Here is a 57,671-nt window from a genome sequence, read left to right on the forward strand (position 1 = left end):
GAACCGCTTGGTCAGCCCGCTGGTGCGGATCACGTCGTCCGGAGCGGCGGCGGGGGGGGGGGGGGGCCCCCCGCCCCCCCCCCCCCCCCCCCCCCCCGGGGGGGGGGGGGGGGGGCCCGCCCCCCCCCCCCCCCCCCGCTGCCGCTTCCGCGGTGACCTACCGGGTCACATCTCCAGCCCCTGCTCGAACATCACCTGCCGGACCTCGATACCGGTGTGCCTGGCGTCCGGGATCAGCCCGGCCAGCTCGATCGCGCGCGCCTTGGTCTCGACATCGACCAGGTACAAGCCGCAGACGAACTCCTTGCTCTCCAGGTACGGACCGTCGCTCAGCACCGGGCCGCCGTCGCGGACCTTGACGGTCGTGCTCTTCTCCGGCTCCGCCAGCGCCTGCGTGGTGACCAGCTCACCGGACTCCTTGAGGAGCTTCATGAAGTCGCCGTGGCCGGCGTAGACCGCCTGCTGCTCGTCCTCGGACAGGCCGTCCCACAGCACCGGGTTCATGTGCATCACCAGCATGTACTTCATGATTCTCACTCCTTGCGACCGTGACGCCCCGGGCGCTTCCCGGGGCCTTCACAGGAGACGTCGGAGCCGGCGGCCCGTCCTCGACATCCCCGCCCGCGGACTTCCAGAAGAGCTTCCGGCCGTCCGGGCCGCCGGGCCGGAGCCAGGCGGGCGGGCGGGCGGGGGCGCAAGCGTGCGCGGCCGGCCGTGATGTCTCACGGCCGGCCGCGCGGTCATCGACCTCAGCGAACCAGTTGGGCCGCCCGGGGGCCGGTCCTTTCGATCCACCAGTGGGCGATCACCAGATTGAGCACCCAGCCTGCCCAGTTGGCCAGGTCGAGGAACGTCATGATGCCGATCCGCAAGCCCGGGATGTGCGGCATCAGCTCGGCCACCACCCGGCCCCAGCTGGTGCCGAGGGCCAGCGCGAAGCTGTAGATCATCCAGCGGCGGTGATCGACGAACCGGCGCCGGCGGACGGCCCGGAACCCGAGCACGGTGGTGGTCAGCCAGAGCACCCCCATCACGGCCAGCCCGAGTTTGCCGGTCGGGGCCGTGGAGTAGGGCACGAGTACCAGGGCCAGCAGCGCGCCCGGCAGTGCCCCGGCGAAGATGTACACCCGGCCGCTCATCCGGTGCACCGCCGGGTAGTGGCGGCGTATCCACGGCAGGATCTGGAGGAAGACCGTCACCAGCGAGATGTTGCCGAAGACGACGTGCCCCACCAGTACCGCGTAGTGCGCCGGGAAGGCCGGGTCCAGCGGGATCCGGGCCTGCCGCGGACCTCCCGTCAGGTAGCGCGGGAAGGCGTACAGCAGATTGAACACCACGAGGACGGCCAGCGCCGCCACCCATGGGCTCTGCCACCAGCTCGGTGCGGTCGTGGCCGTCCCGGCGCTGGGTCTCGCGCGCCTCGGTCCGGTGGCCAGGGCACCGGTCCGCTCCGTGTTCCGTGTCACCGCTGATCCTCGACTTCCGTGTCGTCCGGGCAGGTTCAGTGGTGGTACTCGCCGGCGTTGACGTCCAGGCAGTGCCCGGTGACGGCGCGGGCCAGCGGGGACATGAGGAAGAGCACCGCATCGGCCACCTCGTCCGGCTCGGGCAGCCGGCCGAGGTCGAGGGTGGCCGCGACCTCGTCGTAGAGGTCCTGGACGGTGACTCCGCGCTGCTCGGCCCAGTGGCCGAAGCCCTCGCGCAGCGCGTCCGCCCAGATGTAGCCGGGGGCGACGGTGTTCACCCGGATGCCCTTCGGACCGAGCTCGGTGGCCAGGCTCTGCGCCAGCGACAGCAGGGCGGCCTTGCTCATCTTGTAGGCGCCGAACAGCCGCTTGGAGTGCCGCAGCACCGCAGAGTTGATCATGACGACCGATCCCCGGCTCTCCGCCAGCGCGGGTGTGAACAGCCGGGTGAGCCGCAGCGCGGCGTAGACGTTGGTCTCGAACCCCGCGCGCACGTCCGCGAGATCGACCTCGCCGAGGTCGACCAGCGGGGGCACCGCGAAGGCGTTGTTGACCAGAACGTCGATCCGGCCGAAGTTCTCCGTCGCGGCCTTGACCAGGGCGGCGGCCGACTCGTCGTCGGTGATGTCGGTCGGCACCGCCAGCGCCCGGCGCCCGGTCCGCTCGACCTCCGCGGCGATCTCCGCGAGCCGGGCCTCGGTCCGGGCGGCGAGCACCACGTCCGCCCCCGACTGCGCGGAGCGGAGGGCGATCGCCCGCCCCAGGCCGGGGCCGACCCCCGAGACCACGACGACCTTGTTCTCAAGCATCCTGAGCCTCCAACAAGTCCACTATCAGTTGGGTAGTTCGATCGACAGTGCGTGGCGGAACACGTTCCGGGGGTCGTACGTCTGCTTGACCTGCTGCAGGCGTGGGTAGTTGTCGCCGTAGTAGAGCGTCGACCAGGGCACCCCCGAGGTGTTCCAGGCCGGGTCGGCCAGGTCGGTGTCGGGGTAGCCGATGTAGGCGCCGTCGTTGACCTCGTCGGAGACGGGCACCCCACCGGTCCCGGCGTACACGTCGCGGTAGAACTCCCGGACCCAGGTGATGTTGGCCTCGTCCTGATCCTCGGACTGCCAGAGGCCGGCACAATAGAGGACCTTCAGGATCGAGTCCCGCTGGACCGTGGCGGTGGCGTCAGGGGCGACGGTGTTGACCTTCCCGCCGAAACCTGCGACCACGATGCACGACATCGGGTTGGTGTGCTCCGGGTCGCTCAGGTAGCGCCAGATCACGTCGAGTTGGTGATCGGTGAAACCCTTCCGCAGATAACCCGCCTTGTCCTTGTAGCGTCCCTTCGGGTCACTCGGAAAGCTGTACGAGGGCAGCCAGGAGCTGAACCAGGGGACGACCTCGGTGGTGCGCACCACCGGTTCCACCCCGACCCCGGCGATGACGGACTCGAAGTGCTCGGCGAAGACCTTCTCGGCGTCCGGCCCGTCGTGGTCGATCACCACGGTCATCCCGAACATCTGGGAGTTCCGGTGGGTGACGATCAGGTTGCTCCACAGGCCGGCCGCCGGGGAGTCTGCGCCGTCGTTGTTCTCGTACCAGGTGCCGTAGTTGCGCAGCAGCGTGGTGAAGGACTGCTCGGTCATCTCGGCCCAGGGCCACATGACCGTCCGCTTCCACATCCGGGCCGGCGCCTTGGGCAGCAGCTCGGCCGGGTCTGCGGAGTCCACTCCCGGGGTGCGCAGCCAGTACCTGGTCACCACACCGAAGTTGCCACCGCCACCACCGGTGTGGGCCCACCAGAGGTCGCGGTGCGGGTCCTCTGGGTCGGAAGTCGCCACCACGGCCCGGGTCTTGCCGGACTCGTCGACCACCACCACCTCGACGGCGTACAGGTGGTCGACGACCAGGCCGTCACGGCGCGAGAGATGCCCGTAACCGCCGCCCGCGAAGTGGCCTCCGGCGCCGACCTCGAAGCAGGTGCCACCGGGGATCGTCACGCCCCAGCGCTTGAACAGGGTTCGGTAGATGTCGCCCAGCACGGCGCCGGACCCGACCTCGATCGCGCGACGGCCGGGATCGTAGGAGATGCCGTTCAGCTGGGACATGTCCAGCAGCACCTCGATCTCGGGCGAGGCGGTGAAGTCCTCGAAGCAGTGCCCGCCGCTGCGGACCGCGATCCGCCTGCCCGCCGCCACCGCTTCGTCGACCGCCGCCACCACCTCCTCGGTACTGGTCACCAGGCGCACCTGGTCGGGTTGTCCGACGAAGCGGTGGTTGTAGCCCTGGACGAGATTCTCGTACCGCGGGTCCCCGGGCCTGATCACCACCGGGCCGGTCGGATCAACGGTCGTGTCAGTCATGCTCGTTCGTCCTTCCTTGTGCCTGTGCCGCACCAGACGTTCGCATGGCGCGGCCGGGCGCCACATCTCGCTGATTGCGGTGTGGTCAGGCGGCGCGTCCGGCGGTGAGGACCACGAAGGTGCCGGGGGTGTACCCGTCCCGGACCGTCAGCCGGGCGGCCGCCAACCCAGCACGGAGGCCGTCGAGTTCGAAGAGCGGCATGCCGTCGGGGAAGCGGCCCGGTCTGTTCGGGGTCCAGACCATGACGGGCGACGACTGCGACCCGGGAAACCGCCCCACCCCGGCGCGATACGACGCCATGGGATGGGACGGAATCCGCGGGCCGGGACACCCTGTTACGCGGCCACCTCGGCCAGGCCGGCCTTCGCAGCGGCGAACAGTTCGGGCGCCACGTCGTGGGCCATGGCCGTCGCCGACTGCCAGCCGATTTCGTGTGCCGTGCCGACTCCGCCGCAGAACAGCACGAACCGTCGGAATCCGGCCGTCACCAGCGCGTCCAGTTTCGCCTTGACCGTTTCGACCGATCCGACCAGGGCGAACGGATTCCTGAGGTAGGACTCTGCCGGTGCTTCGAACACCCCCTGGACACCCGTGCCGCCCTCCTTCGCCAGCGATTCCAGCGGGCTGTTGCCGGGAACGGCTCCGGCCATCCGTGCCAGGTATCCCGAAGCGGCCTCGATATGCGAGACGAAACCATCGCGCACGATCTCGGCGGCTTCCCGATCGGTGTCGGCGATAACGGTGAAACAGCTCGCCGCCGTATTGTCCATGGACAACTTGTGCCCGTTTTCCCGACCGATCTCGATATAGCGGTGCAGGCGCGCGACCATTTCGTCCACGCTGACCTTGGACATGCCGCCGGCAGACGGGTCGAGGTTCAGTCCCGTGAACACGTCCCAGCCGCGGCGTGCCGCGGTGGCGAGGGATTCGTCCGTTTCCGCCGCCACCCACAGCGGCACTCGCTGCTGGACCGGCCGGGGCCACACGGTGACCTTCGCGGTCTCGATATCCTGGAGGAAAGCCGCTGCCGAGGGCGTGAGATCGGCTTTCGCCACCGGGTGGTCGATCTGGTTGAGGGCACCGTCGATGAGGTCAGCCGCGTGCTCGAAAGCGGCACGGTCTCCGCGGCGGCCGAGGCCGACCTCCAGCCGTCCGCCGGAGAGCACATCGATCATCGCGAACTGCTCGGCGAGGTGCAGGGGATTGTGCAGCAGGGCAAGGTTCACCCCCGAGATGATCCGAGCCCTGGTCGTCTTCGCGGCGAGCGCGGCCAGGATGATGTTCGGATGCGGGGACAGCGAGGACGGACCGAAATGTTCCGGCACGCTGAGGCCGGCGTAGCCGAGACGCTCTGCCTCGACACAGTGATCGAGGTAGCTTTCGTAGAGTCGGGCCCCGAGCCGGGGGTCCCACTCCTCCGGTTCGCGCGATCCCGGCGGCGCATAGGTGAGGTTGTCCCAGTAGATGAACTTGACGATGTCCGGGTCCTCGGAGAGTGTGCTCATACCGTTGATGCCCCTCTGTTCGCAAAAAGGCTCGCAGTGGATGTACTTCAACCTATCCAGGTAGTGATGGCTCGTCATCTTCCGTATTGCCCAAGCGTTTCCGAGCCCCCACCACGTCGAAGCGCTGCAACTCGGGTTCAGGCCGCGCCGGATTCGGCCAGCGACCGGGCCAGCGCGAGGGCGTCCGCGCGTACCTGGCCGCCGAGCCGGGGCTGCTGGCCGGCGTCGGAGTACTGTCGGGGTTTGCTGCCGCTGGTGCGGCGCAGCACGGTCACGCTGTTCTGCCGCAGCTTCCGGCTCTCCAGCAGGTTCAGCAGCTCGAACTCGCCGGGCCGCAGCCGCTGGGTCTCGGCGATGTACTGGAGGATCGCCTCGCCTTCCGGGTAGGTCATCAGGTAGTGCATGACCACGATCCCGCCGTCGGGAGCGATCAACTCCCAGAAATTCTCGAAGAAGTAGAGGCAGTCCCAGGCGTCCACCCAGGCGAAGTCGATCGGCCGGAACTCCTCCGGGAGGCGTCCGACGGCCCCGCGCATGTCGGAGTTGACCACGGTGACGCGCTCGGCGAGGCCGAGCTCGGCCAGCACCTGCGACACCCGGGGCGCCGAGGAGCCGGTGTCGGAGAGGTCGTCGATCGCCACCAACCGGGGCCGGTACGGGTCGCGGTAGGCGGCCGGCAGCAGCAGCGCGGGCTCACCCTCGATCCACGCCTCGTCCAGCTCCCGGTCGTCCGCGAGGTACGGCAGGGTTTTGCGGGCCAGGGCGGCGGCCTCGGCCTCGGCCAGCGACTCGACCTCGGCCAGCGCCTTCGCCAGGAACGGCGTGGTGTACCCCATGCCGACCTCCAGCACCCGGCGGGGCCGGGCCAGGTGGATCAGGTGGGAGAGCAGCGGTGCCACCACCTCGGTCCCCATGCCCGGTACCCGCAGCCGCTCCACCGCGGTCCGGAACCGGTCGTCGGAGATCCCGTCACGCGCCATCGGCCGCACCCCTGCCCTGCTGGTACTCGACGGCCTGGTAGAGCGCCTTGATGTTGCCGCTGCCGAACGAGCGGGCACCCATCCGCTCGATGACCTCCAGGAAGAGGGTGTTGCGCGGGTGCACGGACCGAGTGAATATCTGGAACAGCTGCCCGTCGTGGTCCTGATCGATCAGGATGTTCAGCCGCTCCAGCTCCGGTACCGAGTGCCGTAGCGGAGTGAGGCGGCTGGAGAGCAGCCGGTAGTACGCCTCCGGGATCCGCAGGAACTCCACCCCCCGGGCGGCGATCGCGTCGACCGAGCCCACGATGTCGTGCGTGGTGAAGGCGATGTGCTGCACCCCCGGCCCGCCGTGGTCCTTCAGGAACTCGTCCAGGTGGCCGCTGACCTCGGCCTGATCCGGCTCGATCAGCGTGAAGGTGACGGCGCCGTTCTGCACCACCCTGGTGATCATCACCTGCCCGTCGACCTCGATCTGCTCCGTGAAGATCAGCTCGAAGTCGAGGACCTCCCGGTAGAAGGCGACCGTCGCGTCGATCTGCCCGGGCTCGACGCAGATCGCGAAGTGGTCGACCTCCCGCAGGCCGCAGTCCGGCCCGTCCGAGTCGGCATCGGTCGGCGCCAGCCCGGGCAGCAGCCGGTCGTCGGCTCGCGCCGGCCGCTGGACGAAGGTGTGGGCGATATCGCCGACACCCATGATCGTCGCGGTGACCAGCTCGCCGTGCGCGGCCGGCCCCGAGACGGGCCGGGCGCCACGCCGGACCGCCGCCGCGAAGGCGGCCCGGGCATCCGGAACCCGCAGCGCGATGTCGGCTACCCCGTCACCGTGTTTCTCGACATACGCCGCTCCCGGGTGGTCACCCACCAGCGGCTGGCAGAGCAGCACCCGGATGCCGTTCCGGCCCAGCGCCACCGAGCGCAGTTCCGGCGCCTGCGGGGCCGAGCTCGCGTACACCTCCAAGCCGTAGCCCTGGACCAGCCACTCGGTGGTGGCCGCCAGGTCGGCGACGTAGCAGGCGATGTGGTCGACGAGCATGCCTTTGAAGGTCCCCTGGCCCACGTCGACGCTCCTCTCTTGACTCATCGTCAGTTCTCCGGCTGCCTCGGCCGGCGCCCGGCGAAGCTGCTCGGCCGCAGGTCGGTCCAGTGCTCGTTCACGTAGCCGAGGGACGCGGAGCGGTCGGCCGGACCGTGGGCGACCGTCCAGCCCGCCGGCACCTCGACGGCGACCGGCCAGAGCGAGAACTGGCCCTCCGCGTTGACCAGGACCGAGAACGCCGCGTCCTCGGCATCAAAGGGGTTGGTCATCCCTGCTCTCCTTCCGGCCGGCTCAGCAGACCGTCCAGGCCGGCCACCGTCGGGGTGTCGAAGAACTGGGTTATCGTCAGATCGACCTTCAGCAGCGACCGGATCCGGCTGACCAGCCGCATCGCCGCCAGGGACTGGCCACCCAGCTCGAAGAAGCCGTCGTCGATACCGATCTCGGGCACCTCGAGCACCTCGGCGAAGAGCGTGCACAGCGCCTGCTGCCGATCGGTCAGCGGCGCCCGGCGGGTCGAGCTCGTCACCGGCTCGGGCAGCGCCCGCCGGTCCAGCTTGCCGTTGGGGGTCAGCGGCAGGGCCGGCACGGCCACAAAGGCCGTCGGCACCATGTAGGCGGGCAGCAGCTCCATGGCGTGCGCCCGCAGTGCGCCCGCCTCGATCTCGCCGGACTCCGGGACGTAGTACGCCACCAGGCGCTTCTCCCCGGAGTCCGACTCCCGTGCCACGACCGCGACATGGGCCAGGCCCGGACACTGCGCCAGCACCGCCTCCACCTCGGCGGGCTCCACCCGGAAGCCCATCACCTTGAGCTGGTCGTTGGCCCGGCCGAGGTACTCGAGCAGGCCGTCCTGGTCCATCCGGACCAGGTCTCCGGTACGGTACATCCGCTCTCCCGGCTCACCGAACGGGTTGGCCACAAAGCGCTCGGCGGTCAGGTCGGGCCGGCCGAAGTACCCCCGGGCCAGGCCGCGTCCGGCGATGTGGAGCTCGCCCACCGCACCGGCCGGCACGGGCCGCAGGTCCGCGTCCAGGACGTGCAGCCGTACGTTGTCCATCGGGCGGCCCACCGGTACCGGCCCTGCCGCCCGGTAGGGGGCGGTCATCGGCGCGTCGGTGCTGAACAGCGTCGCCTCGGTCGCGCCGTACATCGCCCGTACCACCAGGCCGGGATTGTGCTCCAGCACCCGCTGGACGGCTGCGGGCGCGATGACATCGCCGCCCGTGAGCACTTCGCGCACCCCGGCCAGACAGCCCGGGTCCTCCTCGGCCAGTACCCGGAACAGTCCGGCGGTCAGGTGGATGCCGGTGATCCGCTCCTCGGCGATGAGGCGGCGCAGGGCGTGCACATCGAGGTCCCCGGCCGGGGCCACCACGATCCGCCCACCGTGCAGCAGCGGCACCCAGAGCTCGTACGTGGAGACGTTGAAGGCGTACGGCGCCACCATCAGCACCCGCTCGTGCCGGCCATCCGCCCAGATCGAGTCCAGGGCCAGGCCCAACGCGTCCCGGTGGGCGATCGCGACGCCCTTCGGCACTCCGGTCGACCCGGAGGTGTGGATCACGTAGGCGAGTTGAGCCGGATCGGTCTCGACCGCAGGGTCGTGTGCGGGGTAGCCGGTCAGCCCCTTCTCGCCCTCGACGATGACAACTTCGGCGCCCTCCGGCAGCCCGCGCTCGCGCATCACCTCATCAGCCAGCAGCACCGGCGCCGCGCAGTGCTCCAGAATCCACTGCTTGCGCTGCAACGGGTACGCGCTGTGCAACGGGAGGTAGCACCCGCCCGCCTTGAGCACCGCCAGAATCGCCACCACCAGATCCACGGACCGTTCCATCAGCACCGCGACCGGCGACTCGGCCCGCACGCCGAGTTCGCGCAGCCGGTGTGCCAGCCGATTCGCCCGCTCGTCCAACTCGCGACAGCTGAGCTGGACTTCGCTCGACGACACGGCAATCGCATCCGGTGTCCTGACCGCCTGCTGCGCGAAATGCCCATGAATGGAAGGGGAAACCACCATGTCCTCCGATCCGTCCGATCGCAACGGCCCTGTCGTCCTGGATGTCCAGCCTGCTGCCGGCGCGCCTTTCACGTCATCTCCCGGATTGCCGGCCTGTGCCACGCATCAGCCGTCGAGCAGCCCGTGGACGGAATCGCTCAGGTCCGCGAAGGAGGAAAGATCGGGCACTGTCCACCCGTTCAGGTCGTACTCGGCCAAGCACTCGTCGACCAGGGCCTTGTAGGAGTCCACCTGACCGTTGGCCAGCTGGGCGAAGAGCAGCTCGACCCGGGTATTCTCGTGATTTCCGGCGTAGTTGCGTTCGTAGAGTTCGTGGCGTCCGCCGAATTCGCTGCCGACGGCGTCCCAGAGCAGCTTCATCAGCTTGACCCGCTCGACCGCGTCGACGCCGCCGGAGCCCCGGATGTACCGGTCCAGATAGGGCCGGATCTCCGGGTTGGCGAAGTCCTTGGCGCTGGAGTTCACGTAGATCAGGCCGCTGGCCACGTCCTGCAGCACGATCTCCCTGATCCGCGGGTAGCCGACCTGCATGAACCAGCGATAGGCCAGCCCGTACTGGGAGTTGGGCAGGACGGCGCCGTTCCGCCAGGCGACCGGGTTGCGGGCGGCGGCGTCCGACAGCCCCCAGAACAGGTTGCGCCACGCCAGCACCTCGCCGAGGCGGCTCTGCACGCCGCGGAAGTCGCTGGTGCCGGTGATGTCCAGGGCCTTGGCCAGCAGCCCGGCGATGAACTCGAGCTTCACCGCCAGCCGGGTGCAGCCGTGGAAGGTGAACCGCTCGATGAAGCCCGACTGGCCGGTGAACATCCGGATCTTCTCCGGCTGGCCGTAGATGAAGACGTTCTCCCACGGGATGAGCACCTTGTCGAGCACCAGGATGGTGTCGTTCTCGTCCAGCCGGGACGACAGCGGGTAGTCGAAGGGGCTGCCCATCGCCGCTGCCGACGCACTGTAGGACGGGCGGCAGATCAGCTTCATCCCCGGTGCGTTCATCGGCACCGTGGCCACCAGCGCGAAGGTACGGTCCTTGATCGGCAGGCCGTAGTGCGCGATGAAGTTGTAGTGCGTCAGCGCGGAGCCGGTGGCGACCACCTTCGCGCCGGACACCACCAGGCCGGCGTCGGTCTCCCGCTCGGCGTGGATGAAGACATCGGCCACCTGGTCCGGTGGCAGACTGCGGTCGACCGGCGGATGCACGATCGCGTGGTTCCAGTACAGGACCTTCTCCTGCGACTCGGCGTACCAGCGCCGGGCGTTGTCCGCGAACGGCTCGTAGAAGTCCGCGTTCGCACCGAGGGTACCGAGGAACGACGCCTTGTAGTCGGGGCTTCGGCCCATCCAGCCGTAGCTCATGCGCGCCCAGGCGGCGATGGCCTGCTGATCGCCGACCAGGTCCTCGGCGCTGCGCGGGGTGGTGAAGAACCGGTGCGTGAAGCCCTCGCCGCCGCTGTCGGTCGGTGCGGTCAGCACGGCTTGGTGCCGCGGGTCGTGCAGGGCATCGTAGAGCCGGGCGGTCATCCGGACCGGATTGTGGAAGGCCGGATGCGAGGTGACGTCCTTGACTCGATCACCGTAGAGGTAGATCTCCCGATCGTCGCGAAGGCTCTCGATGTATTCCGCCCCGGTCAGCGGGCGAGTCCCGAGCGCTTTCCCGGCGGCGGTTTCCCGGGCTTCGGCCATCAGACGCCTCCCCTTGCTGCCAATTCACCGGACGATTCCGAGCCTGGCATCCATGGGGCGGCGGTTGCTTCTCCCAACTTGCGCGCTTCCCGCACACCCGGCCGGTGGACTCAGCAAGGCCGGAGATGCCCCGGCCCGGTCACCGACGGACCATGAGCGTCTGGATTGCCCGGCCAGCCGCAGGAGGATGCCAGAATGAGCAACCGAATCGTCATCGACGTCGTGGTGCCGCATTACCCGTTCATGCCGTACTTTCTCGACCGGACCAGGGAGTTGGCCGAGAAGTTCATGGCCGGCCACCCCGACTACCGGATCCGGGTCACCGGCGAGGACTGGCTGTCGGTTCCGCAGGCGGTCCACGACGCGGCCCAGCAGGGCAATGCGCCGACCGTCGTGCAGTACTTCTACACCTCGGCCCAGGAGGCCCGCGACACCCGACGGCCCGACGGGTCACCGCTGTTCACCTCGGTCGAGCGGGCGATCGCGGGGCGGACCGAGATCCTCGGCGAGCCGGTCGTGCTCGGCGACATCGCGCCCGCGGCCCGGCAGTACTACACCTACGACGGTGAGGTGGTGGCCATGCCTCCGCTCACCTCGACCACCCTGCTCTACGCCAACACCACCTTGCTGAACCGGGCCAAGATCACCGAACTCCCGCAGACCTGGGCCGGAATCGAGGCCGCCTGCCGCGCCGTCACCGCGCTCCCGGACGGACCGGCCCACGCGATCACCTGGCCCAATCACGGCTGGCTGTTCCAGCAGTCGGTGGCCCAGCAGGGTGCGCTGCTGGCCGATCACGACAACGGCCGTTCCGGCCGTGCCGAGAAGGTGTACCTCGACTCGGACGCGATGCTGGCCTACGTCCAGTGGTGGCGGCGGCTGCACCGAGCGGGCCTGTACCGCTACCACGCCAGTCGGGTGAACACGGAGGTCGACTGGGACGCCAACTTCCGTGCCTTCGCCGAACAGAAGGTCGCCTTCACCCTCACCACCTCGGTCGAGGCGGCGCGGATGGCCCGGGCCGGCCGGGACGGCGGCTTCGTGGTCCAGGCCTGCCGGATGCCGTACAACGAGCAGGTGCCCTACGCGGGCAACGTGATCGGCGGGGACGCGCTCTGGCTGGCCGACGGCCTCGACCCGGACACCCGGGACGGCGCCCTGGCCTTCATGCAGTACCTGAACACGCCGCGGACCGCCGCCGACCGGCATCGGGAGACCGGCTTCATACCGGTCACCAGCGCCGCGATCGAACTGCTCGAGCGGGAGGGCTGGTTCCAGCAGAACCCGCACTTCCGCACCGCGCTGGACCAGCTCGCCGCCAACGACGGTTCGCCGGCCGCCCGGGGCGCGCTGCTCGGGGATTTCGCCGGAATCCAGGACGCCATGACCCGCGCCATGCACGACGTCCTGGTCTCCGACGTGGCCCCGCGCGCCCGCTTCGCCCAGGCAAACGCCGAGGCCCAGCAGCTGCTGGACCACTACAACGCCGCCAGCCGGGGGCTGCGCCCCCGGGGCCCGATCAGGGTCGGCTGAGCAGGTTCAGGAATGCTCGGGGCGGAGCTCCAGCGGCGCGTCCGGCGCGTTGACCAACTCCCGTAGTACCTCGCGGAACTGGTCAACCAGCTCCGCCACCGAGCGTTCGTCGTAGAGGTTGCTGTTGTACTGGATGCCCGCGACCACATCGCCGGCCGGGTCGAGGTTGAGCGTCCACAGCGCGCCGTTGGGCACGTCCGAGCCCACCGGCTGCGAGGTGAGCCGGCGCCGCACCTCGGTGTACTCGAGGTCCCCGATCAGCTCCCCGTCCAGCAGGAACGGGAACGGGAAGACCTGGAAGACACAGGCCGCCCGGCCGTCCTCCAGCGTCGGCAGCATCAACTCCGGTGCCTCGGCGAGAATCTGCCCGAACGGAATGTCATGGGCGTACGCCTCCAGACTCGTGGCGCGGATCCGGGCGACCACCTCGGCGAAACTGCGGCACCCGGCGAGCTCCGTGCGCAGCGGCAGGAAGTTGAAGAACGGCCCGACCGTGTGGTGGAACCGGTCCTCACCGCGCCCCGGAGAGAACGTCGGCACCACCACGTCCGTGCTTCCCGTGGTCCGCTGGACGAGCACCGCGAACGCGCCGAGCAGCACCATGAAGGGCGTGCTGCGCAGGGCCCTGGAGATCTCCACGGCCCGCGAGGTCAGTTCGGCGTCGATGGTGAAGCGGTGGACGGCGGTGGACTCCGCCAGGCCGGTCGACTTCGGCCGGTCGGTGGGCACCGAGAAGATCCGGGCGCCGGCGAGCTGCTCGCGCCAGAAGGCGCGCGAGCTCTCCAGCGCCGGATCCTCGGCGGACTTCCGTTGCCAAGCCGCGAATTCGCGGTACGGCAGGGCAGTCGGCAACTCGGCCGCCCGGTGCCCGCGGCGCGCGGCGTAGCAGACGGCGAGGTCGCGGATGACCAGCCGCACCGACCAGCCGTCGGCCGCGGTGTGGTGCACGATCAGGACGAGGATCGCGTCGTCCTCGTCGAAGCGGAGCAAGGTGGCTTTCAGCAGCGGGAGTTCACGCGCGCTGATGGTGCCCGACTCGATTTCGGTGATCAGCTCTTCCACCGCCCGGTCGCGCGCCGCCGGATCCGCCCCCGCCGCCTCCCGCAGCTCCAGCCGTACCGGGGACGGCTGATGGATCTCCTGGTACCGCTCGCCCTCGCCCCGGACGATCGCGGTCCGCAACGCCTCGTGGCGGACCACGACATCGTCCAGCGCCTGTTGCAGGGTCCCGACGTCGATCTTCCCGCGCAGGCGCCAGCCGTGCACGATGTGGAACCGCGGGCCGAACGGCCCCTGGTCGTCACCGCGGTCGAATCCGCACAGGAAATCCTGGTTGAAGGAGAGCGGAATCCTGCTCGCCGGATCGTCGGACTGCAGCTTCCCATCGGAGCTCATGGCGTATTCCTCTCGCTGGTGCCAGCCGAATTCGCCCGGGAACCGTAGCAACTGCCTTACCGCCTCGGTTCTTCGAACGTGCTCGCAATCCGGGAGGTGCGCCGCAGCGTGCCCGCGGGCGACCCTTACCGGAAAGCCCACCCGGCCACGGTAGAAGAGCAGAGGAGCTGCGCTGCAATGACGGTCGCCACGAATGTCGTAGGGTCCGGCTCACCGCTGCCGCCCGAACCCGGTCTGACGCCGGCCGAGATCATCGCCAGGGCCGAGGCCATCGCACCGACCCTGGTGGCACGGCAGGCCGAGACCGAACAGCGCACCTACTACGCCCAGGACACCCACGAGGAATTCGCCAAAGCGGGCTTCTACCGGATTCTCGTCCCCAAGCGGTACGGCGGGTACGAATTCGGCATCGACACCTTCCTGCGGGTGTCGATGGCGCTGGCCCGCGGCTGCCCCTCGACCGGCTGGATGTTCTGCCTCGGTGCCACCCACGCGCTCCCGGCGGCCTCGTTGTTCGGCGAGCGGGCCCAGGCCGAACTGTTCCGCGACGGTGACTTCATCTGCCCGGCCACCATCGTGCCGAGCGGTTCGGCCGAACGGACGGAGGACGGCGGCCGGCTGCTCAACGGCACCTGGAACTACTGCTCGGGCTCGCCGTACGCGACGCACTTCATGGGCCACGTCCCGGTGCCCGGCGCGGACGGCGAGCCTCCGGCGCCGATGCTCTTCATCGCTCCGCGCAGCGAGTTCCGCCGGCTCGACGACTGGGGCGGCCACCTGGGGCTCAAGGGCAGCGGCTCGCACAGCATCGTGATCGAGAACGGCCGCATCCCGGAGTACTTCACGCTTCCCGGGACGCACATGAGCGAGGTCAGTGTCGCCGAGGGCACGCCGGGCCGCCTGCTGCACGGCAATCCGGAGTACGGCGGCGGCCCGCTCAGCTTCATGGTGCTGGAGGTCGCCTCGCTCGCCGTGGGCATGGCCCAGGGCGCGCTGGACGCCTACGAGGAGCTGATGCTCTCCCGCACCACCCTGTTTCCGCCCATGGTCACCCGGGCCCAGGACCCGGACTACCAGTTCTGGTACGGCGAGGCGGCCGGCATGATCGCCACCGCCGAGGCGGCCGTGCTCCAGGCGGTCAGGCAGTGGCAGGAGCTGTGCGCGCAGGGTCCGGGCACCTTCACCCGGGAACAGGACCTGCGCATCGCCACCATCTGCCGCGAGGTGATCCGGCTGTGCTGGCACGCCGTGGAGGGGCAGCTGTTCCCCACGGCCGGTTCCAGCGCCGTCCGGCACGGCGAGCGGATCGAGCGGATCTGGCGTGACCTGTCCACCTTGCACAGCCACGCCGGGATCGGCGTCTTCCTGTCCTCGGTGACCACCCGGGAGCTGGCCCGCGCCCGGTTCGGCGTCAAGTAGCCCGCCCTCGGGAGGAGAACCAGCTCATGAACGGGACCGACCAGTCCGGCACGGCGATCGCACGGCCCGGGGAACCGGCGTTCGCCGCCGCGACCGACGTGTTCAACCTGGCGGCGCCGGTGCGTCCGGCGGCAGCGGTGACGGTCCGGACCGCTGAACAGGTCCGGGCCGCGCTCCGCCACGCGGAAGCCGAGCAGCTGTGGGTGCGGGTGCACACCAGTGGGCACGCAGCCTCCTCGGCCCGCCCGATGGACGGCTCGCTGCTGATCCGGACCGAGCCGGCCGGCCCGGTCGAGATCGACCCGCAGACCCGCACGGCCCGTATCCCGGCGGGCACCCGCTGGGGCGCCGTGGTCGAGGCGGCTGCCCGGTACGGGCTGGCCGCTCCGCACGGCTCCTCACCGACCGTCGGCGTGGTCGGCTACCTGCTGCGCGGCGGGATCAGCTTCTACGGCCGCCGGACGGGGCTCGCCGTGAACAGCGTCCGGGCGGTCGAACTCGTCACGCCGGATCGCGAGTTGCGCCGGGTGGACGGTACGGCCGACCCGGAGCTGTTCTGGGCCCTGCGCGGTGGCGGCGGCGGCCTCGGCGTCGTCACCGCGGTCGAGATCGGGCTGTTCCCGGCTGCCCGGGTGGTCACCGGTGCGGCCTTCTGGCCCGCGGCGCACGGCCCCGAGCTGCTCTCCCGCTGGCTGCGGTGGACCCGGGACGCGCCCTCGGCCGTCACCACCGCCCTGCGGGTGATGAACCTCCCGGCCGTGCCCGAGATCCCACCGGTGCTGACCCGCGGCCCGGTCGTCTGCCTGGCCGGGGTGGTGCTCAGCCCCACCGCGGACGACCTGGCCACCGCCGAGGCCCAGGCCGAGGAGCTGCTCGGCCCGCTCCGCGCGGTCGCCGAGCCGGTCTTCGACACCTGGTGCACCACCACGCCCTCCGCCGTGGTCCGGACCCACATGGACCCCACCGATCCGGTACCGGTGGCCGGCGACCATCTGCTGCTCTCCGAGCTCGGTGAGCAGGGCGCGGAGGTCTTCCTCCAGGTCCTCGGCGAGGGCTCGGGATCACCGCTGGTCAATGCCGAGCTGCGCCAGCTCGGCGGCGCCCTCGCGGTGCCCGATCCGGACGGCGGTGCGCTGAGCCACCTCGAAGCCGCCTTCGCCTTCACCGCCGGCGGCCTGGCGGTCGATCCGCTCGCGACGGCCGCGATCCGGGGCCACTGCGCCAAAGTCCGTTCGGCACTCGCACCTTGGGACTCCGGATGGACCGCGCCGACGTTGGTCGAGCGGCTCGACCAGCCGCAGCGGCACCTGTCGCCCGAAGCGGTCGAGCGACTGGACCGGATCCGCCGCCGGGTCGACCGGACCGGGCGCTTCCGCCACGACGTCCCGCCGGGCGCCTCGGCCCGCTACTGACCGCAGACCGGAAGCGCCCTCCGTACCGGCAGTCCACCGGTACGGAGGGCGCTTTCGGCGTGTGTGCGGCTACCGGCCGTCGGAAAACTGGCCGGGCGTCCGGCCGGGGCCGGCCGGGCCGCGGTAGCACTGGGCGATGTCCAGCCAGTGGTCGGCCTCTTGGCCCATCGCGGTGAGGGCGAGGTCGTCGCGGTGGCGGCGCCGGGTGGCCAGCAGGCAGAGGTCGACGGCCGGGCCGGAGATCCGCTGCTCGGCGTCGGCCGGACCGTGGACCCACAACGCGCCCGACGGCGCGGTGATCTCGAAGCGGAACTGCACCTCGGGCACGGCCAGCCCGCGCACGTGGTAACCGAAGTCCCAGACCCGCGTGACGAACTCGACCAGCGCCTCCAGCCGGTCGGTGCGCTCCAGCTTCACGCCCAGGGTGTCGGCGATGTCCTGGCCGTGCCCGAACAGCTCCATCATCCCGGCGGCGGCCAGCACCGGCGCCGGGATCTCCCGGACCAGCCAGGGCACCTTCCGGCCCACCGGCACCGCGGCCAGGGCCTGCTCGGCCCCGGCCCGCTCGGCCCGCCACTTGGCCAGCAGGCCGGACCGCGGGCCCTCCAGGTAGGGCATCAGCACAGCCTGGATGGCCGCGTTGAAGTCCGGCCCGATCTTGCCGAGTTGGGCCTCGAACAGGGCAGGCCGACCGGCCGCGGTGGCGGCCATCCGGAAGGTGGCGGCCAGGTGGGCGACCTGGTGCGCGATCGTCCACCCCTCCGCCGGGGTGGGCAGCTCCCACTCCGCGTCCTCCAGATCGGCCACCAGGTGGTCGACCTCCGCACCCTCGGCCACCAGGTCGGCGATGACATCCCTCGACACTGTCACGCGACGGTTCCTCTCGCTCGATGAGACCGGAACTTGTTCAACGCACCGTCAATTCATCGAAATATGACGACAGTTACAGTATCGGTCGCGCACGGCTCCGGCTCTTCTCCCCGACTGCTGATCCAGCGGCTCCAGGCCGGCGCACCAGGCACCGCCCGGCGCCCGCTGCCGACGCCCGATCAACCGGGCAGCGCCCGCGCAGAGCAGCACGAGGACCGCCTCCGCCGCATGCCGAGACACGATCCGGACCCTCGGCCGTACGGGCAGTGGACATCACATCTCCAGGCAGCCGGGGAAGCGCCGAGGGCAAACCTCCCGGCTTGCCGCGCCGGTGAGACCATGGGACGTCAACCGGGCGGCGCTTCTCGCAGCTTGCGCAGGTGGCGCGCACAGCACCCGTTCGCATAACGATGTCATGAATCCGGCGACGCGACGTGAAAAACTGTTCGACATGAGCCCGCGACGGTCAGACCCCGGCATTCGTACCGGACTTGTGGATGTCGCCGCCCGGCTGCTCTCCGAGCACGGACCTCGCGCCCTGTCCGCGCGGCGGGTCGCCGCCGAGGCCGGCAGCTCGACCATGGCGCTGTACACCCACTTCGGCGGCATGAGCGGGCTGGTCCGGGAGATGGTGCGGGAGGGGTTCGTCCGGCTGGAACAGCACCTCAGCGCGGTCGGGGCGACGGACGACCCGGTCGCCGACATGGCGCTGCTCGGCCGAGCCTACCGCCGCAACGCCCTCGCCAACTCCCACCTGTACGCGGTGATGTTCGGCGGCTCCTCGCTGGCCGGTTTCTCGCTCGGCGAGGAGGACCGGCAGGCCGGCCGCTACACCCTGCTGCACGCCGTCGAGTGCGCGAGCCGGTGCAGCGCGGCCGGGCGGTTCTCCGCGATCATCCCCGAACTGACGGCAAGTCAGATGTGGATCGCCGTGCATGGTCTGGTCACACTGGAGCTCGGCGGCTACCTGATCGATCCCCTCGACGCGGATCGCTGCTTCGAGGCCCAGCTCGTCGGCCTGATGATCGGGGCCGGGGACGAACCGGAGGCCGCCACCAGGTCGGTGGCGGCCTCCGGGCAGCGCCTCGAACACGTGTGCCGAGCCGAATGAAGGGGCCGGCTCGGCTTCAGCCGGTTGGCTCCGATTCCTTCCCGGCCGCGAGCAAACCCGCCTGCCGCTCGGTCAGTTGACCGTTCCGATACAGCCGGCGCACCGTGTCGGCCAACGCGCGGGCGACGCTCCGGGCGGGCAGCCCGGCGGTACTGGCGGCGGCGTGCACCCCGGTCGCGTACTCGCAGGTGTACACCGCGCCGTACTCCGCCGGGATGTGTCAGGGCCAGTACGGCTGGAGCAGTCCGACCAGGCGGCCGACCGGCAGCACGGCCCGGGCCGAGAGGAAGACGGTGGGCAGCATCGCGTCAACTCCTCCAGCTCCAGCAGTCGTTCCCCCAGCACCGGCCAGGCGGCGAGCACCCGGCTGGGCTCGGCTTCCGGCGTCTTGGCGGCCTGGCCGACGCCCGGCCTGGCGCTCGCTGCGGCCGGCCGGGCCCGCCGCCGGCCGCCGCGCCGCGCCGTCATCGGCCGTCCCAGCCGACCTGGTGGAAGCTGCCTCCCAGGAACAGCAGCGCCTCGGTGTCCGAGCTCCAGTCCGCCTCCAGCACCTCGCCGAGGAAGATCGAGTGGTCGCCGCCGTCGTGCACCTCGACCAGCCGGCACTCCAGCCAGGCGAGCGAGTCGGCGAACAGCGGCGCGCCGGTGTGCTTGCCCGGCCACCAGTCGACGCCCTCGAACTGGGCCGGGCCGCGCGGCCGCCGCCGGTCGGCGAAGTGGCGGGCGAGCCGCTCCTGGCGGCCGCCCAGCACATTGACCGCGAAGCACCGCGAGGAGACGATCGCCTCGTGCATCTCCGCCGTCCGGGCCACGCAGCACAGCACCATCGGCGGTTCGAGGGACACGGAGCTGAAGGCGTTGGCGGTCATCCCATGCGTGTTCTCGCCACCCGTGGTGAGCACCGTGATCCCGGTCCCGAACCGGGCCATCGCGTCCCGCAGCGCGCTGCGCCCGGCGCTGTCCCGTTCGCGGACCGGCCGCGGCTCCCAGGGCGGCGGCCAGCCGCCGGACAGCTCGGTCACCACGGCGCCGCCGATACCGTCGTCGCTCACCGCGCCCTCCCCGCCCCTGCCGACCCGGTCGCGTACGGCGCCAGGGCCTGCCGCAGTTCCTCCGGCACCCGGGCCGGGACGGTCGCGGTGTTCGGGCCTCGCATGCAGGCGATCCGCTGGCGGCCACGGGCGACCAGGTGTTCGCCCGCTTCGGTCATCCGCACGTACTCGAAGCTGAACTGGATCTGCGTCTGGGTCAGTTCGTCCAGCCGCATGCGCACCGACAGCTCGTCGAAGGCGGTGATCTCGGCGAAGAACTCGCAGTCCACCTTGAGCGTGAAGAGCTTGAGGTCGTCCTGGAGGTCGACCAGCACGCCCGGCGCCTTCTCCTTGAGGAACATCTCCCGGCAACGCCCTTGCCAGCGCAGGTAGTTCACGTAGTAGACGTTGCCGACAAGGTTGGTCTCCTCGAAGCCCACCACGTGCCGGATCTCGTAGTAGTCGGCCATCAGCGTGCACCTCCGGTCAGCCCGGTACCGATCAGGACGGCGAACATCACCGGCTCGGGCCGGTCGTTGACCGTGGTGACCCATGTGGCGATCCTGGCGTCCCCCGCACCGAGCTCCACCCAGCCGTCCGGGTGGACTCGTTCCAGGGTGACCGCCTGGGTGGTCGCGCCGGTCTTGCGCAGGCACTCCAGCGCTCCCCACAGCCTGGTCCCAGCCGTCGAGGCGGACTCACCGGTCTCGGCGACCAGCAGATCCCGGACGGCGAGCAGGCCGGCCGGCAGCAGCCCGGCCCAGTCCTCGGCGGAACGCTCCACCACGCTTTCCGCATCGCAGCCGAGCCGGCCCTGCCCGACCACCGCGAGGGTCAGCCCGGCGGCGTGCGACGCGGAGACCACCGATCCGGCCAACTCAGGCATCCCGTCGGGCCGGTGGTGCAGCTCGACGGGCCGTCCGAGCGCCCGGCCGACCGCCAGCTCGGTCTGGGCGCGCCGGTCGGCCCCGGACTCGGGCTCCACCACGACCGCGCGGCTGCCGCCGAGCACCCGCTCCAGCGAGCGCTCCAGGTAGGAGCCGAGCAGAGAGGGCACCCACGGGCCGGCTCCGTCCCGCTTGCGTACGGCGCGCAGGGTCAGCCCCTCCCAGCGCTCGACCAGCCGGCCGTCGGGGGTGCGCACATCGAGGTCGTAGACGTAGCTGTCGCCGTCCTGCGCGCGCTCGCGGGCGTCGAGCAGCACGTACTCGGTGTCCTGGTCGGCCGGGTCGGCGAGCCAGAGACGCTCGATGCTCTGCGGCAGCAGGGTGGCGTCCGGGACACAGCACTGCAGGGCGTGCATCATCGCGTCCCGGGTGCCGGGGTCGGCCAGGCGCTGCTGCTGGGGCAGGAAGGCCGCGAACCAGGCTGCGGGCGTGCTGGTGGAGATCTCCGCCAGGGCGTGCCGGGCCGCGGCCCTCCGGTAGGCCAGCAGCCGCTGGAACCGCTTGCCCTGGAACAGCACGCCGCCATAGAGCTCGGCCACCGGGTCGACCGGGACGGCGGGCAACTGCGCTTCGGCAAAAGCCCGTTCGCTGATCGGCTCCGGGCGCGGGAAGCGCAGGCGGGCGCGGAAGTGATCGGCGGCGTAGCCGGTCTCCTCGCTGCGCAGCACCACCTCGACCGTCTCCGGGTCCCGGACCAGGGCCGCCAGCCGGATGGTGGTCGAGCTTCCAGGCCGCACCACGACCGGCCGGCGGAACTCGACGTCCTCCAGCAGCGGCGGGCCGTCGTGCCCGCCGACCGCGGCCGCGACCTGGGTCATGGCCTCCATGCCGAGCACGGCCGGGAAGAGCAGGTCGCCCTCCAGCAGGTGATCGCTCAGGTACGGGTCGCCGCCTTCGGAGAGCTCGGCCTCGGTGACCAGCTCGACGCCCGGGTAGTGCACCGCGACGCGTTCCACGAAGCGGCCCAGCGGCAGCTCGGCACCGGACAGGTTGAGCGTGGGAAGTCCGCCCGTCCGGCCGCTGACCATAAGTACGGGCCCGGCCGAGGGGTCGGCGAGCACCCGGCGCAGGATCTCGATGCCGTTCTCGGTGGAGATCGGGGTGATCCCGGTGCGGGTCAACGCCTCGACCACGCCGAGTCGTTCGCCCATCCCGGCGCCGGACCAGACCGACCATTCCAGGGCCAGCGCCCGGGTCTGCGGGTGGTCGCGCTGGAAGCGCACGGTCAGTTCGGTCATCCAGTCGTTGGCGGTGGCGTAGTGCGCCTCACCGCGCAGGCCCGCCCGCCCGATGATGCTGCCGAAGGTGATCAGCAGCTTGATCCGGTCCTGGTCCACGGCGGTCAGCACGTTCCGCAGGCCGGTGATCTTCGGGGCCAGGGTCTGCCGGAACTGCTCCGGCGTCAGGTTGGTCAGCGCGGTCGGCTCGTTGCGTCCGGCGCCGTGCAGCACGGCGGTGACCGGCCCGAGCGCGGCCTCCATCCGCTCGACCGCGGCGGACAGCTGCCCGGCGGAGCCGACATCCGCGCGCTCGTACCGGTAGCGGATCCCGGCCGCCGTGAACCGCTCAAGGTTGGCCGCGAGTTCATCGTCCGCGCCGGGGTCGGCGCGGCCGATCAGGGCGAGGGCGGCGCCGGAGTCCCGGGCCATGGCCAGGGCGCACTCGGCGGTGATGCCCTTGCCGCCACCGGTCACCAGCAGCACGTCCGCGGCCCCGAGTGGGGTGGCAGCCGGCTCCGCCGGGCGGAGGGGAAGGGCGGTGAGCACCGGGACGGTCCGGGTGCCGTCGGCCTGGTAGCGGACCTCGGCGTACCCGGCGGTGGCGGCCGCCTCGGCGACCACCTGGGCCACGGCTCGCTCGACGGCTCCGGCCGGCTCGGGGTCGGCCAGGTCGACCACGGTGACGGGCGTGTCCGGGGACTCCAGGTGCAGGGCACGGGCGAGGCCGGCGGCACCGAGCCCGCCCTGCACCACGACCAGCCTGGTCCCCTGCGGTGCGGCGAGGACGTCCCGGGCGGCGGCCAGCAGGAGCTCGACCTGGTCGGCGCCACTGTCGGCGGGCAGGCAGAGCAGGACACCACCACCGATCCTGGCCGCCGCGAGCGCGGCCCGCAGCGGCTCGGCCAGCGGGTGACCAGGGGTGGCATGCACCGCCCAGTCCGCTGGGGCCGCGGTACCGGCGCGCGGTGCCTCGACCGGCGCGGTCGCGACGTACTCGAGCGCGAACGGCCGCACCCACGGCGCCACGCCCGGCAGCTCGTCGGCCGGGCTCTCACCCTGCTCCGACTCCTCGGCCAACTGGTCGATGATCTCGGCCAGTTCGCCGAGCCGGACGGTGGCGAAGTTCGGCGTCGCCGCGAGCACCGGCAGACCCAGCGCCTTGGTGGCCGAGTTGACGATCTGTCCGACCGTGATGGAACTGAGGTGCAGGTCGTCCAGCGGGTGGGTGTGCGCGGTGACGGCCTCCAGCGGAAGCTCCACCCGCTCGGCCACCAGGCGGCGCAGCAGTTCGAACGCCGACTCGCCGGCGCCTGCGGCTTGTTCGGCCTGTGCGGGGGCGTTCTCGTCCGGGGCCGAGCGCCCGAGGTCGCTGGTCGGCGCGGCCTCGCACGGGCTGGCCAGGAAGACCGGCTCCCGGTCCAGGTCCAGCGGGCGGACCAGCCGGTCGGCGAACAGAGCGGCCGTCCGCACCGGCGCACCCGCGGCGTACGCGGCGCCGAGCACCCGGAGCAGTGCGGTCAGGGACGCGCTGTCGGTGTCGGTCGGCAGCACCGGCCGGCCCGGGGCGATCTCCGCGAGCAGCCCGGTGAGCACCCGGCCCGGCCCGACCTCGATCACCAGGTCCGCCTCGGCGGCGGCCTTCGCGGCGGCCTCGTGGAACCGCACCGGACACAGCACCTGGTCGCGCAGCAGGGTCCGCAGGTCGGCCGACGGGTCGACGGGCTCCCCGGTGACCGTGGAGAACACGGTACGCACCGGCCGCGCGAAGTCGAACTCGGCCAGCCGGTCGGTCATCGCCTCGGCGGCGGGCTCGACCAGGGGCGAGTGGAAGGCGTGCGAGACGTTGATCCGGGTGGCGGTGACGCCGGCGGCGGTGGCGGCGCGGCAGACCCGCTCGACCGCGTCGGCGGCGCCGGAAATCACGGTCTGCCGGGGGCCGTTGTAGCCCGCGATCACCACGTCCTCGCCCGCGGCGAGCCGCCGGGCCTGGTCGGGGTCGGCGGCCAGGCCGGCCATCGCGCCGCCGCCCTGGCCGGCGGAGGCCATCACCCGGCCTCGTACGGCGGCGAGCCGCAGCACCTGGCCGGCGTCGAGCGCGCCACCCCAGTGCAGGGCGGTCAGCTCGCCCAGGCTGTGGCCGACCGCGGCGTCCGCCCCGATGCCCAGCTCGGCCAGCACCCGCAGCGCGGCCAATGAGCCGCTGATGATCCGGGGTTGGGCGACCTCGGTGGCCACCTGGTCACCGCCGACGGGCAGTTGGGCGCTGCGGTAGACCTCGTCCGCCGCCGCGAAGCGCCGGCGCATGGCGCCGACGGTGCCGCGCCCCGAGCCCTGGCCCGGGAAGAGATAGGCGATCCTCGGGGCGGCCTCGGGCCGGCCCAGGTAGACGCCCTCGGCGCAGACCAGCTTCCCGTCGAAGCCGTCGTCGAGCAGACCGCACAGGCGCCGCAGGCCGCGCTCGGCCTCCTCGGGGGAGGAAGCGACCAGGGCCGCGCGCAGCGGCCGGTCGGCCAGCTGCCCGGCCAGCTCCGCTGCCAGGTCGGCGAGTTCGGCGTAGGAGAGCTTGGCGGCCACGGCGCTCAGGCGGTCCGCCCGCTCGCACAGCTCGGCGGCGTCGGAGGCGTCCAGCAGCAGCAGTTCGGCGTCCTGGCGTCCGGCGACGAGCGCGCGGGTGCCGGGGTCGAGCTCGGCGCGGCGGGCGGCGCCCGGGGCCTGTTCGACGGCGACGTGGGTGTTGATGCCGCCGAAGCCCATCGCGGAGACGCCCGCCCGGATCGGCTGGCCGGCGGGCCACAGGCCGGCCTCGCGCGGCACGTAGAGCGCGGCCTCGTCGCCGAGCAGGCCGGGGTGCGGGTCGTGGTGGCCGGAGGCGGGCGGGATCACCTGGTGGTGCACGGCCAGCGCGGCCTTGATCAGGCCGGCGACTCCGGCCGCCGCCTTGGTGTGCCCGAAGTTGCCCTTGACCGTGCTGAGCGCGGCCGGGCGGGCGGCGGGGTCGGCCGCGCGGCGGGCGGCGGAGAGGGCGGCGATCTCGGTGGCGTCGCCGAGGGCGGTGCCGGTGCCGTGCCCCTCGAAGTAGGAGACCGTCTGCACGCCGTACCCGGCGCGCTGGTAGGCGCGGGCGAGCGCGAGCCGGTGGCCGTCGGCCTCGGGCCGGGTGATGCCGCCCTTGCCGTCGGAGGAGACGCCCCAGCCGGTGACCGTGGCGTAGATCCGGCGGCCCTGGGCGAGGGCGTCCGCCTCGCGCATCAGCACCAGCATGCCGGCGCCCTCACCGGGCCAGAAGCCGTTGGAATCGCGGTCGTAGACCTTCATCTCGCCGGTGGCCAGCGCGCCGGTCTTGGCGAAGCCGATCACCTCGAAGGGGTCGATGGAGAGGTCGACGCCGCCCGCGACGGCCAGGTCGAGGTCGCCGCGCGCGAGCGCGCCCGCGGCCGTGGCGACCGAGAGCAGCGAGGATGAGCAGGCGCCGTCGACGGTGTAGCCGCCGCCGCCGAGGTCGAAGTAGTTGCAGATCCGTCCCGCGATGGTGTTGGCGAGGCCGCCGGCCAGGGTGTCCTCGTCGATCTCCGGAAAGGGCGCCTTGTACCGGCCTTCGAGTTCGCGGAGGAAGTTCCCGGTCTCCTCCTCGTCCCAGCCCTTGGCCTGGAGCGCGGCGGCGACCGTGCGGCGGACGTACGGCCAGCGCAGCCGCGTGATGTTGGCGCGGGAGAACTCGCCGGTGAGGCTGTTTCCGATGACCACGCCGGTGGTCCGGTTGGGCAGCCCGGTGCCCCCGGGGAATCCGGCGTCGGCCAACGCGCGGGCGACGGTGTCCAGCGCGAGCCAGTGGGTCAGATCGGTGGAACGGTAGGTGCTGCCCGCCACCTTGTACGCGATGCGGTCGAACTCGAAGTCACGCAGGACCGCCGCCTTCGTGGCGTAGAAGCGGTCCGGTGCGGCCGGGTCGGGGGACCAGTAGTCAGCCTTGTTCATCCGCTCGTCGGGAAGCTGCCGAAAGGCCCGGCGACCGCCGAGGACGTCCTCCCAGAGTTCCTCCGGGCTGGCCGCCCCCGGGTAGCGCAACCCGATTCCGACGATTGCGATCCGATCGTTTTCCATGTATTCATCGCCTCCGAACTTGGCCAGTCGAATGACCTGGGGAGTTCGGATCGAGCATGCCTCCTGCGGGCCGTGCCGAGCTTCTTCCAGCATGCTTTCCATCGGCATTTGCCAGGCGGACTTTACATAACAGGGTTATCACACGGTTATTGCATAACGCCGTAATTTTCGCGGGGCGGCAGCACGTCCGCCGCGACCAGCGCAAGAGGGGAGAAGCGCGGCAGCGGGCGCGACGCCCAGCATGGAGAGTCCGCCACCCCTCACCGCAAGGGCAGGAGACGATCGTGCCGACACTGCTCGGATCATTCCGGCGACTGGTACTGGCCCCGCAGCTCGCGGAGGTGACGTTCGCCCGGCGCGGCTTCCCGGTCACCCCGACCGAGGCCACCCGGCGCCTGGAGGCCGTGCCGCAGGCGGTGGTCTGCGGCTTCGAGTGGGGCATGGACGTCCGCGACCAGTGGGAGATCGAGCGCCGGCTGAGCCTGGTCGAGCCGGAGCAGCGCGGCTTCGCGTACGAGGGTGCGGTGATGGCCTTCACCGTCCTGGACGCCACCGCGGGCGGCACCCGCACCCGGGACCTGTTGCTCGGTCCGGGCCAGCCGCACATCTTCCTGGCGTACATCGGCATCGGCTTCGCGATGGCCCGGCTGCCGCGGCCGCTGTGGAAGAAGGTGCTGCCGGACCTGTCCGGGACGCCGTACCACCCGGTCATGAGCTGGCTTGCGGTGGACGGCTACGCCTTCGACCGCGCCTACTTCGACACCGAGCGCTGGGTGGACCGGCAGTACGTGCCGGCGCCCTACCCGTGGGAGGGTGCCCGCGAGTACTTCCCGCGCGCGGTGGACCAGGGGATCGGGCGCGCCCTGTGGTTCATCCACGGCGCGCACCCGGACCAGGTGGCGGCGGCGGTCGGGAGGTTCGCCGGGCACCGGCGGCCCGACCTGTGGAGCGGCGTCGGGCTGGCCGCGACCTTCGCCGGCGGCTGCCCGAACGAGGGGCTGGCCGTGCTGCGCGCGGCGGCCGGCGAGCACCGGGCCGAGCTGGCCCAGGGAGCGGTCTTCGCGATCCGGGCCAGGGAGTACTCCGGGCATGTGCCGCCGCACTCGGCGGCCGCCATCGAGGTGCTGACCGGCCGCTCGGTCGAGCAGGCCGTGAAGATCGCGGACGACGGCGCCACGTATTCCGGCGACGGTTCGCGGCCCGCCTACGAGCTGTGGCGGAGCCGGGTCCATCGCGAGTTCTCCGATCTCGACTGACGGATTTCCGGAACCCGTCGGCAAACCCTGGAAGGAGCGAGCTGTGCCGAACTCCTGGCGTACGCTAAGGCGCCGGATGCTGACCCCGCACACCCGGGAAACCCTGCTTGACACCCGCGGTTTCCACAAGAAAGGCCGAGCTTCACAGGAACTCCTGGAAACCGTCGGCCGGACGTTCCTGGAGGGCTTCGGCCACGCGATGGAGGCCCGCACCCCGGCCGAGGCCGAGGAGCAGCTGGAATGCATCCCGACCCAGTTCCGCGGTTTCGCCTACGAGGGCGCCGGCATGGGCTTCGCGATGCTCGACGGCCTGCCGTTCGGCGGCCGGGGTTCGGTCGACCGGTTCCTGGCCGGACGCGGCGACCGGCACGTCTACATGGTGTACGTCGGGATCGGCTGGGCGATGGCCCGGCTGCCCAGGTTCCGCTGGCCCGACATCGACCGGCTCGACCCGCTGCTGCGCTGGCTGGTCCTGGACGGCTACGGATTCCACCAGGCGTACTTCCACACCGACCGCTACGTCCACGGCCAGCACCAGGACACCGGACTGCCCTGGCCGGCGCACGACCACCCCGGTTACGTCGGCAACGCGATCGACCAGGGCATCGGCCGGGCCCTGTGGTTCATCGGTGGCACCGAGGCCGACCTGGTCGCCACCATGATCGAGAAGTTCCCGGAGCACCGCCGCGGCGATCTCTACAGCGGCGCCGGACTGGCGGCCGGCTACGCGGGCGGCGCGGAGGAGGACGAACTGCTGGTGCTCCGGGAACGTGCCGGGGTGCACCGGCCGATGGTCGCCCAGGGCAGCGCCTTCGCCGCCGAGGCGCGGATCCGGGCCGGGCTGCTGGTGCCGCACACCTCGCTCGCCACCGGGATCCTCTGCGGCATGACGCCGGCCGAGGCGGCCCAGGTCACCCATGACGCCCGTCCCGTCGGCTCCGCACCCGCCGGGCTGCCGGCCTACGAGGTCTGGCGGCGGCTGATCGCCGAACAGTTCGCCGCGCTGGGAGGTGCCGGCCGGCCATGACGACGCACGATACCGTCCGGCCGATGCCCGGCCCCGCCCGCCGGGAGATGCCCGGCCTGCTGCGGCAGCTGGTCGGCGACCGGCTCGCCCTGATGACCTCGGCTGCGCGCCAGTACGGTGACGCCGTCCGGATCCGGATCGGCCCGAAGACCCTGTACTTCTTCAACCACCCGGAGCACGCCAAGCGGGTGCTCGCCGACCACGCGGCCAACTACCACAAGGGCATCGGCCTTCAGCAGGCCAAGCGCGCCCTCGGCGACGGTCTGCTGACCAGCGAGGGCGCGCTCTGGCAGAAGCAGCGCAAGGTGATCCAGCCCGCCTTCCAGGCCAGGCGGATCGCCAAGCAGGCCGGGATCGTGGCCGAGGAGGCGGGCAAGCTGGTCGCCCGGCTGCGGACGTTCGAGGGCGGCGGGCCGGTCGACGTGGTCAAGGAGATGACCGGTCTCACCCTCGGCGTGCTCGGGCGCACCCTGCTCGACGCCGACCTCGGAGCCCTGACCGGGCTCGGCGAGGCGTTCGAGGCCGTGCAGGACCAGGCGATGTTCGAGATGGTCACCATGGGCACGGTGCCGATGTGGGTGCCACTGCCGCACCAGCTGCGCTTCCGCCGGGCCCGGCAGACCCTGCAGCAAGCGGTCGACCAGCTGGTGGCGGACCGCGTGGCACGGGGCGGTGACCTGGCCGAGGGGGAGGACGCACTCGCCCGGCTGGTGCTGTCCACCCGCGCGGAACCGGACCCGCGAGTCGGCGTCCAGCGGATGCGGGACGAGCTGACCACACTGTTGCTGGCCGGGCACGAGACCACGGCCTCGACGCTCGGCTGGACCCTCTATCTGGTGGACCGGCACCCCGAGGTGCGCGAGCGGCTGCACGCCGAGGCGGTGGAGGTGCTCGGCGACCGGTTGCCGGAGTACCAGGACCTGCACAGGCTGACCTACACCATGCGGGTGGTCGAGGAGGTCATGCGGCTGTACCCGCCGGTGTGGATCCTGCCGCGCCAGGCCCAGGCGGACGACGAGGTCGGCGGGTACCGGGTACCGGCCGGCGCGGACGTCCTGATCTGCCCGTACACCCTGCACCGGCATCCGGAGTTCTGGGACGCGCCGGAGCAGTTCCGGCCGGACCGCTTCGACCCGGAGCACTCCGGCGGACGGCCGCGGTACGCGTACATCCCGTTCGGCGCCGGGCCCCGGTTCTGCGTCGGCAACAGCCTGGGGCTGATGGAGGCGGTGTTCACCATCGCGCTGCTCTCCCGTGAGCTGCGGCTGAGCCTGGTGCCGGGGTACCGCGTGGTGGCCGAGCCGATGCTCTCGCTCCGGGTGCGCGGCGGGCTGCCGATGACGGCACACCCGGTGAGCTGACGTCCCGACACGCCGAAACAGCGGTGCGGCCGGAGTTCCGGCCGCACCGCTGTTTCAGCGGTGCGAAGCCGGCGCTCAGACCGCCCAGGCGCTCACCTCACCGCGCCAGACCGCCTCCGACCGCACGTCGAGCAGGGCCAGCAGCACCGGCGGATCCAGGGTGCGCATGGCGCGGAAGCGGAAGTCGATCGGCAGCACCGGCACGTCCGGGCGCACCTCGATCGGGCCGACCGAGCCGACCGACACCTGCTGATCGGGCATCAACTGCTCGCCCAGCGCCTTCGGGACCGAATGGCCGAGCAGATGCCAGCTGCCGGGCGGCACGTCCTCGAGCACGAAGGGGCCCGGCCTGGTCAGTACCGTGCAGCGCACCGGTCGGCCCTGCGGGATCCGGCCCGGGAACAGGCCCAGGAAGATGAGCCCGAGATCGCCCACCACCGGCGCCCGTACCTCGCCGCGCAGCGTCGTGCTCCGGCCCTCGCGCGCGGCCGGCTGACTCTGCGTCCTGATCTGGGTGGTGAACCCACCGAGTTGGCGGTAGGCGGTGGGCGAGACGCCCACACTGCTGGTGAAGCGGGAGCTGAAGGTGCCCACGCTGGTGTAGCCCACGCGGTGGCTGATTTCGGTCACGGTCATTCCCGTCGCGATTAATAATCGCTTCGCCTCCTGGAATCGGAGAGCGGACAGGAAGCGGCGCGGGGAGACACCGGTGACCCGCTGGAACTCGCGCGAGAAATGGAACTTGCTGTACATCGCGGTGCGTGCCATGTCGTCTATCGTGAGCGGCTCACCGATATTCGCACTCATGGCCTCCACAGCGCGGACGACGGCCTGCTCGATCGCCGACTTCGTGGTGGTTCTGGGGTCGTCCATCGAACCTCCAGTGCAGGGATGTCCGGAGAGGTGACGACTTCCCGCGAAACGCTCCAGACCGATGCCTCTCGGACATGGTGCGTCCGAGAACCGCTCATCGGCCCTCGACCCGAAACATCACAAGTCCCTCGCATGTGACCGGAGTTAAGCGCTTCGGGGTCGATCGTTGAGTCGAGACCGTATCAGTCCGGTTGTGATCGAGCAACCACCGATAGCGACCATACTTGTAAGTAACTTGATCGGACGGCCGCTGCCGCGAAGGCAGGCAGCAACACGGAAGATGCAGCCTGCGTGCCGCATCCGGACGATGGAGGCTGCGAAGCCGTACCGGGCGGGAAACATCCGGCCAGGGCATCCGCCGCACGGGGCCGAAATCTTTTTCCGATTCCTGTCGGTTTCAAACTTCGGTCCGGCGAAAACCCGGCGCGCGCTCCCTTTGCCATTGCGGCATCGCCGATGTACAGGAGGAAAGCCGTTGTCATCCGGCACTTCAGAGGAAGAGCAGGCCAGGACGATCACTCTGGAAGCGTTCGCGGACACCATCGTCCCTGGCGAGAAACGCTCCCCCACCGACCGGGCCGTGGCCGGCGCGGCCGAGGGTGGTGGCGCGGTGGCCGCCGGTGCCATCGAACTGCTGGAACTGCCCGGGACGGGGCTGGCCCCCGATCTGCCCAACTTCGCCACCGCCCTGAACGCGCACGCCGAGACGTACGCGGCCGAGCAGGACCTGGCCCTGGACGGTTCCGTGCCCCCCTTCGTCTCGCTGTCCTTCGCCCACCGCACCGAGCTGGTACGGCGGTTGACCGCGATCGCGCACCCCGAGCGGCCGCTGTGGGTGCTGCTGGCGCTGTTCTGCAACATGGCCTACGACACCGGCGCCCACCGGCACACCGCCGAGGCCATGGCGGACGGCCACCCGGGGCTCACCGCCATGGGCTTCGGCAAGCCGGACACCGACGGCCTGTGGCGGTTCTCGGACTTCACCTACGGCCGCCGGCTGGCCAACTCGCACCCGCACACTACGGCTTCAGGGAGCCCGGCATGAGCAGCAGCGAGCGCACCGACGTCCTGGTGGTCGGCAGCGGATTCGGCGGCGCCATCGCGGCCTACCATCTCGCCGCGGGCGGCGCCAAGGTCGTCGTGCTGGAGCGCGGGCCCTGGCTGAAAGCCGACGAGTTCGAGCACGACTTCCTGCTCGGCTCGTCCTACACCCGGATCTTCGACTTCGTGGTCGGTGACGGCATGAGCCTGCTCGGCGGCAACTGCGTCGGCGGCGGCAGCGTCGTCTACTTCGCCGCCATGCCCCGCGCGCCGCGGTTCGTCTTCGAGCGCCGGGGCAGCATCGGCCGGCGGATGTGGCCCGCCGCGATCAGCCGCGACACCCTGGACCCCTGGTACGACCTGGTGACCGACGCCCTGCCGATCACCAAGCAGGACTGGAAGGACGTCAGCTTCGCCGGCGGCCTGTTCGCGGCGGCCTGCGACCACGCCGGCCGCACGGCCAACCCCGTCCCGGTCGCGGTCGACAACACCAGGTGCACCAACTGCAACTGGATGATGGCGGGCTGCCGCTTCGACGCCAAGCGCTCCCTGCTGCTCAACTACCTGCCCGGCGCGCTCGCGCACGGCGCCGAGATCCGGCCGCTGCACGAGGTCCAGCGCCTCGAACGGACCGACGACGGCGGCTACCGGGTGCACTACAACGTGGTGCACGACGTCGACTACCGGGAGCAGGTCGGCAACGGCGTCATCGAGGCCGAAGTCGTGGTGCTGGCCGCCGGCGCGGGCGCCACGCCGGTCATCCTCAAGCGCTCGGAGGCCGATCTCGGCCCGATGCCGTACGCGGTGGGCCGGTACTTCTCCGGCAACGGGGAGCGGCTCAACACCGCCGTCATCAACGAGGAGAAGGCCGCCGAACTGCTCGGCCTGGACCGCGGCGACGGCCGGGCGTACGCGGCGAACCAGATCGGCAAGGGCCCGGTGGTCGCCAGCTGGGACAACCTGGACGGCGACCTGCCCGAGTACCACCGGTACTCGCTGGAGCAGCTGTACTTCCCGCCCGGCTTCGGCACCATCCTGGCCCAGGTGCCCGATGCCGCCGGCCCGTCCTGGTTCGGCGTGGAGAAGAAGGACCTGGTCCGGCAGTGGCAGTCCTGGCTGACCGTCTTCACCATGATCGAGGACGACAACGAAGGGGTCTTCGGCCCGCCGCCGCCCACCGGCAACGCCACCCGGATCTCCCAGCAGATGCTCGGCCACGGCCCGCTCAGCTACCACCCGACGCCCAACACGCTGCGCGCCTGGGACGAGACCGACGCCGCGGTCAAGTCGATCCTGGAGCGGGACGGCCTCGCCAGGGTGACGCCGTGGACCAACGATCTGGTCGGCGCGTACACCGTCCACCCGCTTGCCTCCTGCCGGATCGGCGACGACCCGGCCACCTCGGCGCTGGACGACCGCCATGAACTGCGGGGCCACCCGGGCATCTTCGTCACGGACGGTTCCGCCGTGCCCGGCGCGCTGACCGTCAACCCGGCGCTCACCATCTCCGCGCTCGCCGAACGCGCGATCCCCGGCATCGTCCGGGCCGCGCAGCAGCGCGGCGTCAAGGTCAGCTACGGAGCGCCCGGCCCGGGCGGGGACACCGGCGCGCGGCGCACCGTACTCCCGCTGGCCGCGAAGCAGCTGCGCGGCTGACCAGGCGCAGCGGATGCACCCGGACATCGGTCAACCGAAGGAGACGACGATGGCTGGAGCAGTCCTCCGGTCGGCACTGCGGCGGTCGCTCGGCCAGGTCCGCCACGTGTCCCCCGTCCGGGTGCCCCGCGCCGGGGAGCGCGTCGGCCGGATCTACGCCGAGCTGGAGCGGGAGTTCGGCATGCTGGCGCCTCCGGTGGCCCTGCACTCCCCTGCACCGGAGGTGCTCGCGGCCTGCTGGATGCTGCTGCGGGAGACCCTGGTCGCCACCGGCTCGGTCGACCGGGCCGTCAAGGAAGCGGTAGCGACGGCGGTCTCCGGCGCCAACTCCTGTCCGTACTGCGTCGAGGTACACGGCATGACGCTCCGTCAGCTTCTGGACCCGGCCGGTCCGGAGCTGGGGGCGGTCGCCGAGTGGGCCCGCTCGGGCGGCGCCCGGCCGGCGCCGTTCCCCGCCGCGCACGCCCCCGAGCTGGTCGGGGTCGCGGTGACGTTCCACTACCTCAACCGCATGGTCAACATCTTCCTGCCGGAGAGCCCGCTCCCCACCGGTGCGCCGCCCGCGCTCCGGACCCGGGCCACCGGCCTGCTCGGGCGCTTCCTCGGGCCCGCCGCCCGCCGGCACTGGGCGCCCGGCGGATCGCTCGACCTGCTGCCGTCCGCCGCCCTGCCCGCGGACCTCGCCTGGGCCGCCGCCACGCCGAGCGTCGCCGGCGCCTTCGCCCGCGCGGCCGCCGCCGCCGAGTCGGCGGGCGCGCGAACGGTCCCGGAGCCCGTCCGCGGACTGGTCCGCGCCGAACTGGCCGGCTGGGACGGCCGGCCGAAAGGCCCGAGCCGTGCCTGGGTCAACGACGCCGTGGCCGGCCTGCCGCCCGCCCAGCGCGCGGTGGGACGGCTGGCGCTGCTCACCGCCCTCGCCTCCTACCAGGTCGACCAGTCGATCGTCGCGGACTTCCGGCAGGAACGGCCCGGCGACACCGCGCTGATCGAGCTGACATTCTGGGCGGCCTTCGCGGCGGCCCGCGAAATGGGTACCCGGCTCACCGCACCCGCGAATTCCTGACGCGGTCAGCACAACGGGAGAAGCATTCGCCCGGCCGCCGAGACATTCTTGAATCGGCTATTTCTGAGCCAAGTTCGTGGGGGCACGTTCCAGCAACGATCCATCACATTGTCAATTTCCGCACGGAGAGGTGGCTGTGTTGTATCGAGAGCGAATTCGCAGGCTGATTCCCGGCCTGGCAACCGTGGTGGTGGCGACCTCATTGTTCATTGCCACCCGGGCCTCGGTCGCCGTGGCCGGCACCGAGGAGACCGCCACGCAGTACGCGTTCCAGGAAATGCCCATCGCCATGCCGGCCGGGTACGACTCGCAGCCCATGCGCACGGTCCGCGACGTGAACCCGTCCTACCAGAAGATCCGCTCCTGGGTCTCCTCGGTCGGTGCCGGCATCGCCATCAACGACCTGACCGGGCACGGCCTCGCCGACGGCATGTGCATCGTCGACACCCGCACCAACCAGGTCGTGGTGACCTACACGCCGACCGCCCGGGAGGCGGACCGATTCACCCCGTTCGTCCTGAACCCGGCCCCGCTCCCGGTCGATGACACCATGGCGCCCACCGGCTGCACCCCCGGGGACTTCACCGGCGACGGCCGGATGGGCCTGCTGGTCACCTACTGGGGACGGACCCCGATCCTGTTCCTGCCGAAGGCCGACGCCACCACCCCGTCCGCGACCTCGTACGTCCCGCGCGAGCTGGTGCCCTCGACCTCCGCCGACGGCCGGTACCACGGCCCGCGCTGGAACACCGACGCCGACTACGTGGGCGACCTGGACGGCAGCGGGCACCCCTCGATCGTGATCGGGAACTACTTCCCCGAGTCGGATGTGCTCGACCCGCACGGGCTGAACAACGTGCAGATGAACAACTCGCTGTCCAATGCGAAGAACGCCGGCGGCGACCATGTGCTGCGCTGGGTCAGCGCGGCCTCGGGCACCGCGCCGCAGGCCAACTTCGTCGAGGAGAAGGACGCGATGTCCTTCAACGCCTCCAGCGGCTGGACGCTCGCCATCGCCGGCGCCGACCTGACCGGCGAGGGCCTGCCCGACTTGTACATCGCCAACGACTTCGGGCACAGCCACCTGCTCTACAACCGGTCCACGCCGGGCCACATCCGGTTCACCGAGGCCACCGGGCAGCGCACCGCGACCACACCCAAGTCCTTTGTGCTCGGCAAGGGTTCGTTCAAGGGCATGGGCGTCGACTTCGGTGACCTCAACCACAACGGCAAGTTCGACATGATGGTCAGCAACATCACCGAAGCCTGGGGCCTGGAGGAGAGCAACTTCCTCTGGATCAACCAGGCCAAGGACAACGCCGACATGCGCCGCCAACTGAGCAGCGGCGTCGCGCCGTTCACCCAGGAGGCGCAGCAGAAGGGCGTGGCCTGGACCGGCTGGTCCTGGGACACCAAGATGGCCGACTTCCGCAACTCCGGCAACCTCGAGGTGCTCCAGGCCGACGGGTTCGTCAAGGGCCGCACCAACCGCTGGCCGTGGCTGCAGGAGATGGCCATGACCAACGACGACCTGCTGTCGAACCCCGCCATGTGGCCCAACGTCCAGCCCGGCGACGACATCTCCGGCGACGACGCGATCGCCTTCTACGCGAAGTCCGCCAACGGCAAGTACGTGAACATCAGCAAGCAACTCGGCATCGCGGTGCCTACGCCGACCCGCTCCATCGCGACCGGCGACACCACCGGCAGCGGTCTGCTCGACTTCGCCGTGGCCCGCCAGTGGGGGCCGCCGGCCTTCTACGCCAACAAGTCGCCGGACCCGGGCCACTACCTGAACCTGCGGCTGTACCGCCCGGCCGGTGACAACGACCCCGAGATGGGGCTGGTGAACACCGGCACCCCCGCCTACGGCGCCACTGTGCGGATCACCACGCCGGCCGGCTCCCAGGTCTCGCAGCTCGACGGCGGCAGCGGCCACGGCGGCTTCCGGAGCTTTGACGTGCACTTCGGACTCGGCGGCTACCAGGGCCCGGTGACCGTGCAGCTGTGCTGGCGGGACAACAGCGGCGCCATGCACGAGCAGTCCGAGCAGCTCACCCCTGGCACCCACTCGCTCATGCTGACCAGTGCCGCCAAGGAGGTTCCGAACCGATGACCGCAGCCTCGACGACCGCCGCGTCCCCCACACCGGCCAAGCGCGACCCGCGCTACCTGGCCCTGCGGAACTTCGCGATGTCCATCACCGTCTTCAACATCTTCGGCTACACCCTGCTGGGCTTCGAACAGCCCTGGCTGTGGCCGATCATCTCGGTGCTCTTCGCCTACACCGTCGAGATCGTCTTCGAGCTCATCAGTGCCTGGGCCCAGCGGCGCACGGCCCGCTTCCTCGGCAACGGCATGCGCGGCGTGTACGAGTTCCTGCTGCCGGCGCATATCACCGGCACCGCCATGAACATGCTGTTCTACGGCAACAACCAGCTGCTCCCGGTGCTCTTCGGCGTGTTCGTCGGCGTGGCCGGCAAGCACGCGCTCCAGGCGCCCATCGCCGGCCGGATGCGGCACTTCATGAACCCGTCCAACTTCGGCATCACCCTCTCGCTGCTCTGCTTCGGCTCCTGGGCGAGCATCGCCCCGCCGTACGAGTTCACCGAGAACGCGAACACCTTCTTCCGGGTCGCCATCCCGCTGATCATCGCGACCGCCGGGACCGTGATCAACTCCATGCTCACCAAGAAGGTCCCGCTGATCGTCGGCTGGCTCGGCGGGTTCGTGATCCAGGCGCTGCTCCGGCATTGGATCTGGCACGTCGCGATCTTCTCGGCCCTCGGTCCGATGAGCGGAGTCGCCTTCGTGCTGTTCACCAACTACATGATCACCGACCCGGGCACCACGCCGTTCAAGGGGCGCAACCAGTTCATGTTCGGCGCGTCGGTCGCCATGGCCTACGGCGTCCTGATGCTGTTCAACGTCGTCTACACCCTGTTCTTCGCGACCAGCCTGGTCTGCCTCCTGCGCGGCCTCGGCTGGTGGGCCGCTCATCTGATCAAGCGTCAGCGCAACCAGGGCAGCTCCGGCGCCGTACCGGCCGCCCACCCGGCCGAAGTCGGCAACCCCCAGGGCCCCAGGGCCATGGCAGCCTGATCCCGCCTCCGCCGTACGTGCGCCCACTCGGACGCACGTACGGCCTGCTTCCTGGGCCAGGTGCACCCCGGGCAGCGCGGGCCGGTCGTAGAACCTCACCCGGCGGGCGAAGTCCTCCAGGCTCACGTCCCACTGCGGGGCCCAGCCGACGCACGAACGGCTGCGCCCCGTCCTGCCGGCCTGGTCAGGGTTGCGACTGAAGGAGCACCTGCTGGAGTTCGGCGGTGCACATCATGTAGCCGTCCGGGGCCGGCAGGCGTTCCAGGTAGTGGGCGAGGTCCGCACCCAGCGCGAACACCCTCACCGGGGTACCCGCGGCACGCGCGGACTCCACCACCCTCCGCACTCCGTCCATGACGGCCGGGTGCCGGGTCTGGTAGGAATCGGCCACCAGGTGGTTGCTCCGGTCCGCGGCGAGGTAGAACTGCACCAGGTCCTTCGTGCCGACGAACAGCTCGCTGGCGCCCGCGGCGCAGATCGCCGTGGTGGCGTGCACCGCCGCGGGCGTCTCGATGAACGCGGACACGGGCACGTCGACCGGCAGCTCAAGGCGCGCCCTGAGCTGGGCGAACTCCTCCGCATCGTTGAGGAACGGAACCGAGAGGTGCACTCGGCCCGCATCGACACCGAGCTGCTTGCGCAGGGACCCGAGCACGGCGTGCAGCGCGTCCCCGTAGGAGGTCGAACCCAGCAGCCAGCGTGCGCCGTGCAGGCCCAGTTCGGGGTTCGGTTCGACCGCAACCGGGGCCAGCTCGGTGACGCCGGCGGCGTGGTCGGAGCGGAGGTCGAGAAGCCTCAGGACCAGCCGTTGGCCGGGCAGGAGCGCCTCGACGAAGGTGCACAGCCGGTCCGCGACGGCCCGCCCGTAGACCGCGATGTCTGCAGGGCCGCCGTCCAGGGAGTCGAGCGGACGCAGGCCCGCCGCCAGGCAGAGGAACTCCTCCCGGATGAAGAAGGAGTCGACCCGCTTCGCGTTCGGCCCGCACGAGTTGATCGTGTGGATGTCCTGCAGGTCCGCGATGACCGCACACGCCGAGCCGAGATCGTCCAGCGAGGAACTCCCGGCCCCTGAGCCCGGGGCCCCGGCACTCGTGTCGGACCCGATGACGATCGACTGGCTCTCCAGGTGCAGCGTCACTTCGCCGACCAGGTCGGCGAGATCCGCCTGGTCGACGCGGAGCACGGGTATTCCCCTGCCACGGCAGATGGACTGCATGTGGCCGGTCAGCCCGCCCGAACTGCAGACGACCGCACGCGCCACCACGATCGCTTCGTACAGACCCGCTTCGAGGGAAGGGGCGACGAGGATGGATCCGTTGAGTGGACTTCTTGTGCGGTTACAGGTACCTCGTAACACACTCTGTGTACCACCGGTTAATAGGGATCCCTGAATCCGTCGCCCGTTCAACTAGTCCTCCAGATATTCGGCGTTCGCCATCCCCAGTTGTCGACGCAGCTGCCGTGGCGTCACGGAGACGTCAGTGAGTCGTTCGACGGCGGCCCGGTTGACGACCGCCCTCATCAGGTGGTCACGCCGGGAGGCATCCATCGGAAGGGCCGGAAGTTCGCCTATGTCCCGGATACAGGCGCCCAACCGGGAATCGAGCAGTTCCCGCTCACTTCGAGCACGCGTGGCCAACCTCCTCACCTCCAGGGCCACAGCCTCCTCGAATCCGACCAGGGCCGCTTCCTCTATATTGCCGACATGGCCATGGTATTGAGCCATGTCTTGAGCCAGACCGTCTTCATGTAGTTCCAGTTGCTCGATCGCGCGCGCGGCGACCGCGATTGACTGGTTCTTGATGGCAGCGAGATTGAAGGCGAACGCGCCGGTTCGGCCGTTCCGCACGATCTCGTCGCCCTCTCTCAGCACGCCGACTGCGGAGATCGGGCCGGCCGGCTCCCCGCCGGGGCTCAGCAGCGCCCCCTGTTCGTCGACCTCCAAGCCGCGCCCGGTGCGCTCGTGGGGTACCGTGATCCCCCTCCTGAGGAGATTCCTCCAGAGCGACTGGCCGACCCTGCTGTAGTCCGACTCCCTTCCGAAGTTGGACACCACCAGGTCGGCCTCGATGGCGTGTTTCTCCTCCGGCGCCGCGACCGAGACGACCAGCCGCCCCGACTCCGTCGGCGTGATCCCCTCCACGTTGCCGACGACCAGCTTCACCGTCCCGTCCGCCGGATGCATCGCGCGCTCGATGATCGCCATGGTGTACTCCACCGCGCCGACCCGGAACGCGGCTATCGCGGTACCGAACTCGTCCAGCAGGCGTCGCAGTTCCCCGGAGGGAATCCGCTCGATGGCCTCGGGAAGATGCGGCTCCCACGCCTTGGCGACCCGCTCCGCAACCACCACCGGGTCGACTTCGGGGTGGTCCCGGACGACCGTCGAGCACGCCGTCTCCCACTCGGCCCGAACCCGGGCAAGGAACTCCTCACGATTCCGGTACGGCTCCAGCAGTGCTTTCGGGCAGGGCAGTTGTAACACTCCGTGCTCGTGGCCGCCGGGGTATGTCCGGAACATCGTCCCCGTCTTGGAGATCAGATGGATCCTCCCGGTGTGGCCCTGGCGCAGCAGAAGACCCGCCGAGTCGTACGCGCTCAGCACGGATCCGACGATCGCGACGGTCGCCTCGGGTGGGAGTGCCACGAGCTTCCGGACGCCGGCCGCGGAGTACGGGTTCCGCACGAAGGACGCGTGCGCGAGTGCCTCGGCGGCGAAGGGCGGCTCCCTGAGTTCGAGGCCGGTCGCGAGAACGACGTGTTCGGCGAACAGCACGGTCGGTTCCGGGCCCTGCCCGGCCTCGAGACCGCTCGCAGACAGCTGTCGCACCGTCACCTCGACCCCTGCGGAGCGTACTTCCATGTCGACTGCCTCGCCGTCCGCTTCGACAAGTCCGACGCCGGGACAGGCTTCCCGCCTGGCCTCGGCCAGCCGATCGATCAGGTAGTCCTGGAAGATCCGTCGGGGCGCCGGGCCCTGCTCGACGAACTCGAGCTCGGCCCAGGGCGCCGGCCAGTCCCGGCGGTCGGCCTCGAGGTTGGCCCAGCGGACGAAGTCGTGGACGTCCTCCCGGAACACCGACATCCGACCCGCCTGGATGTTGAACACATGGTCCCAGGGGTTGCCGTCCCGGTGGTAGGCGACGCCGGCGGACCGGTAGTCGGAACGCCGCTCGAGCAGGACGATCTCGAGCGGCCTGCGCGCGAAGCGGAGCAGTCGAATCGCCGTGGCGGTGCCGGCCAGGCCCGCCCCGACTATGAGCACTCTTGGGCATATGCCTGTTCGACTCATGGTAAAGCCTCCCCGTTGAACGGTGGGAACCCGGCTCTGCTGTCTCACGCCGGGCGCAAGGGCTGCTGACGGAGTGTGACTCCGAATGAAAGAAGTGCTGTCCGGACCGAGGCGGTCCGTCCTTTCCAGGGACTGATCACCGGCAATGCGGACGCGGATTGTCCGGGCACAAGGCTAGGGGCAATGCCGGTGACTTCAGGTCCTGTCGTGCTGGGCGATGATGGGTGTTGCTGGTTCTGGTGGTGGCCGGTTGCGGTGTTGGGCGCGTCTGAGGGGCCAGTTGGACATCTTGCGTTTGATGACGCGGGGCAGGCCCGTTGACGTCGTTCGGGTAGCAGGCGTTCGGTGATCTCAGCCAGGGTGCGGGGCATGGCCTGGCCGGAGTGGGATCCCCACAGATCCGGGAGGTCGCGTGGAGGAAGCCCAGGTGCCCGCCGGCGCCGCCGGCCTCGGAAGTCGGCGGGAAGCGCGAGGCGGATCGGCTGCGGCATTCGGCTGCTCCCCGGTGGCGAATCACTAATATGAGTCAAGCTCATGTCAGTTATTCGCTCGCGGAACGCCAGATGCGGCACAGTGGACGCATGAAGGCGCAGACGGACGGTCAGGAACGGACCGAAGCACGTAACGCGACGCGTCGTCGGCCGGTGCAGCGGCGCAGCCTCGAGCGCTACGAGCGCCTGCTCGACGCCTGCGCGGACCTGCTGGACGAGCTCGGCGCCGGAGCGCTCACCACCAAGGAGGTGGCCCAGCGCGCCCAGGTGCCGATCGGCACCCTCTACCAGTTCTTCTCCGGCAAGGAGAGCCTGCTCGCCGCCCTCGCCGAACGGAACCTGGACCGCTATCTCGACCGGCTGGCCCGCCGTCTGGACGCCGAGGCCCCACAGGGCGTGGGCGGTTTCGTCGACCTGGCCGTCGAGGAGTTCGTCGCCATGAAGCGCGCCGTGCCCGGCTTCGGCCACGTGGACTTCGGCCTGGTCGAGCGGCTCCCCGAGGGTGTCAGCGACGACCTGCACCTGCTGGACGACGACCTCGACAACAACGCCGCCGTCGCCCTGCGCCTGAAGACCCTGGCCGGTGGGCTCCTCGACACCCCCGGCTTCCCGGTCGCGCTACGGGTGGCGATGGAGTGCGCCGACGCCGTCCTCAAGCTGGCCTTCCGCTGCGACCCGGACGGCGACCCGGCCCTGATCGCCGAGGCCAAGCGCCTGCTCCGCTGCTATCTGGCCGACCACCTGCCGGCCTGATCGCACCCGGTCCGGCCGGGCCGCAACCGGAGCACGGCATTGCGGCCATCCGGATCACGCCGCACAGTGGAAGACGGGACGGCCACCTGCCTCGCTGGTGGCAGACCGGTCGCCCGCCAGTACAGCCCGCACTCCCCAGGGAGCAGATCATGCATGCTGCGGTAGGTGACCAGCTCCACATCCACAGCAGGTCCGTCGGAATGGTGGATCAGAAGGGCAAGATCATCGAGGTGCGCGGATCCGACGGCGAACCCCCGTACCTGGTCCGCTTCGAGGACGGTCACACGGGTCTGATCTACCCGGGCCCCGACTGCAACATCGAGCACGAGGAAGCGATCCGGTAACCACGACCGAGCACGCGTAACCACAACCGAGCACGCGGCCAGGAGCATCAGACCATGCCGGCGCCGCCTCTCCCGGGCCCGCTGGCCCACCTGGCTCCGCTGCTGGACAGCTACGGCTATCCGGCGGTCGGAGCCCTGGTCTTCCTGGACAACTGCGCCGTCCCGGTGCCCGGCCAGACCATCCTGGTGCTGGCCGCCGTCTACGCGGGCACCGGGCGGCTGAGCATCGCCGGCGTGGCCACGATCGCCGTACTCGCCGCCGTCGCCGGGCACTGCACCGGCTATCTGATCGGCCGCACCGGCGGCCTGGGACTGCTCCACCGCTGGGGCCGCTATCTGCTGATCACCGAGGAGCGGTTGCAGCGGGCGGATCGTTTCTTCGGTCGGCACGGCCCCAAGGTGGTCGCGGTGGCCCGCTTCATCGACGGTCTGCGGCAGACCGGCGGAATCATCGCGGGCGCCGCCGAGCTGGACTTTCGCCGCTTCTTCGTCGCCGATGTGATCGGCGGCTTGCTCTGGGTCGGCGCCTGGGCCTCGATCGGTTATGTCGCGGGCTCCGACATCGGCCCGCTGTACAGCCGCGCGCTGCACTACCAGCTCGTCCTGCTGATCGCCGTGGGGGCTGCGGTCGTGGCGGCGGTGGCGGTGAGACTGCTGCGCCGCCGCCGCAGGCCCGGCAAGGACGGGCCCGGCAGCGAGGGCGACGGCGACGGCAGCGGAGGCGGCAGCACCGGAAGCGACGGCGCTCAGGGGCGCAGCGAGATCACCTCGAACGGCGACGCATAGGTCACCCCGAGCCGGCTGCCCGCCGCCCGGCCGGCCGACTCCAGGAAGGACCTCGGGTCGGACATCTCGCCGCCGATCCCGTCCAGATACGCCTTGTGGGCCTGGAGCGAGGCGATCCCGAGGTCGAGGAAGTCCGTGGTGTCCACGGCGTGCCGGGAGTCGGGCGAGGAGGCGGCCCAGACCTCGCGGACGCCGTTCCACGGCTGGAGGCCCTCGTCCGCCAGCTCGGTGAAGATCCAGCGGTTGCCCGCGTCCCGCACTCCGTCCAGGGTGGCCCGGCCGACCGCGATGTGGTCGGCCTGGTTGGGGACGGCACCGCCGTAGGTGTCCCGGAAGTTGGTGGTTATCACGATGTCCGGGCGGTACTTGCGCACCTCGCGGGCGATGTCGCGGCGCAGCGCGATCCCGTACTCGACCACACCGTCCGGGTGGCCGAGGAAGTCCACGTCGTCCACGCCGACCAGGGCTGCGGAGGCGATCTGCTCGGCCTCGCGCAGCGGGCGGCACTCCTCGGGCGTCAGCGAGTCGATGCCGGCCTCGCCGCTGGTGACCATGACATAGCCGATCCGCTTGCCCTGGGAGGTCCAGCGGGCGATGGCCGCTGCGGCGCCGTACTCCATGTCGTCGGGGTGCGCGACCACGGCCAGGGCGCTCTGCCAGTCCTCACGGAGTGGCTCGTACGGGGGCGGTGCCTGCTCGCTCATGCTGCGTCCAGCCTCATTCGGCGATCTTGAAGGAGTAGTTGAAGTCGGTGTGGCCGACGTGGCGCATCATGGTCAGCCAGAACGGCATGAGCATCTCGGTGCACCGGGCCGCCGTGATGCCACCGAGGTCGATCACGGCGGCGGCGGGCCAGCCGAACTGCTCAAGTACCGTCCTGACCTGGGCCTTGGCCTCCAGGTCGTCCCCGGCGATGAAGACGTTGTGCTCTCCGGGCACTCGGCCCGGGTCGACCATCAGCTGGGCGCTGAGGGTGTTGAGCGCCTTCACCACCCGGGTGTCCGGGAACTCCCGCTGGATCTGCTCACCGATGCTGTCGGTGTTGACGGGATCGAGGGTGACCTCGCCGTCGGGCGCGAAGACCAGCGGGTTGGAGACGTCGATCAGGACCTTCCCGGCCAGCCGGTCGGCCCCGGCCAGGCGCAGGGCCTGGAGCGAGACCGTGCCGGCGGTCGCGTTGATGACCAGTTCGCCGAACTCGGCGGCGTCCGCGAAGGTTCCGGCATGACCGTAGGGTCCGGCCTGCTGGGCCCACTCGGTGGCCGCCGCGTTGTCCCTGGTGCGGGAGCCGAGGGTGACGTGGTGGCCCAGCGAGATCAGCTTGGCCGCAAGGGTGCGGCCGACGGCGCCTGTACCGATGATTGCGAACCGCATCGTCAGCCTCCCGTTCCGGTCGGGCCGGGCACGATGCGCCCGCCGCCCACGGTCGAACGATAGCGGCCGCTTCCCTGATGGGCTGTCACCCCGCCGATATGTCGTCAGCTCGGCCGACCCCCGTCGGGGGGCTACTCCACCGTCACGCTCTTGGCGAGGTTGCGGGGCTTGTCGACGTCCCGGCCGAGCGCGACGGCCGCGTAGTAGGCGAGCAGCTGGAGCGGGATGTTGAGCAGCAGCGGGTCCAACTCGGGCTCGCTCTTGGGGACCAGGATGCAGTGGTCGGCGAGCTTGGCCTCGGGCGCGCGGTGGGCGATGGCGAGGATGCGTCCGGAGCGGGCCTTGATCTCGCCGAGGGTGGTGAGGTTCTTGTCGAGCAGCTCGTCGTCGGGGACGAGGGCGACGGTGGGCATCTCGGGGCTGATCAGTGCGAGCGGGCCGTGCTTGAGCTCGCTGGCGGGGTACGCCTCGGCGTGGACGTAGGAGATCTCCTTCAGCTTCTGCGCGCCTTCGCGGGCGACGGGGTAGCCGCGCACCCGGCCGATGAACATCATGCCGTCGGTGGCGGTGCCTGCGGTACCGGCGTACTCGGCGGCCAGCTTGGCGACGCTGTCCTCCTGGTCGAGGATCTCGCGGATCTGGTCCGGCAGGGCCTTGAGGGCGCCGACGATCCGCCGGCCGTCGGCCGGGGAGAGGTCGTGGATGCGGCCGAAGTGCAGGGCGAGCAGCGCGAAGGCGATCACGGTGGAGGTGAAGGCCTTGGTGGAGGCGACCGAGATCTCGGGGCCGGCGTGCAGGTAGATTCCGCCGTCGCACTCGCGGGCGATGGCGCTGCCGACGGTGTTCACCACGCCCAGCACCCGGCCGCCCTTGCGCTTGATCTCCTGGACGGCGGCCAGCGTGTCGTAGGTCTCGCCGGACTGGCTGACCGCGACATAGAGGGTGTCGGCCTCGATCACCGGGTTGCGGTAGCGGAACTCGGAGGCGGGCTCGCTGTGGGCGGGGATACGGGCGAGTTCCTCCATCAGCTGGGCGCCCATCTCGCCCGCGTAGTAGGCGGATCCGCAGCCGAGGATCTTGACCCGGCGGATCTCGCGCAGCTCCCGGGCGTCCAGGTTGAGGCCGCCGAGGTGCGCGGTGGCGAAGCGCTCGTCCAGGCGGCCCGAGAGGGTCCGCTCCACGGCGGCGGGCTGCTCGTGGATCTCCTTGAGCAGGAAGTGCTCGTAGCCGGCGGTGTCGTAGGAGCCCACCTCCCAGTCCACGGTGGAGGGCTGACGGGTGGTCGGGCGGGCGTCCTCGGTGAAGGTGCGGAAGCCGTCGGCGCGGACGGTGGCCAGCTCGCCGTCCTCCAGGTGGACGACCTGGCGGGTGTAGCGGACCAGGGCGGCGACGTCGGAGGCGACGAACATCTCCTTCTCGCCGATGCCGAGGACGATCGGGCTGCCGTTGCGGGCCACCACGATCCGGTCGCTCTGGGCGGAGTCGAGGACGGCGATGCCGTAGGTGCCGACCACGTGGCCGAGCGCGGCCCGGACGGCGTCCTCCAGCTCGGTGCCGTCGGCGGTGTGCGCGGCGACCAGGTGGGCCAGGACCTCGGTGTCGGTCTCGGAGGTGAAGGTGACGCCCTCGGCGGTCAGGCGGGCGCGCAGCTCGTCGGCGTTCTCGATGATGCCGTTGTGGACGACGGCGATCCGGCTGCCGTTGTCGACGTGCGGGTGGGCGTTGGCGTCGCTGGGCACACCGTGGGTGGCCCAACGGGTATGGCCGATACCCGCGTTGCCCTTGCCCCTCTGATTCGAGAAGAACCGGGCAGGCACGGCGGCGGCGAGGTCGGCGACCCGGCCCTTGACCTTGCAGACCTTCAGGCCGCCGCCCTTGCCGCTGACGGCCACGCCGGCGGAGTCGTAGCCCCGGTACTCCAGCCGCTGCAGACCCTCCAGCAGGAAGGTGGTCGCGTCCTTCGGGCCGATGTAGGCCACGATTCCGCACATAGGTCGCACTCCTTTTGTTCAGTACCGGCAGGACGGCTCAGCCGTAGACGATCCGGCGCAGCTGACGGGTCGACAGCTCGGGCGCCGCCACGCGACGGGCGGCCAGTTCGGCGCCGAGGCGGGCGAAGATCTTCTCGTTGGTCAGGCCCCGCGACTGCAACTCACCGTGACGGCGGCGCACATACTCCTCGGTGGACTCGGAGAAGTACGCGAGCACCTCCGCGACCACCCGCGCGGCCTCGCCCGGACCCAGTGGGGTGGTACGGGCGAGGTGGGCGAGCAGGTCTTCGTGAGGGTGTGGTGAGGCAGACACGAGTGGGGAGCCTATGCGTCCACTGCCCATAGTCCAAGATTTCTGCCCGAAATCGGGCAGATCTTCAGACATTCAGCGGTCGTCCAATCCCTTGAAATGTCCAACATTTGAGCGTAGCGTCACCGTACGTACACGCATGGACACCACGGGCACCACAGACACCTTGGGAGTTCGCATGTGCGGGATCACTGGCTGGGTCGCCTTCGATCACGACCTCACCACCGAGCGCACCACACTCGACGCGATGACCGCCACCATGGCCTGCCGGGGCCCGGACGCGGGCGGGGTCCACCTGGAGCGGCACGCGGCGCTCGGCCACCGCAGACTCGCCGTGATCGACATCGAGGGCGGCACGCAGCCGATGACGGTGGAGCGGGACGGGCAGCTGCTCGCCGCCCTCACCTACAGCGGCGAGGTCTACAACCACCTGGAGCTGCGAAAGGAGTTGGAGGCCGCCGGGCACCGGTTCCGCACCCGCAGCGACACCGAGGTGGTGCTGCACGCCTACCTCCAGTGGGGCCCGGACTTCGCCACCCGGTTGAACGGCATGTTCGCCTTCGCCGTCTGGGACGCCCGTACCGAGGAACTGCTGCTGGTCCGCGACCGGATGGGCGTCAAGCCGCTGTACTACCAGCGCACCGCCGACGGGGTGCTGTTCGGCTCCGAGCCCAAGGCCCTGTTCGCCCACCCCGCCGTGCGGCCCACCGTCGACCTGGACGGGCTGCGCGAGCTGCTCGGCATGACCAAGACCCCGAGCCACGCCGTCTACCGGGACATGGCCGAGGTGGAGCCTGGCCATGTCGTCCGCATCCGCCGCCAGGGCGTGACGGATCACCGGTACTGGGCGCTGGAGGCCCACGAGCACACCGACGACCTCGACACCACGGTGTCCACCGTCCGGGCGCTGCTGGACGACATCATCCAGCGGCAGCTGATCTCCGACGTCCCGCTGTGCACCCTGCTCTCCGGCGGGCTGGACTCCAGCGCCGTCACCGCGCTCGCCGCCCGGGCCCTGGCCGCCGCGGGGCAGGGCCCGGTGCACTCCTTCTCCGTCGACTTCGTCGGGCAGAGCGAGAACTTCCAGGCCGACGCACTGCGGGCGACACCCGACGGACCGTACGCGCTGATGGTCGCCGAGCACGTCGGCGCCGACCACCGCCCCATCGTGCTGGCGAACTCCACCCTCACCGACCCGGCGCATCGCGACGCCGTCCTGCACGCCCGCGACCTGCCGATCGGCTTCGGCGACATGGACACCTCGCTGCTGCTGCTCTTCCGGGCGGTGCGCGAGCACTCCACCGTGGCGCTCTCCGGCGAGTCGGCGGACGAACTCTTCGGCGGCTACCCGTGGTTCCACGACCCGGCGATCATCGCGGCAGCGGACTTCCCGTGGATCGCCGCGGCGGCCGAGCTCAACGGCCCCTCCCTCGGCCCGGCCAGCAGCCTGCTCTCCCACGACCTGGTCGCCAGGCTGGACCTGCCCGGCTACCGCGCCCGGCGCTACCGCGAGGCCCTGGCCGAAGTCCCGCACCTGGACGGTGCGGACCCGTTCGAGCGCCGGATGCGGGAGATCAGCTACCTCAACCTGACCCGCTTCGTCCGCCTCCTGCTGGACCGCAAGGACCGGATGAGCATGGCCAACGGACTTGAGGTCCGAGTACCGTTCTGCGACCACCGGTTGGTGCAGTACGTCTTCAACACCCCCTGGGCGATGAAGAGTTTCGACGGCCGTGAGAAGAGCCTGCTGCGCGCCGCCGTCCGGGACACACTGCCCACCGCGGTGGCCGATCGGGTCAAGAGCCCCTACCCGAGCACCCAGGACCCGGACTACCCGCGCGTCCTGAAGTCCGAGCTGGCCGAGGTGGCCGCCGACCCCAAGTCCCCCGTCCATGCGCTGCTCGACCAGAGCGCGCTGGCCGCGGCCCTCCACCCCGACAGCGATCCGCAGGGCTACCGGGCCGCCACCGAACTCACCCTCGACCTGCACGCCTGGCTGCGCGACTACGACGTGTCCCTGGACTTCTGAGGAGCTACCGGGGGGCTACCGGAGGCTGCCGAGGAAATCCTGCGGAACTCCTGAGGCCGAAGCCGCTCTTGAGCCTGGAGTTACTGGAACTACACCAGTGTGACCGCGGTGACCGACGGACGAGTGCTTCGTTGACCAGAGCGGCCGCGCCGTACGACAGGGCCACACCCCTGTCCCGGTTGCGGCACGGCCGCTCCAACCCGAACAGCCCTCTAAGTCCGGCTGTCTTCGGGCCGATACCGCCAGGATGGGGAGGAAGCCCGTCGAAAGCGATCCGCCAGGGGGCCAGAGCATGCAGCCGCGAATCTTCGCGATCATCACCGCCGTTCTGCTGGGGGCACTCGGCCTGGGGGCACTCACCGTCACCCGGTGGACGCCCGGCACCTCACCCGTCGCCGGTCCGAACTCCCCCGCCGCACCGAGCGGCTCCGCCAAGAGCCCCACCGGCGATCCGGCCGTATGGACCCGCAGCACCCTGCGCAACAAGCTGATGGCCGAGATGGAGGCCGGCGACCCCGGCGTCGCACTGGCGGACCTGGACAGGACCATCAAGAAGTCCCCGTACACCGTGCGGTTCTGCCACCCGATCGCGCACGAGCTCGGCCATGCCGCCGTCAAGCGCTACCACGAGGACTTCCAGAAGGTCATCTCCTTCCCGCACGAGACCTGCGCGGCAGGCTATCTGCACGGCGCCGTCGAGGAGATGCTCGCCGCCTCCAAGAAGCCGGAGGAGGACATCCTCACGCTCTGCGCCCCCGCCAACAAGGGCCCCTGCATCCACGGCGTCGGCCACGGGATCATGTTCGTCACCAAGCAGGACGTCCCCGCCGCCCGCGCGCTGTGCAGCAAGTTCCCCACCGACTCCAAGCGGATCACCTGCTCGGAGGGCCTGTTCATGCAGCTCTTCGCGCCCGACGAGGAGGACGAGAACGCCAAGGCCAACCTCCCCGCCGACAAGATCGCCGCAGATCCGCTCTACCCGTGCCCGGAGCAGCCCGCGCTCTTCCAGTCCGCCTGCTACTTCTACGCCCCGACCTACTACCTCAGCTCGCACGACTGGCAGAACCACCCCGAGGTCTTCGCCGAGGCCCTCAAGTGGTGCCTGGCCGGCCGGGCGAGCGGCGGCTCGAACGACTGCAGCCGGGGCGTCGGCTCGCGCACCATGAAGTACAACCTGGACCGCGAGGACTGGGCCGCCCAGCAGTGCGCCACCGCGGCCGAGGCCTGGCAGCGCAAGGCCTGCACCGAGGGACTGGTCAGCTACTACACCGTCAACTACACCGACGCCGGTGCCGTCGGGCGGCTCTGCAAGAAGATCGGCAACCAGGAGATCGTCGGCTACTGCCGCAGCGCCGGCGGCCTGTCCGGCACTCTGGACTGACCACTCGGCCTGAGCCCTGTCCAGCCGTATGATCGGCCGGAGCCAGGTGCGCCGAGGACGCCGCGCCCCAGTCCCATCCGCTGGAGCAGCACCATGAGCGACACCTCCCCCGACGATTTCCGCAGCGCCGCGCGGGCCACCGCCGAGCTGGTCTGCGACTACCTCGACGCCGTGCCCGAGCGCCCCGTCTGGCAGCCGATGGACCCGGCCGAGCGCACCGCCCTGCTGGCGGCGCCGCTGCCCGCCGAGGGCCGGCCGCTCGCCGAGCTGCTGGAGGTCATCGGGACCCGGGTGATGCCCGCGCCGATGGGCAACGGCCACCCGCGCTTCTTCGGCTGGGTCAACTCCGCCCCCGCCCCCGCCGGGATCCTGGCCACCCTGGCCGCCGCCGCGATGAACCCCAGCTCGGCCGGCGGCGACCACGCCGATGTCCACCTGGAGCGTGCCGTCGTCCGCTGGATCGCCGAGCTGGTCGGCTTCCCGCACTCTCCCGGCGGCGGCATCCTCACCTCCGGCACCTCGATGGCCACCGTCCTGTGCCTCGCCGCCGCGCGGAACCGGGCCGCCCGCCTGGCCGGGTACGACCTCCGCGAGCAGGGCCTGTCCTGCCTGCCTCCGCTGGTCGGCTACACCACCGCGGAGACCCACTCCTGCGTGCGCAAGGCCGTCGAGCTGCTGGGCCTCGGCAGCCGGAACCTGCGGACCGTCGCCACCGACCCCGCCGGGCGGCTCGACCTGGACGCGCTGCGAGCCGCCGTCGCCGAGGACCGCACGGCCGGCCGGCTGCCCTTCCTGGTGGTCGCCTCCGCCGGGACGGTGGGCACCGGCGCGGTGGACCCCTTCGAACCGATCGCCGACCTCTGCGCCGACGAACAGCTCTGGCTGCACGTGGACGGGGCGTACGGCGCCTTCGGCGCCCTCGACCCGGCCATCGCCCACCGCTACGCCGGAATGGACCGCGCCGACTCGCTCGCCCTGGACCCGCACAAGTGGCTCGGCGTGCCGGTGGACTGCGGCTGCGCCCTCGTCCGGCACACCGAGGAGCTGCGCGGCACCTTCAGCCTGGTCCCCTCCTACCTGCGCGACGAGAGCGCGGGCGAACTCGGCTGGTTCTCCGAGTACGGCATGGAGCAGACCCGCCCGTTCCGCTCGCTCAAGGTCTGGGCCACCATCGCCCACCGGGGCCGGGCCGGTATCGCCGCCGACATCGCCCGCTGCACCGCGCTCGCCCGGCGACTGGGCGAACTCGTCGAGGCCGACGAACAGCTCGAACTGCTCGCCCCGGTGGAGACCTCCATCGTCGCCTTCCGCTACCGGCCCGAGGCCGCCGACGAGCAGCTGGCGGACAGGGTCAACCGCGAGCTGCCGGTGGCCGTCCAGCTGCGCGGCCGGGCCTTCGTGACCGGCGCGCTCCACCAGGGGCGGGAGATGCTGCGCGCCTGCCTGCTGAACGCCGCAACCACCGAGGACGATCTGGCCGTCCTGCTGGACGAAGTACGGTTGGCCGGAGCGGAACTGACGGGCCGTCCGTTCGGACCCCGAGCGGAATCCGGCGGACCGGAAGCCGCCCGGAACCCGGACGGAGACATTAACCGACAGGTCACGGGGGATTCGTGATCGTGAAACACCGGCGGGACAGCATGACCGTATGGACACTTCGGCAGGCTCGACCCACCAGCCCATCCCACCCTCCCGCGCCCAGCGCCGTATCGCCCGCACCCACCGTTGGCGCAGAGACACCACGGAGCTCGCGGCGGTCTTCAGCGCCGTCGCCGTCGCCGACCTGGTCGCCAATGTGGTGGTGCACGGCCACGACGGCCCTGTCCTGCTCTTCGCCTCGGCCGCCGCACTGCTCGCCACTGCGGTCTGCCACGCCTGGTGGGCACACCGGCACCCGCACGCACCACCCGCACCCGATCCCGGCGCACCGCCCGGGGAGGACCCGGTGACCGGACCACTGCGGGACTTCGAACAGACCGCGCTCTGGCGGATCCGCGCCACCGTCTCCGACGCCCCCGGCAGCCTGGCCCGGGTGGCCACGGCGCTGGCCGGACTCCAGGTGAACATCGTCTCGATGCAGGCCCACCCGCTGCCGACCGCGACGGTGGACGAGTTCCTGGTCCGCGCACCGCGTACGCTCACCCGTGCCGAGCTGGCCGCCGCGATCGCCACCGCCGGGGGCCACGACATCTGGACCGACCCGGCGGACGCGCACGACCTGGTGGATGTGCCGACCCACGTCCTGGCCCTGGCCACCCGGACAGCGCTGGACGCCGCCGAACTTCCGGTGGCACTGCGGCAGCTGTTCGGCCGCTGCACCATCCGGCAGTACCCGGACGGCGGTCAGCAGGCGGCGGCCGGGATCGACGGCCATGTGATGCGGCTGCCCGTGCCCTCCGGCGACCTGATCGAACTGACCAGGCCGCATCTGCCGTTCACCCCGACCGAGTTCGCCCGCGCCCAGGCGCTGGTCGAGCTGGACAGCCTGCTCGGGCCGCGCGTCCCCAAGGTCGAGGCCCGCCTCAGTCTCCCCGCGGGCACCGACCTGACGGTCCGCCGGGCGGACACCCACGACAAGGCCGCCGCACTGGCCATGCACCGGCGCTGCTCGGTGGACACACTGCGCAAGCGCTACCACGGGCCGGTCAGGGACGCCGACAAGTACCTGGACCACCTGCTCGACCCCCGGCACGGCCAGACCCTGGCGGTGGAGGCCGCGGACGGGCGGATCGTCGCGCTCGCCCATCTGATGTGGGACGACGACAGCGCCGAGGTGGCACTGCTGATCGAGGACGACTGGCAGCGGCGCGGCCTCGGCGTCGACCTGCTGCGGCGGATGGCGGCGCTGGCCCTGGAGGCCGGAGTGCAGACGGTGTACGCCGTCACCCACGCCTCCAACACCGGGCTGATCGCCACCATGCGGCGGCTGGCCGCCCCGCTCGACTACCAGGTCGAGGAGGGCACCATGGTGATCACCGCTCACCTCGCCGAGGCCGCCGAGCAACTCCCGACCCCCTGGCCGACCGGCCCGGGCCGCTGACCGGGCGAAGCACGGAGAGCTGCGCAAGCCCCCCCCCGGGGGGGCGCGGGGCTCTGCGCGAAGCACGGAAAGGGGCGCGGGGCTCTGCTGGTCAAACCACCTGCGCGAGACGGAAGGGCGCCCGGGTCGGGCCCGGTACGTCGGCATGCCGTTCCTCGTGAGCTCGCGGTGGGGCGGTGCAACGTGCTCGACCGAAGTCGGTGCAGCACCGTACCTTCCGCGTCCGCGCACGTGGTCTGATCAGCAGGGCCCCGCGCCTGTGACTGGTCGGCCCGCGCCCCTGAGGAGCAACCCCTTGCCCCTGGGACAGCCCGCTGGGACCGGCCGCAGGCCCCCCTGCCGAGGGCCCGTCAGAGCTCTGCCGGGGCAGTCCTGGCAGGCCGCATGGGGTCCGGGACTCGGAGCCCGGGCGCGGAGTGGGTAGGCTGGGCCCGTCCCCGCCGCCCGACGGTCCCCGCACGACCAGGGCGGTGCCGCAGCAAGGAGGAACCACTGAGCATGCCAGGCACCGATTCGGAGGCCACGGCCGCACGCGAAGCCTCACTGCCCGCCCGCGCCAAGATCGCCGTGACGGCGGGCCGGGTCGCCGCCGCCCTCTCGCAGAAGGCCGGCCGAGGCAGTGGCTCGGTGATCGGCGGCAAGGTCGCCCTCAAGCTCGACCCCGATCTGCTCGCCACCCTGGCCGAGCACCTGGATGTGGTCCTGGTCAGCGCGACCAACGGCAAGACCACCACAACCCGGCTGATCGCCGAGGCCCTGCGCGCCGCAGGCCCGGTGGTCTCCAACGCGCTGGGCGCCAACATGCCCGCCGGTATCACCGCCGCGCTGGCCGGTGGCTCGGACGCCAAGTTCGGCGTGATCGAGGTCGATGAGAAGTACCTGGCCGGGGTCGCCCGCGACACCCGTCCCAAGGCCATAGCGCTGCTGAACCTCTCGCGCGACCAGCTCGACCGGGCCGCCGAGACCCGGATGATGGCCGAGAAGTGGCGCGAGGGCCTCAAGGACACCGACGCGGTGATCATCGCCAACGCGGACGACCCGCTGGTGACCTGGGCCGCCTCCTCCTGCCGCAAGGTGGTCTGGGTGGCCGCCGGTCAGGCGTGGAAGGAGGACGCCTGGTCCTGCCCGTCCTGCGGTGGTGTGATGCAGCGCCCCGGCGACGACTGGTTCTGCCAGGACTGCGGCTTCCGCCGCCCGCAGCCGCACTGGGCGCTCCAGGGCACCCATGTCATCGACCCGCAGCGCGGCGCCTGGCCGATCCAGCTCCAGCTGCCCGGCCGGGCCAACCTGGCCAACGCCACCAGCTCGGCCGCCGTGGCCGCGGTCTTCGGCGTGCCGCCGCAGGTCGCCCTCCAGCGGATGCAGACCGTGACCGCGGTCGCGGGCCGCTACGACGTGGTCTCGTACCTGGGCCGCGATGTGCGCCTGCTGCTGGCGAAGAACCCGGCCGGCTGGCTGGAGACCTTCTCGCTGATCGACCAGCCCCCGGCCCCGGTGGTCCTCTCGGTCAACGCCATGGACGCCGACGGCACCGACACCTCCTGGCTGTGGGACGTGGACTACGAGCGCCTGGCCGGCCACCCGATCTTCGTGATGGGCCAGCGCAAGCTGGACCTGGCCGTCCGCCTCGAGGTCGCCGGGCTGCAGTTCCAGGTGGTCGACACCCTGGAACAGGCCGTACAGATGGCACCGCCCGGACGGATCGAGGCGATCGCCAACTACACCGCGTTCCAGCAGCTGCGCAAGGCGGTGGCGAACTGATGTCCTTCCCCACCGGTCACCCGCAGCAGTACGAACCGCAGCAGCCTGCGCCGCAGCAGTACGGAAGGTCTTCCCGGATGAGTGACAGCAGCCTGCGTCTGGTGTGGGTCTACCCCGACCTGCTCAGCACCTACGGCGACCGGGGCAACGCCCTGGTCGTGGAGCGCCGGGCCCGCCAGCGCGGGCTCGGGGTGCAGCGCATCGACGTCCGCTCCGACCAGGCCGTGCCGACCAGCGGCGACATCTACCTGATCGGCGGCGGCGAGGACCGTCCGCAGCGGCTCGCGGCCGAGCGCCTGCGGAACGACTCGGGCCTCGTCCGGGCCGCGGAGAACGGCGCGATCATCCTCGCGGTCTGCGCCGGGTACCAGATCCTCGGCCACGAGTTCGTCAACGACCTCGGCGAGCGCGAGCCCGGTCTCGGCCTGCTCGATGTCTGGACCACCCGGGGCGAGGGCGCCCGCTGCGTCGGCGACGTGCTCGCCGAGGTGGACCCGCGCCTCGGTCTGCCGCAGCTGACCGGCTTCGAGAACCACCAGGGTGTCACCCACCTCGGCCAGGGCGTCTCGCCGTTCGCGAACGTCCAGGTCGGCCGGGGCAACGGCACCGGGGACGGCACCGAGGGCGCCTGGCGGGACACCGTCTTCGGCACCTACCTGCACGGCCCGGTGATGGCCCGCAACCCCGCCGTCGCCGACATGCTGATCAAGCTGGCGCTGGACGTGAACGCACTGCCGCCGGCCGACACCACCTGGTACGACGCGCTGCGCGCCGAGCGGATCGCCGCGACCCGCCAGCCCGCCTGATCTCCTCGTGGAGAGACGCCATGACCGGCGCTTGGGCATCCACCTGACCGGATAGCGGTCGGCCGATGCCCAAGCGCCTCCACATGTACGACAATGCAGCCGTACGACAACGCAGCCGTACGACATTCGGCTGCACGACAACAGTCCTCTGGGCGCACACCCTCCTCGGCGTCCAGTGCAGTTCCGCGCGGGTGCGCCGACGGCGCCGCTCCCGCGTCGGCGCCTGCCCGGCCGGACGCAGGAGCCGTATGCTGCTCTCTGACCTGATTCGATCACCCGTGTCCGATTCGGGTGGGTGGTAGTCCGGCCGTCCGGTTCTGCTCGGGAGTTGCAAAGCGATGCGTATTGGTGTGCTGACCAGCGGCGGTGACTGCCCCGGCCTGAACGCCGTGATCCGTTCCGTGGTCCACCGGGGGGTGGTCGACCACGGCGACGAGATCGTCGGGTTCCAGGACGGCTGGCGCGGGCTCCTGGAGGGTGTCCACCGGCCCCTGACCCTCGACTCGGTGAGCGGCATCCTGGCTCAGGGCGGCACCATCCTGGGCTCCTCGCGCGTTCAGCCGAGCCACCTGCGGGATGGCGTCGAACGTGCCAAGAGGCACTGCCAGGACCTCGGCATCGACGCGATCATCCCGATCGGCGGCGAGGGCACCCTCAAGGCCGCCAAGCTGATGAGCGACGCGGGCCTGCCGGTGGTCGGCGTCCCCAAGACCATCGACAACGACATCGCCTGCACCGATGTCACCTTCGGCTTCGACACCGCCGTCTCGGTCGCCACCGAAGCCCTCGACCGGCTGAAGACCACCGCCGAGTCGCACCAGCGCGTCATGGTGGTCGAGGTGATGGGCCGCCACACCGGCTGGATCGCGCTCAACGCCGGTATGGCCGCCGGTGCGCACGCGATCGTGGTCCCGGAGCGCCCGTTCCACATCGACAAGCTGACCGAGGTGGTCCGCGAGCGCTTCGACCGGCAGAAGAAGTTCGCCATCGTGGTCTGCGCCGAGGGCGCCAAGCCCGAGCCCGGCACCATGCACTGGGAAGAGGGCAGCAAGGACATCTACGGCCACGAGCGCTTCACCGGCATCGCCACCCAGCTCTCCCGCGAGCTGGAGCACCGCCTCGGCAAGGAGGCCCGCCCGGTGATCCTCGGCCACACCCAGCGCGGCGGCACCCCCACGGCGTACGACCGGGTGCTCGCCACCCGCTTCGGCTGGCACGCCGTGGAGGCCGCCCACAAGGGCGCCTTCGGCCACATCACCGCTCTCCAGGGCACCGAGATCAAGCTGGTCCCGCTGGCGGACGCGGTCGCCGAGCTGAAGACCGTCCCGGCCGAGCGCTACGTCGAGGCCGAGACCGTCATCTGACCTCCGGTCCGACGTCCGACGGCCGGTCACCTTCTGCGAGAGTTCCGCGGAAGGTGACCGGCCGTCGGTCTGTGCGAGCTCGACCGCGGCGGCGCTGCGGATGGTGTGCGAAGCTGCGAGGGACCTTTCCGGGCCCCGCTCGTGCAGGGGCGTGGCCTGCCCGCCACCACCGGAGGCCGGTTCACACGTCGCGGCGCCGTACGACGACCAGCGCGAGGACGATCGCGACGAACGGCCAGAGCGCGAGCACGATCCAGGATCCGGGGACCGTGGCCGTGTACCCCAGCCTGTCGGGCCCCGGCTCCCAGTACTCCAGCAGGCGCTTCCAGGCGGTGACCACCATCATGTGGTTGACGTCGGCGGACCAGCGCTTGGAGTCCGAGAACATCGGCTGCAGCATCAGCAGGGTGAAGGCGGTGGTGGTCATGGTGGCCGCGCTGTGCCGGATCAGGACACCCAGGCCCACGCCGATCACCGCGCAGACCG

The 57,671-nt window shown here is 70.9% G+C and carries 47 protein-coding genes (1 of these 47 running past the window's edge); 22 read left to right on the plus strand and 25 right to left on the minus strand.

The annotated features are described in order from the left end of the window. Positions 1-165 precede the first annotated feature (165 nt). From P3T39_RS09040 to P3T39_RS09090, 11 genes are all read right to left on the minus strand, one after another. Positions 166-528, minus strand: a complete 363-nt coding sequence (locus P3T39_RS09040; RefSeq protein ID WP_280696858.1) for a YciI family protein — start codon at positions 526-528, stop codon at positions 166-168. Positions 529-749: 221 nt separating this feature from the next. Continuing rightward, positions 750-1,466, minus strand: a complete 717-nt coding sequence (locus tag P3T39_RS09045) for a DUF2306 domain-containing protein (RefSeq protein ID WP_280696859.1) — start codon at positions 1,464-1,466, stop codon at positions 750-752. A gap of 35 nt (positions 1,467-1,501) precedes the next feature. Further along, positions 1,502-2,275 carry an SDR family oxidoreductase gene (locus P3T39_RS09050; RefSeq protein ID WP_280696860.1) on the minus strand — a complete coding sequence of 258 codons (774 nt, stop codon included), beginning with the start codon at positions 2,273-2,275 and terminating at the stop codon, positions 1,502-1,504. Positions 2,276-2,299: 24 nt separating this feature from the next. Continuing rightward, on the minus strand, positions 2,300-3,820 hold the full coding sequence (locus tag P3T39_RS09055) for an FAD-binding protein (protein ID WP_280696861.1): 1,521 nt from the start codon (positions 3,818-3,820) through the stop codon (positions 2,300-2,302). 85 nt (positions 3,821-3,905) lie between these two features. After that, entirely contained in the window at positions 3,906-4,121 is a 216-nt protein-coding gene (locus P3T39_RS09060; protein WP_280696862.1) for a hypothetical protein, read from the minus strand. Between the two features lie 35 nt (positions 4,122-4,156). Beyond that, positions 4,157-5,404, minus strand: coding sequence for an LLM class flavin-dependent oxidoreductase (locus P3T39_RS09065; RefSeq protein ID WP_280696863.1), 1,248 nt, complete (start codon positions 5,402-5,404; stop codon positions 4,157-4,159). A gap of 59 nt (positions 5,405-5,463) precedes the next feature. Continuing rightward, the gene (locus tag P3T39_RS09070) at positions 5,464-6,306 is read right to left on the minus strand and encodes a class I SAM-dependent methyltransferase (protein ID WP_280696864.1); all 843 of its coding nucleotides are present in this window, start codon (positions 6,304-6,306) and stop codon (positions 5,464-5,466) included. After that, the gene (gene hppD / locus P3T39_RS09075) at positions 6,296-7,366 is read right to left on the minus strand and encodes a 4-hydroxyphenylpyruvate dioxygenase (protein WP_280696865.1); all 1,071 of its coding nucleotides are present in this window, start codon (positions 7,364-7,366) and stop codon (positions 6,296-6,298) included. Before hppD ends, P3T39_RS09070 begins: the two co-directional genes overlap by 11 nt. Positions 7,367-7,392: 26 nt before the next feature. After that, positions 7,393-7,614, minus strand: coding sequence for an MbtH family NRPS accessory protein (locus tag P3T39_RS09080; protein ID WP_280696866.1), 222 nt, complete (start codon positions 7,612-7,614; stop codon positions 7,393-7,395). Beyond that, a complete protein-coding gene (locus P3T39_RS09085) occupies positions 7,611-9,365 on the minus strand; it encodes a non-ribosomal peptide synthetase (protein ID WP_280696867.1) in 1,755 nt (584 codons plus the stop codon). The genes P3T39_RS09080 and P3T39_RS09085 overlap by 4 nt, the downstream gene beginning before the upstream one ends. A 105-nt stretch (positions 9,366-9,470) precedes the next feature. Beyond that, entirely contained in the window at positions 9,471-11,045 is a 1,575-nt protein-coding gene (locus tag P3T39_RS09090; RefSeq protein ID WP_280696868.1) for a 4-hydroxyphenylacetate 3-hydroxylase N-terminal domain-containing protein, read from the minus strand. Positions 11,046-11,240: 195 nt separating this feature from the next. Here P3T39_RS09090 and P3T39_RS09095 point away from each other — a divergent pair, with 195 nt between their 5' ends. Further along, the gene (locus P3T39_RS09095; RefSeq protein WP_280696869.1) at positions 11,241-12,578 is read left to right on the plus strand and encodes an extracellular solute-binding protein; all 1,338 of its coding nucleotides are present in this window, start codon (positions 11,241-11,243) and stop codon (positions 12,576-12,578) included. 6 nt (positions 12,579-12,584) lie between these two features. Here the strand turns inward: P3T39_RS09095 and P3T39_RS09100 are convergent, their stop codons facing one another. Continuing rightward, positions 12,585-13,973 (minus strand): condensation domain-containing protein, encoded by a 1,389-nt coding sequence (locus P3T39_RS09100; protein ID WP_280696870.1) that lies wholly within the window; start codon positions 13,971-13,973, stop codon positions 12,585-12,587. 177 nt (positions 13,974-14,150) lie between these two features. Between P3T39_RS09100 and P3T39_RS09105 the strand changes: the two genes are divergently transcribed. After that, a complete protein-coding gene (locus P3T39_RS09105) occupies positions 14,151-15,392 on the plus strand; it encodes an acyl-CoA dehydrogenase family protein (RefSeq protein ID WP_280696871.1) in 1,242 nt (413 codons plus the stop codon). 26 nt (positions 15,393-15,418) lie between these two features. After that, on the plus strand, positions 15,419-16,804 hold the full coding sequence (locus P3T39_RS09110) for an FAD-dependent oxidoreductase (RefSeq protein ID WP_280696872.1): 1,386 nt from the start codon (positions 15,419-15,421) through the stop codon (positions 16,802-16,804). A 69-nt stretch (positions 16,805-16,873) separates the two neighbouring features. Here P3T39_RS09110 and P3T39_RS09115 read toward each other — a convergent pair whose 3' ends face one another. Next, on the minus strand, positions 16,874-17,674 hold the full coding sequence (locus P3T39_RS09115; RefSeq protein ID WP_280696873.1) for a TIGR03084 family metal-binding protein: 801 nt from the start codon (positions 17,672-17,674) through the stop codon (positions 16,874-16,876). Positions 17,675-18,125: 451 nt separating this feature from the next. Here P3T39_RS09115 and P3T39_RS09120 point away from each other — a divergent pair, with 451 nt between their 5' ends. Beyond that, positions 18,126-18,785 (plus strand): TetR/AcrR family transcriptional regulator, encoded by a 660-nt coding sequence (locus tag P3T39_RS09120; RefSeq protein ID WP_280696874.1) that lies wholly within the window; start codon positions 18,126-18,128, stop codon positions 18,783-18,785. A gap of 16 nt (positions 18,786-18,801) precedes the next feature. Here P3T39_RS09120 and P3T39_RS09125 read toward each other — a convergent pair whose 3' ends face one another. The 4 genes from P3T39_RS09125 to P3T39_RS09140 form a co-directional block, all read right to left on the minus strand. Then, positions 18,802-18,981, minus strand: coding sequence for a hypothetical protein (locus tag P3T39_RS09125; protein WP_280696875.1), 180 nt, complete (start codon positions 18,979-18,981; stop codon positions 18,802-18,804). A 268-nt stretch (positions 18,982-19,249) separates the two neighbouring features. Beyond that, positions 19,250-19,837, minus strand: a complete 588-nt coding sequence (locus P3T39_RS09130) for a flavin reductase family protein (RefSeq protein WP_280696876.1) — start codon at positions 19,835-19,837, stop codon at positions 19,250-19,252. After that, positions 19,834-20,286 (minus strand): acyl-CoA thioesterase, encoded by a 453-nt coding sequence (locus P3T39_RS09135; protein WP_280696877.1) that lies wholly within the window; start codon positions 20,284-20,286, stop codon positions 19,834-19,836. The genes P3T39_RS09130 and P3T39_RS09135 overlap by 4 nt, the downstream gene beginning before the upstream one ends. Continuing rightward, positions 20,286-26,084 (minus strand): type I polyketide synthase, encoded by a 5,799-nt coding sequence (locus P3T39_RS09140; RefSeq protein WP_280696878.1) that lies wholly within the window; start codon positions 26,082-26,084, stop codon positions 20,286-20,288. The genes P3T39_RS09135 and P3T39_RS09140 overlap by 1 nt, the downstream gene beginning before the upstream one ends. A gap of 284 nt (positions 26,085-26,368) precedes the next feature. Between P3T39_RS09140 and P3T39_RS09145 the strand changes: the two genes are divergently transcribed. The 3 genes from P3T39_RS09145 to P3T39_RS09155 are packed head-to-tail and all read left to right on the plus strand — an operon-like array spanning position 26,369 to position 29,728. Further along, entirely contained in the window at positions 26,369-27,340 is a 972-nt protein-coding gene (locus P3T39_RS09145) for a DUF1702 family protein (protein ID WP_280696879.1), read from the plus strand. A 43-nt stretch (positions 27,341-27,383) separates the two neighbouring features. Continuing rightward, a complete protein-coding gene (locus P3T39_RS09150; protein ID WP_280696880.1) occupies positions 27,384-28,367 on the plus strand; it encodes a DUF1702 family protein in 984 nt (327 codons plus the stop codon). Continuing rightward, a complete protein-coding gene (locus P3T39_RS09155; protein WP_280696881.1) occupies positions 28,364-29,728 on the plus strand; it encodes a cytochrome P450 in 1,365 nt (454 codons plus the stop codon). Before P3T39_RS09150 ends, P3T39_RS09155 begins: the two co-directional genes overlap by 4 nt. Before the next feature lie 75 nt (positions 29,729-29,803). Here the strand turns inward: P3T39_RS09155 and P3T39_RS09160 are convergent, their stop codons facing one another. Then, positions 29,804-30,601 (minus strand): AraC family transcriptional regulator, encoded by a 798-nt coding sequence (locus P3T39_RS09160; protein ID WP_280696882.1) that lies wholly within the window; start codon positions 30,599-30,601, stop codon positions 29,804-29,806. Between the two features lie 475 nt (positions 30,602-31,076). Here P3T39_RS09160 and P3T39_RS09165 point away from each other — a divergent pair, with 475 nt between their 5' ends. The 5 genes from P3T39_RS09165 (at position 31,077) to P3T39_RS09185 (ending at position 37,463) form a co-directional block, all read left to right on the plus strand. Continuing rightward, entirely contained in the window at positions 31,077-31,646 is a 570-nt protein-coding gene (locus P3T39_RS09165; protein WP_280696883.1) for a DUF5987 family protein, read from the plus strand. Next, positions 31,643-33,298 carry a GMC family oxidoreductase gene (locus P3T39_RS09170; protein WP_280696884.1) on the plus strand — a complete coding sequence of 552 codons (1,656 nt, stop codon included), beginning with the start codon at positions 31,643-31,645 and terminating at the stop codon, positions 33,296-33,298. The genes P3T39_RS09165 and P3T39_RS09170 overlap by 4 nt, the downstream gene beginning before the upstream one ends. 49 nt (positions 33,299-33,347) lie before the next feature. Continuing rightward, entirely contained in the window at positions 33,348-34,361 is a 1,014-nt protein-coding gene (locus P3T39_RS09175; RefSeq protein ID WP_280696885.1) for a carboxymuconolactone decarboxylase family protein, read from the plus strand. A 202-nt stretch (positions 34,362-34,563) separates the two neighbouring features. Then, complete coding sequence (locus P3T39_RS09180; RefSeq protein ID WP_280696886.1) at positions 34,564-36,477, plus strand: ASPIC/UnbV domain-containing protein; 1,914 nt, start codon at positions 34,564-34,566, stop codon at positions 36,475-36,477. Beyond that, entirely contained in the window at positions 36,474-37,463 is a 990-nt protein-coding gene (locus P3T39_RS09185) for an enediyne biosynthesis protein (protein ID WP_280696887.1), read from the plus strand. The genes P3T39_RS09180 and P3T39_RS09185 overlap by 4 nt, the downstream gene beginning before the upstream one ends. 184 nt (positions 37,464-37,647) lie before the next feature. Here P3T39_RS09185 and P3T39_RS09190 read toward each other — a convergent pair whose 3' ends face one another. After that, positions 37,648-38,871, minus strand: a complete 1,224-nt coding sequence (locus tag P3T39_RS09190) for a putative PEP-binding protein (RefSeq protein ID WP_280696888.1) — start codon at positions 38,869-38,871, stop codon at positions 37,648-37,650. Next, complete coding sequence (locus P3T39_RS09195) at positions 38,872-40,755, minus strand: FAD/NAD(P)-binding protein (protein ID WP_348534323.1); 1,884 nt, start codon at positions 40,753-40,755, stop codon at positions 38,872-38,874. It lies immediately after the preceding gene. A 581-nt stretch (positions 40,756-41,336) separates the two neighbouring features. Between P3T39_RS09195 and P3T39_RS09200 the strand changes: the two genes are divergently transcribed. The 3 genes from P3T39_RS09200 to P3T39_RS09210 all read left to right on the plus strand — a co-directional run bounded on the left by P3T39_RS09200 (position 41,337) and on the right by P3T39_RS09210 (position 43,129). After that, the gene (locus P3T39_RS09200) at positions 41,337-41,999 is read left to right on the plus strand and encodes a TetR/AcrR family transcriptional regulator (RefSeq protein ID WP_280696890.1); all 663 of its coding nucleotides are present in this window, start codon (positions 41,337-41,339) and stop codon (positions 41,997-41,999) included. Positions 42,000-42,148: 149 nt separating this feature from the next. Next, positions 42,149-42,343 (plus strand): DUF1918 domain-containing protein, encoded by a 195-nt coding sequence (locus tag P3T39_RS09205; RefSeq protein ID WP_280696891.1) that lies wholly within the window; start codon positions 42,149-42,151, stop codon positions 42,341-42,343. A 54-nt stretch (positions 42,344-42,397) separates the two neighbouring features. Continuing rightward, positions 42,398-43,129: a DedA family protein gene (locus P3T39_RS09210; RefSeq protein ID WP_280696892.1), complete on the plus strand. Its 732-nt coding sequence runs from the start codon at positions 42,398-42,400 to the stop codon at positions 43,127-43,129. Here the strand turns inward: P3T39_RS09210 and P3T39_RS09215 are convergent. From P3T39_RS09215 to P3T39_RS09230, 4 genes are all read right to left on the minus strand, one after another. Further along, on the minus strand, positions 43,090-43,833 hold the full coding sequence (locus P3T39_RS09215; RefSeq protein WP_280696893.1) for a PIG-L family deacetylase: 744 nt from the start codon (positions 43,831-43,833) through the stop codon (positions 43,090-43,092). The two genes, P3T39_RS09210 and P3T39_RS09215, sit on opposite strands and share 40 nt — an antisense overlap. A 13-nt stretch (positions 43,834-43,846) precedes the next feature. Continuing rightward, the gene (locus P3T39_RS09220; protein WP_280696894.1) at positions 43,847-44,503 is read right to left on the minus strand and encodes an NAD(P)-binding domain-containing protein; all 657 of its coding nucleotides are present in this window, start codon (positions 44,501-44,503) and stop codon (positions 43,847-43,849) included. A 131-nt stretch (positions 44,504-44,634) separates the two neighbouring features. Continuing rightward, complete coding sequence (glmS, locus tag P3T39_RS09225; RefSeq protein WP_280696895.1) at positions 44,635-46,494, minus strand: glutamine--fructose-6-phosphate transaminase (isomerizing); 1,860 nt, start codon at positions 46,492-46,494, stop codon at positions 44,635-44,637. 37 nt (positions 46,495-46,531) lie between these two features. Then, positions 46,532-46,807, minus strand: coding sequence for a hypothetical protein (locus P3T39_RS09230; RefSeq protein ID WP_280696896.1), 276 nt, complete (start codon positions 46,805-46,807; stop codon positions 46,532-46,534). Positions 46,808-46,982: 175 nt separating this feature from the next. Between P3T39_RS09230 and asnB the strand changes: the two genes are divergently transcribed. The 7 genes from asnB (at position 46,983) to P3T39_RS09265 (ending at position 57,185) form a co-directional block, all read left to right on the plus strand. Further along, positions 46,983-48,833, plus strand: a complete 1,851-nt coding sequence (asnB, locus tag P3T39_RS09235; RefSeq protein WP_280696897.1) for an asparagine synthase (glutamine-hydrolyzing) — start codon at positions 46,983-46,985, stop codon at positions 48,831-48,833. Between the two features lie 292 nt (positions 48,834-49,125). Continuing rightward, positions 49,126-50,214 (plus strand): hypothetical protein, encoded by a 1,089-nt coding sequence (locus P3T39_RS09240; protein WP_280696898.1) that lies wholly within the window; start codon positions 49,126-49,128, stop codon positions 50,212-50,214. Positions 50,215-50,307: 93 nt separating this feature from the next. Beyond that, entirely contained in the window at positions 50,308-51,831 is a 1,524-nt protein-coding gene (locus P3T39_RS09245; protein ID WP_280696899.1) for a pyridoxal-dependent decarboxylase, read from the plus strand. A 31-nt stretch (positions 51,832-51,862) separates the two neighbouring features. Next, positions 51,863-53,254, plus strand: a complete 1,392-nt coding sequence (locus tag P3T39_RS09250) for a GNAT family N-acetyltransferase (protein WP_280696900.1) — start codon at positions 51,863-51,865, stop codon at positions 53,252-53,254. Between the two features lie 498 nt (positions 53,255-53,752). After that, positions 53,753-55,015, plus strand: a complete 1,263-nt coding sequence (locus P3T39_RS09255; RefSeq protein ID WP_280696901.1) for a MurT ligase domain-containing protein — start codon at positions 53,753-53,755, stop codon at positions 55,013-55,015. A 77-nt stretch (positions 55,016-55,092) separates the two neighbouring features. Beyond that, complete coding sequence (locus tag P3T39_RS09260) at positions 55,093-55,821, plus strand: glutamine amidotransferase (RefSeq protein ID WP_280696902.1); 729 nt, start codon at positions 55,093-55,095, stop codon at positions 55,819-55,821. Positions 55,822-56,159: 338 nt separating this feature from the next. Beyond that, positions 56,160-57,185: a 6-phosphofructokinase gene (locus P3T39_RS09265; protein ID WP_280696903.1), complete on the plus strand. Its 1,026-nt coding sequence runs from the start codon at positions 56,160-56,162 to the stop codon at positions 57,183-57,185. Between the two features lie 181 nt (positions 57,186-57,366). Here P3T39_RS09265 and P3T39_RS09270 read toward each other — a convergent pair whose 3' ends face one another. Next, on the minus strand, positions 57,367-57,671 hold the 3' end of the coding sequence (locus tag P3T39_RS09270) for an ABC transporter permease (protein ID WP_280696904.1). Its footprint extends 556 nt past the window's final position; 305 of the gene's 861 nt are visible here — the last part of the coding sequence; its start codon lies beyond the right edge, outside the window — the gene reads right to left on this strand; it ends in the stop codon at positions 57,367-57,369.

Source organism: Kitasatospora sp. GP82, from assembly GCF_029892105.1.
Lineage (GTDB): Bacteria > Actinomycetota > Actinomycetes > Streptomycetales > Streptomycetaceae > Kitasatospora.

Coding starts and splice junctions, on each gene's coding strand:
- P3T39_RS09210 (WP_280696892.1), top strand. CDS start 42,398: ATGCCGGCGCCGCCTCTCCCGGGCCCGCTGGCCCACCTGGCTCCGCTG.
- P3T39_RS09265 (WP_280696903.1), top strand. CDS start 56,160: ATGCGTATTGGTGTGCTGACCAGCGGCGGTGACTGCCCCGGCCTGAAC.
- P3T39_RS09260 (WP_280696902.1), top strand. CDS start 55,093: ATGAGTGACAGCAGCCTGCGTCTGGTGTGGGTCTACCCCGACCTGCTC.
- P3T39_RS09085 (WP_280696867.1), bottom strand. CDS start 9,365: ATGGTGGTTTCCCCTTCCATTCATGGGCATTTCGCGCAGCAGGCGGTC.
- P3T39_RS09135 (WP_280696877.1), bottom strand. CDS start 20,286: ATGGCCGACTACTACGAGATCCGGCACGTGGTGGGCTTCGAGGAGACC.
- P3T39_RS09105 (WP_280696871.1), top strand. CDS start 14,151: ATGACGGTCGCCACGAATGTCGTAGGGTCCGGCTCACCGCTGCCGCCC.
- P3T39_RS09245 (WP_280696899.1), top strand. CDS start 50,308: ATGAGCGACACCTCCCCCGACGATTTCCGCAGCGCCGCGCGGGCCACC.
- P3T39_RS09070 (WP_280696864.1), bottom strand. CDS start 6,306: ATGGCGCGTGACGGGATCTCCGACGACCGGTTCCGGACCGCGGTGGAG.
- P3T39_RS09065 (WP_280696863.1), bottom strand. CDS start 5,404: ATGACGAGCCATCACTACCTGGATAGGTTGAAGTACATCCACTGCGAG.
- P3T39_RS09160 (WP_280696882.1), bottom strand. CDS start 30,601: ATGGACGACCCCAGAACCACCACGAAGTCGGCGATCGAGCAGGCCGTC.
- P3T39_RS09215 (WP_280696893.1), bottom strand. CDS start 43,833: ATGAGCGAGCAGGCACCGCCCCCGTACGAGCCACTCCGTGAGGACTGG.
- P3T39_RS09060 (WP_280696862.1), bottom strand. CDS start 4,121: ATGGCGTCGTATCGCGCCGGGGTGGGGCGGTTTCCCGGGTCGCAGTCG.
- P3T39_RS09120 (WP_280696874.1), top strand. CDS start 18,126: ATGAGCCCGCGACGGTCAGACCCCGGCATTCGTACCGGACTTGTGGAT.
- P3T39_RS09140 (WP_280696878.1), bottom strand. CDS start 26,084: ATGGAAAACGATCGGATCGCAATCGTCGGAATCGGGTTGCGCTACCCG.
- P3T39_RS09200 (WP_280696890.1), top strand. CDS start 41,337: ATGAAGGCGCAGACGGACGGTCAGGAACGGACCGAAGCACGTAACGCG.
- asnB (WP_280696897.1), top strand. CDS start 46,983: ATGTGCGGGATCACTGGCTGGGTCGCCTTCGATCACGACCTCACCACC.
- P3T39_RS09170 (WP_280696884.1), top strand. CDS start 31,643: ATGAGCAGCAGCGAGCGCACCGACGTCCTGGTGGTCGGCAGCGGATTC.
- P3T39_RS09100 (WP_280696870.1), bottom strand. CDS start 13,973: ATGAGCTCCGATGGGAAGCTGCAGTCCGACGATCCGGCGAGCAGGATT.
- P3T39_RS09250 (WP_280696900.1), top strand. CDS start 51,863: ATGGACACTTCGGCAGGCTCGACCCACCAGCCCATCCCACCCTCCCGC.
- P3T39_RS09240 (WP_280696898.1), top strand. CDS start 49,126: ATGCAGCCGCGAATCTTCGCGATCATCACCGCCGTTCTGCTGGGGGCA.
- P3T39_RS09195 (WP_348534323.1), bottom strand. CDS start 40,755: ATGAGTCGAACAGGCATATGCCCAAGAGTGCTCATAGTCGGGGCGGGC.
- P3T39_RS09185 (WP_280696887.1), top strand. CDS start 36,474: ATGACCGCAGCCTCGACGACCGCCGCGTCCCCCACACCGGCCAAGCGC.
- P3T39_RS09110 (WP_280696872.1), top strand. CDS start 15,419: ATGAACGGGACCGACCAGTCCGGCACGGCGATCGCACGGCCCGGGGAA.
- P3T39_RS09155 (WP_280696881.1), top strand. CDS start 28,364: ATGACGACGCACGATACCGTCCGGCCGATGCCCGGCCCCGCCCGCCGG.
- P3T39_RS09175 (WP_280696885.1), top strand. CDS start 33,348: ATGGCTGGAGCAGTCCTCCGGTCGGCACTGCGGCGGTCGCTCGGCCAG.
- P3T39_RS09080 (WP_280696866.1), bottom strand. CDS start 7,614: ATGACCAACCCCTTTGATGCCGAGGACGCGGCGTTCTCGGTCCTGGTC.
- P3T39_RS09050 (WP_280696860.1), bottom strand. CDS start 2,275: ATGCTTGAGAACAAGGTCGTCGTGGTCTCGGGGGTCGGCCCCGGCCTG.
- P3T39_RS09055 (WP_280696861.1), bottom strand. CDS start 3,820: ATGACTGACACGACCGTTGATCCGACCGGCCCGGTGGTGATCAGGCCC.
- P3T39_RS09095 (WP_280696869.1), top strand. CDS start 11,241: ATGAGCAACCGAATCGTCATCGACGTCGTGGTGCCGCATTACCCGTTC.
- P3T39_RS09090 (WP_280696868.1), bottom strand. CDS start 11,045: ATGGCCGAAGCCCGGGAAACCGCCGCCGGGAAAGCGCTCGGGACTCGC.
- glmS (WP_280696895.1), bottom strand. CDS start 46,494: ATGTGCGGAATCGTGGCCTACATCGGCCCGAAGGACGCGACCACCTTC.
- P3T39_RS09205 (WP_280696891.1), top strand. CDS start 42,149: ATGCATGCTGCGGTAGGTGACCAGCTCCACATCCACAGCAGGTCCGTC.
- P3T39_RS09220 (WP_280696894.1), bottom strand. CDS start 44,503: ATGCGGTTCGCAATCATCGGTACAGGCGCCGTCGGCCGCACCCTTGCG.
- P3T39_RS09255 (WP_280696901.1), top strand. CDS start 53,753: ATGCCAGGCACCGATTCGGAGGCCACGGCCGCACGCGAAGCCTCACTG.
- P3T39_RS09040 (WP_280696858.1), bottom strand. CDS start 528: ATGAAGTACATGCTGGTGATGCACATGAACCCGGTGCTGTGGGACGGC.